Raw genomic sequence first — 56615 nt, forward strand, 5'->3', positions numbered from 1 at the left:
GGCGAAACGATCTTGTCGCGCCCCCCCGCCGTGCTATCTCCCCCCGATGGCAGACGCTTCCCCGACCGATCGGATCGACGCCGCGCTCGCCCGCATCGAACGCGCCGTCGCGGCGCGCGACAGGAGCGCGCAGGACCTGAAGACACGACACGAATCGCTGCGCGCCCGCGTCGGCGAAGCGATCGCCGCGCTCGATGCGCTGGGCGCGCGAAATGGCTGAGGTCACGCTGACGATCGGCGACCGCCGCCACAACGTCGCTTGCCGCGATGGCGAGGAAGCCCAGCTTCGTCGATTGGGAGAAATGCTTGACCAGCGCTGGGCGATGGCCAACCGCGCCTCGGGCGGTCTCAACGCCGAACGCACCATGCTGCTGATCGCGCTGATGCTCGCCGACAGCCTCGATCAGGCGGAAAACCGCCCCTCGGTCGATGGCGGCCCGAGTCCCGCTTTTCTCAACCGCCTCGCCGATCGTCTGGAAGCGCTTGCCGAGACCCTTGAGAAACCGGCACCGAGCGCCTAGATTCATGCGTGGCGGGTACTGCCCGATACGAGCCTTTATTATCCCTGAGGCTATTCATCATCCATGGGGGCTGTCCCTGTCCGGATCCTGGTCCGACGCATATGGCCCCCACCTGACGTACCGTGCGTCAGAGGATAACCCGGCAAACGGTCTACGGTGGTCCCGCCACTCCATCGGATCATGACAATCAGCAACAAACAGGCATTGCGGGCCCGACTCCGTGCCGCGCGCGACGCCTTTGTCGCGGGCAAGCCCTCGCCGATCGCGGTGCCCGACGCCTTCCGCGCCCGGCTTGACCGCGGGCTGACCGTTACCTCCTATGTCCCGATCGGCAGCGAAGCCGATCCCTCGCCTCTCGCGCGCGCCGCGGTCGAAGCGGGATGCGTGCTTGCCTTGCCCCATGTCACGGTGCGCAGCGAACCGATGCGCTTCCTGGCCTGGGAAACCGAGGCGGCGCTGGAGACCGGCCCGTTCGGCCTCAGCCAGCCCTCGACGCTCGCCGCCGAATTGCGTCCCGACATCATCCTGACTCCGATGCTCGCATTCGACGCGAAGCTCGATCGACTGGGTCAGGGAGCAGGCTATTATGACGGAGCGTTCGCGCGCTTTCCCGACGCCTGGCGCATCGGCGTCGCGTGGAGCGTCCAATTGGTAGAGGATTTGCCGGTCGATCCGTGGGATATGGCGCTCCACGCCGTCGTCACCGAACAGGGATGGATTACACGATGAACCCGCCGCCGTCACCGCGCTGGCAAAAGCCGGTGGGCATGCTCGCCATCCTGGCGCTGATCGCGATCTGGTGCATCGCGGTGGTGAGCCTATCGCCCTGGGTCGGACGCTGGCCGGCGGTCGCGCAATTGCTGTTTTACGTGGTCACCGGAATCGTGTGGCTATGGCTGCTGCCGATGCGCCGCATGCTGCGTTGGATGGAAACCGGAGTGTGGAAGTAGCGCCGTATTCGCGCTATGTTTCCCGTCATGAACGTGGAACGCGATCTCTTTGAGATGAGCCCCGAAGCCGAAGCGGCCGCTGACGCAAAGGCGTTGGCCGATATCGCGGCGGGCAAGGGCGTTCCGCACGAGAAGGTCGTTGCCTGGCTCAAGACCTGGGGTACACCCCAGGAGGGACCGCCGCCCGCCGAATGGTTCGAATAATCTGGCTCGAGGATGCGGTCGTCTCGCTAGAGGCGATCCGCGGATATCTTCGTCAGTTCAATCCGGAGGCTGCTGATCGCTTCGTTCAGCGACTGATAGATGCCGGCAACAGTCTTGCCGACTTCCCAAATCGCGGACGTCTCACCGACGACGGCTTCCGCGAACTCGTTTCTACCCCACCCTACGTGCTGCGCTATTGGGTAGCAGACGATGTCGTCTACATAGTGCGCATCAAACATGGACGGCAGCAGCGCTGAGCCATTTCGGTTCACCGAAAATGGCGCGAGTGACGGGGCTCGAACCCGCGACCTCCGGCGTGACAGGCCGGCGCTCTAACCAACTGAGCTACACCCGCTTGGAAGCGTGAGGCGCGGCCACTAAGCGAGCGGCCCCCCAGTGTCAACAGCGGTCAAATCAGTTTTGTCGCACGCCCCAGCGGCCGCGCTTGCGCTCGCTGACCAAGGTACCGTGCTCGAACAGGAAACCGGCGATGTCGGGCTTGCCCGCTGCCCCGATCACGGTCTGCATGATGATCAAGAGCGGCACCGCGAGCAACGCGCCCGGTGTTCCCCATACCCAGCTCCAGAAGCTCAGCGAGATCAGGATCAGCACTGGGCTGATCGTCAGGCGATGGCCGACGATGAACGGCGTCACCGCATTAGCCTCGAGCAAGTGACAGCCGATCATGATGCCCGCCGGCATCAGCGCCACCCAGATGTCGGGAAAGGTCATCAACCCGCCGACCGCGAGCAGCAACGCTGCGACGATCGGCCCGAAATAGGGAATGTAGTTGAGCAAGGTGACGATGCCACCCCACATCAGCGGATAGGGCATGCCGATCAGCCACAAGGCGCCCGACACGATCAGCCCGAGCACGATGTTGATCGCGGTGATCGTGCCGAGATAGGCGGAGACGTCGTCGACCACGTCCTGGATAACGCGCGCGGTCGCCATCGCTCCGCCGAAGCTCGCGCGGCTGGTGATCGTCCGGCGCCGTGTCCGCGTCCAGCCGGCGAGAAAGAAGAACACCACCAGCACGCCGAAGAATATCTGTACCAACGCGGTCGGCGCCGACGTGGCGATGAGGTCGAGCAGCGAACTCGGCGGCGACACCGAGGTCGTGGCGCGGACCTTGGGAATGGTGGCGATATGCGCCGCCGCCTTGTTGATGTATTTTTCTAGGCTCGCATAGAGATCGAGCACCGGCGCCAGATTGGCCTGGATCCGGTCGATCCGCTCGGGTAGCCGGCGGAAGAACTCGATCGCCGGGACGACGATCGCGGCCAGCGCCACGTTCGCCGCGGCCAGGAACGTCAGCACGCAGATCAGCGCCGCGAGCCAGGACGGCAGCCGCCGCCGCTCGAGCCATTCGAGCACCGGGATGAGCGCGATCGAGATGACTAAAGCGATCGTGATCGGCAGGAAGAATTCGGCGCCGGCCTTGAGCGCGAACGGCAGGCCGATCACCAGTCCGACACCGGCGATCAGCGTCAGCGCAGCGAGCAGGCGATCGCGCCTGGGGTCGATTACCGGCGGCGGACTATCGTCGGTCGACCCCGGCGTCTCGCGCGCGCTCGGCGCAACGGCAGCGGCGCCCCCAACCGTCGCCGACAAACTCGCCCCCGTGCCGCTCTCGCCATTACTCATAGCGCTTCCGTAGCGCCATTGGCGGGCAAAGTAATCCCGGCTAGCGTCAAGAGATGAGCGAGAAGCTGCTGATCATCGACGAAGGCACCACTTCCACCCGTGCTATGCTGTTCGCGCCCGATGGCACATGCCTGGGCAGCGAATCGGCCGACCTGACGCAGCATTACCCCTCCCCCGGGCTGGTCGAGCACGATGCGGCCGAGATCTGGGATCGGACCTTCGCCTGCGCACGAAAAATGGTCGAACTGGCGGGCGGAGCCGAGGCGGTGGCGGCGATCGGCATCACCAACCAGCGCGAGACGGTGGTGTTCTGGGACAAACAGACCGGCGAGCCGCTGGCGCCCGCCATCGTCTGGCAGGACCGGCGCACGGCGTCGTGGTGCCGCGAGCTCAAGGAGGCCGGGCACGAGCCGACCGTCCAGGCCCGCACCGGGTTGCTGCTCGACCCCTATTTCTCGGGATCCAAGATCGGCTGGGCGATGGCCAATTGGCCGCAACTCAAGGCCGCGGGCGACCGGCTCGCGGTCGGCACGATCGATTCGTGGCTGGTGTGGAAGCTCACCACCACCGAGAGCCGCGGCGGGCTGCATATTACCGACGCGACCAATGCCAGCCGCACCGCGCTGATGGCGATCGGCAGCGGGCATTGGGATGACGGGCTGATCGAGCTGTTCGACGCGCCGCGCCACGCGCTTCCCGAAATCGTCGATTGCGCGGGCAATTATGGCACCACGAGCCTGTTCGGTGCGCCGATTCCGATCTGCGGCATGGCTGGCGATCAGCAGGCGGCAACGATCGGCCAGGCCTGCCTGACGCCGGGCGACACCAAGGCGACGTTCGGCACCGGCGCCTTCGTGCTGACGCAATATGGCGCGCACCAGCCGACGTCGAAGAACCGGTTGCTGGCGACGGTGGCCTGGCAACTCGGCGGCCGGCGCGCTTATGCGCTGGAAGGATCGGTGTTCGTCGCCGGCAGCCTGGTCCAATGGCTGCGCGATTCTCTCAAGCTGATCGCCGCCGCCGACGAAACCGAGGCGTTGGCGCGGTCGGTCGCGGACAATGCCGGGGTCTATCTGGTCCCCGCCCTGTCCGGCCTGGGCGCACCATGGTGGGAAGCAGAGGCGCGCGGCAGCATGTCGGGGCTCAGCTTCACCGCCACGCGCGCGCACATCGTCCGCGCCGCACTGGAGGCGATGGCGCACCAGGCCAACGACCTGAAGACCGCCTTCGCCGCCGATGGCGCCGACTGGACGACGCTCAGGATCGACGGCGGCATGGTCGCCAATGACTGGATCGCGCAGGATCTCGCCGACATGCTCGAGGTCGAGGTGGAGCGGCCGGTCTTCGCCGAAACCACCGCGCTCGGCGCGGCGATGCTGGCGGGCGTCGGCATCGGCTTGTTCAAGGACCTGAAGGCGGCGTCAGCCATGCGCGGCAAGCTGGACGCTTTTCATTCCGCCCTTGCCGCCGACGCCCGGCAGACCCGGCTCGATGGCTGGGCATCGGCGGTCAAATCGGTGATCGCCGCCGCGCACTGACGCCATGCCCGGTCGCGCCTATGGCGTGCGGGTATGGTTGTCGAAATAGAGGTAATCGGACTGGAATTCGCCGGTCGAGGCGAGGCGATCGAAATCCAGCATCGTGACGATGCGATCCGATACCTCGACCATGCCCGCCTCACGCAGCACGCGTAGAGTGCGATTGACGTGGACCGAGGTCAGTCCGCATGCCTCGCCGAGGTCCTGCTGGGTCAATGGCCAGGCGAAAGCGTTATCCTCGACCAGCCCGACCGCATCGAGCCGCGTATAGGTTTCGCACAACATGTGCGCGACGCGGCCCACAGCGTCGAGCCGGCCCAGCCGGAAAATCCATTCGCGATGCATGGCGGCATCGAGCAGGGTCGAGAACCACAACACGCGCCCCAGATGTGGCAAGCGCTCGATGATCTGCGTCAGCTTGTCGTGCGGCGCATAGGCGACGGTGCACTCGCTCAACGTCGCGATATCGTGATCGAGCCGTTGCAGCGGATAACCATGCAGATCGACGAAATCGCCCGGCGTCTGGATGCTGACGAGCTGCCGGTGGCCGTCCGATCCGTCCATATAGCGGCACATGAACCCCGAGATGAGAAAGGTCGATCGCGTGACGACATCGCCGCGACTCGTCACCACTTTGCGCCGCGGCAGCGTCACCGGCGCGGTCAGAACGCTCTCGATCGCCTCCTTTTCGTCATCACTCAACTCGCGGCGACGGCGGCCGCGCAGGAAATTGTCTGTCAGCATGATCGTTTTCGAACCTCTTCGCTTGCGTAACGATCGTGCGCGCGCCTTGGTTTCGTCATGAGAAAAAGCGATAGCTGCACTATGAAGACGATTGGCCTGATCGGCGGCATGAGCTGGGAAAGCTCGGCACAATATTATGCGATCATCAATCGCACCGTTCGCGACCGGCTCGGGGGTTCGCATTCGGCCAAGATCCTGATGCACTCGCTCGATTTCGGCGAAATCGAACGACTTCAGCACGATGGCGATTGGTCCTCGCTAACCGTCCAAATGGTGAATGTCGCAAAACGCATTCAGGCCGGTGGCGCCGATTTCGTCCTGATCTGCAGCAACACGATGCATCTGATGGCCGACGCCATGGCAGCCGAAATCGATATTCCCTTGCTCCATGTCGTCGATCAGACATCGGCGGCCATCGTCAAAGCGGGGCTGAAGCGCGTCGGGCTGCTCGGCACCGCCTTCACGATGGAAAGGCCGTTCTATCGCGACCGGCTCGCCGCGGCGGGGCTCGAGGTGCTTATCCCCAGCGACGCGGATCGGCGCGATGTCCATCGCGTGATCTATGAGGAATTGGTCGCGGGTAAGTTCGAGCCAGTTTCGCGCCAGATCTATCGCGAGGTGATCGCGCGGCTCGTCGAACGCGGCGCCCAGGCGATCGTGCTGGGCTGCACCGAAATCATGCTGCTGGTGGACCAGTCGGACAGCGCGGTGCCGTTGTTCGATACGACCAGCCTTCATGCGCTCGCGGCGGTCGACCTGGCGCTCGGCTGATAACCGGGGGCAGTCGCCTGCCCCCGGCCCCGCCGAATGGCCGTCTATTTGCGGGCTGCGACTGCTTCCGTCCGCTGGTCGGGCGCCAGCGCGCGGTCGCTGATCGACCATAAAGCATCGACGCCGATCTTGCCCTTCAGCACGGCATTGTTGAGCGCGAAGATGTCGAGCGCGCTCGGACCGCCGGGCGCTTCATATTCGGTGCTGGACGCCGGCCACGCCGCGCGGTGATGGCAATTCATACAATTGGTCTTGATCGGATGATCGGCGGCGAGCTCGATATAGGGATTGAACGCCACCGGCCATTGGTTGCTGCCCGAACTCGCGGGAATGCCATAGGTCGCCGCCATCAGATAATTGCGCCACGGCCCCGGCGCGTCGACCGACGACAGGTTCGGCCGGTCGGCAGCATAGGGATTGATGCCGGGCAAATCGTTCCACCACACCGATTGGAACGTCCAGGCCGGCTGTTCCTTGGTCATGATGTGCATTGCCACCAGGATCAGATAGTCGCCCTGCTGGAACATCCGGCCATAAGCATAATAAGCCGAGGCATCGAGGATCGCGCGATCGCATTGCGCCATTGTCGAGAGATCGGGTTTGTAATTGTAGAAGCGGTCGACCCCGACCACGCGCGGCTTGGCATAGGTGTTGGGCCCGAGCGGCTTGCCGTTCATCGTCACGCCGTGGAGGAAACTGACCGAGGACGGGATGACTTGCGCCGCCGGCGTCGTGGTCACCGCCACCGCTTTCGGCCATTTCTTCTGGATTTCGAAGCCGGCATAGACACCGTCGTCCGACGCCGGATCGTCCCAGATCGGCAGCGCGGTGAACTGGCCCGCCGCCACCGGCCACATCATCGGCTTGAGCACGATCGAGCCATCGGGCATCGCCGCCATCTGCTTGGTCTGGTTGGCCGGCGGGATCAGCCCGTTGAGCGTCGACTGCAGATAAAGCTTGTTGTTGCGGATCCAGTCGAAAGCGGGCTGGTTGTAGATGACCCCCGCCACCATCACGTCGCCGTTATTCTGCAAGGTCGGGCCGTTCGCCAGAGCGTAGTCGGCGGGCGTCGTTCCCTGCAGACACGGCGTGCCCGTGTAGCGATCGACCACCGGCTGCGGCACGGCATAGGTCGGCGAGACAGGGAAGTTGATCGGGTCGGTCCCAGTACTCGCTCCGTTGTTGAGCTTGAACTTGCGCATCGGGACGGTAGCGACCGCCGGCTGGGTCTTGGCGAGCTTGGCGGTGACCGCGGGGTCGGGCGCGAATGCCTGGGTTTCGGTGCACCAGCTTTGCCAGATCGGCTTGCCGCCGGCCATCGTGTTGAGCGCTGCCCAGACGTTCCAGCCGTGCTGGCGTGTGCGGGCGACGTCGCCGCTCGTCACCCAGCCTTCGACCGTGGCGGCCTTTTGCGGATAGTCGAACCCCGACGGGATATTCCGCGGCGTCGGGCAAGTGGCGTTGGCCATATTCGTCGCGGGCTTGGTAGACGACGTCTTCATCGTGCACGCAGCGGCGAAGACCAGCATCGCGCCGATCAAGGCGGCCGATTGGAATGGGCGGCGAACAGCGAAGCGCATCATGGCATCCCCCCGTATTTATGGGAGAATGTTACGCCTTCGGTCGCCGGCAAGCCAGCAAGGAAGCCACCATTCCGGACGGATTCCGTTGGAGCGCCCCCCCCGCGCACGCTTGTGGTGAGCACCGTCGCACGCGGCGTCGAACGGGCCGGCTTGAGGCCTCGGATTGACTTCCAACTCGCGCCCAGCCCTATTGTCAGCCGTTCGGGACAGCGTCGTCGGGCGCCTATAGCCTGCGTGCATCGAACCCCAACGGACCGCGATTGACTCGCGGCACCCGACATCGCTTGATGTAGCGGACGAGCTGGGGAGCACGATGACCACTAATACGGCGCCGCCGCGGGTCACCGCTTCCCAAGTCGTGGGAGTCACGCTCGGCAACGCACTAGAATTCTACGATTTCCTGATCTTCACCTTCTTCGCGGTCGAGATAGGCCACACCTTCTTCCCGGCCACCGACCCGCAGTCGAGCTTGCTCGCGGCGTTGGCTACGTTCGGCGCGGGGTTCCTGACGCGACCGCTTGGCGGGCTGGTGATCGGCGTGCTTGGTGATCGGCTCGGGCGCCGGCCGATGATGCTGTTGTCGTTCGCGCTGATCGGTGTCGCCAGCCTGGGCGTGGCGCTGACGCCCTCCTACGCCGCCATCGGCATCGCCGCGCCGCTGCTGGTGCTGTTCTGGCGCCTGGTCCAGGGATTCGCGCTGGGCGGAGAGGTCGGCCCAAGCACTGCGTTCCTGGCGGAAGCGGCACCGCCGCATCGCCGCGGCCTGTACGTCTCGATGCAGATGTTCGGGCAGAATGTCGCCGTGCTGGTCGCCGGGCTGATCGGGCTGGCACTGGCACAAGTGATGGACGATGCGACGCTCGCCAGCTGGGGTTGGCGGATCGCGCTGGCGCTTGGCGTCGGCGTTGTTCCGATCGGGCTTGTCCTGCGACGGACATTGCCGGAGACCTTGCCCAGCGACGCCCCCGCAATCCCCGCGCCTCCGCTCCGCGACTATCGCCGCACCGCGATCATCGCGTTCCTGGCACTGCTGTCGGGGACGATCATGACCTATGTCACCAACTTCCTGACGACCTTCGCCAAGACGACGCTGCATCTGCCGTCCGGCACGGCCTTCTGGGCGACAATCGCGGTGGGGATCGGCGGGACGATCGGCGCGCCGATCGGCGGCTGGCTGGCCGATCGCTACGGCCGGCGGCCGGCGATGATCTTGCCGATGCTGTTCGTCTGCCTGATCACCCTGCCCGCTTTCTGGTTGCTGACCATTGCGCCCGGCAAAGCGAGCCTGTTTCTGGTGGGATGCATATTGCGGCTGTCGATCGGCATCGCGTTGAGCGCGGTGCTGGTCCACATCACCGAGGACTTCCCCGCGCGCATCCGCTCGGGCGCGCTGGCGATCGTCTATGCGCTGGCGATCTCGATCTTTGGCGGATCGACCCAGTTCATGGTCGCCTGGCTGACCGGGATCACGAGCAACCCACTGGCGCCTGCCTGGTACATGGCCGGCGCGGCGCTGATCGGGGTTGTCGCGATGGCCTTCGCGCGTGAGACCGCCCCGTCAAAGGCGCCAGCCGCGCGCTGAGCACCTGCCCGGTCGTATTCGTCCTATATGGCCAGGCGAGCGCAATGGCAGGATGCATCGCGTCGCACTCACTCGGGACAACGCTGATGATCCGTGCCGCGCTCGTCGCCATCGCGCTGTTCGCCGGCGCGTTCCTTGTCTGGCCGCAGCGCGTGCGCGCCGAATTGCCGGGCTCGTGCCGCAGCGAAGGCTATCTCGCGCGCTTCGACCCCCGGCTGGGACCGCAGGATTGCGTGGTGATCGCCACTGCCGAGATCAATTGGCGCGGCGGCCACGCAACCCTGCGGGCGATCCGCCTGAGATCGACGACCATGCCCGACGAGGCGCAGGCCGCCGCCGACATGCGAGACGCCGCCGGGCGGATCGGCGGCGCGATGGACCGCATGGGCGGCGGCATGCAACTCGACGACGTCACCGTCCTGTTCAGCAATTATGCGTCGCCGCCGACGACATCGGGCGATCAGCAACTGGTCAAGGGCGCCTATATCGCCGCGGCCGGCCGGCCCTATGCCAACGAGTGCGCGGTCGGCTATTTCAAGGCAGGGCGCGCGCACGATTCGAACGATCTGGTCTTCACCGTGGCGCACGAAGTGTTTCATTGCATCCAGTGGAAGACCTGGCCCACTTCGCGCGAGGATGGCTGGCTGATCGAGGGATCGGCGGAATATTTCGGCTACCTCGCCAAGCCGGACTTCGGCGCTGGCTTCATTCCGCAGTTCGACGCGCACATCCAGCGCCACGCGCTGAACGAGATGGATTATCCCGCGGTGGTCTATTTCCTATGGCTCGGCGACAAGAACGGGCCGCGAGCGGTACGCGATTTCATCCCCGGCTATGATCTCGACATGGAATCGGCGCTTCCCGCCGACACCTGGCTGCAGTTCGGACAGGATTATTTCGACGGCAACATCAAGATGCCCGACCCCAGGCTGTCGCTACCGTCGAGCCCTCAGATCACGACCACGCGATCGATCAACGCGACGACGCGGATCGCCTCGCCCGCTTACCCGCCCTACTCGCTCAACGAGGAAATCTGGGCCTTCGTCGCCAACAAAAGATACGATCTGACCTATGCGCCACGCCCCGCTGACACGCGGATCACCTGGCGCAAGGACCAGGGTGGCGGCTGGGTACAACCGCTGACCACTTTATCGACCTGCGGCAACGAGCAGCGCTATCGCGTACTCTACGTCAGCACCAACAGCTACGGCTACGGCAACACCAATGTCCGCGCGCAGCCGGCATCGGGCACCACCTGTTCATGCCCGATCGGGACTTGGGAGGAGACATCGGAGTCGCTGCACCATTATTTCGAGCAGACGTCGATGCCGGGCGGCGCGCCGCCAGAATATATATCGGGCGGGCGGCGGCTGACGCTCAATGCCGATCATACCGGATCGCTGGCCTATGAAGGCGTGATCACCGAGACGCACAGGGCGGCCGATTTCTGGCTGCGCCAGACCAAGACGGGCGGCACCCGATTCACGTGGAAGGTGCTCGACGGCAAGCTGCTGACCGTCCTGCAGCCCGGCGGCAACCTGCTCACCCTGTACAATGAATTACACTCGCCCGGCGGGACAACGATCGAAAACCGCCGCGCCGGCGCGCAATCGATCGGCCACAGCTTCTTCTGTGACGCATTGGGGCTTCACCTGCGCCAATTGCCCCGGCCGCCGAGCCCGATCCCGGGGATGCAAACCAATTTCAACGTCGACATGGATTTCGCCCCGGCGGGCTAAACGCCGACACCAACGCCGGTATCAACTCAAGCCGCTTGGCTCGCGCGATCCTCGAACAGCACCTTCAAATCCTTCTTCAGGATCTTGCCATTGGCGTTGCGTGGCAGCGTTTCGTGGACGAAGCGGATCGCCACCGGCGTCTTGAACGCCGCCAGTCGCTCACGCACCCAGGCCTGCAATTCCGCCTCGGTCGCGGTGGTGCCCGGCGCGAGATGGACAACTGCCGCCGGCTCCTCGCCCAACGTCCGGTGCGGGATGCCGATCACCGCGGCGTCAGTCACCGCGGGATGCTCGTAGAGCGCGTTCTCGACCTCGGACGAATAGATATTCTCGCCACCGCGGATCACCATGTCCTTGGCGCGGTCGACGATGAACAGGAATCCTTCCTCGTCGAGCCGCGCGAGATCGCCGGTGCGGACCCAGCCGTCGACAAAGGTCTCCGCCGTCGCCTCGGGCCTGTTCCAATAGCCCTTCACGATCATCGGACCGCGCGCCCAAAGCTCGCCTACCTCGCCAGTCGGCAGCACCGTGACCCCATCCTCGGCACGAATTTCGAGGTCGGCGGTCGCTACCGGAGGGCCGGCGCTGGTCGGGCGGTTGAGATAATCCTCGCTCGAATGGCTGGTGACGGTCGCCATCGTCTCGGTCATGCCCCAGCCATTGCCGGGGAGCGCACCGAATTCCTCGTAGATCTTCTTGACCAGTTCGGGCGCCGAAGGGGCGCCGCCATAAGCAATCGCCTCGATCGACGAGAGATCATATTTGTGGCGATCGGGATGCTCGAGCAATTGCCAGGCGATGGTCGGCACGCCGCCGGTCATGTTGACCTTTTCGCGCTCGATGATCTCCATCGCCTTCACGGTGTCCCATTTGCGCATGAAGATGGTGGTGCTGCCGCTAGCCATCGTCCCCATCAGCCCGGCCGAACAGGCCGTGACGTGGAACATCGGGATCACCGTCAGGCTGGTGCGCGGAATCGGGTCGGGAATCGGCTCGCCACGGCGAACGAAGCTGCGCGCGGCCGAGAAGCCGCCCGACATGATGTTGGTGACAAGGTTGCGGTGCATCCCCAATGCCCCCTTGGGGTTACCGGTGGTGCCGCTGGTGTAGAAGATCGTCGCGTCGTCATCGCTATCGATTTCGACCCGCGGACGATCGTCTGCCGGCAGGTCCGCCCAGCTTTTCGCTCCGCCGATAATGCTTTCGAGCGCGGTGGTCCCCGCGATCGGCGCTGGCGAGCGGGCAACGATCAGACGCTCGACGTTGGTCAGGGCTGAAAGATGTGGTCTGATCCGCTCGTAGCGCTCAGCGTCGACCAACAGCAATTTGGCGCCCGAATCATTGATGCCATATTCGAGCTCGGCACCCGTCCACCAGGCATTGAGCGGCACCGCGATAGCGCCGAGCGTCGTGATCGCGAAGAAGATCACCGGCCATTCGGGCAGGTTGCGAGTCGCAAAGGCGACGCGATCGCCTTTGCCGACGCCCATATCCTGAAAGGCGCGGGCGAGCACTGCCGTCGCGCGGTAATTTGCCTCGTAACTGACGCGTTCGTCCTCGAGGATAGTGAATAGCCGGTCGCCATGCGTGCGCGACAGATCGAGCAGGACGCCCAGATCGTGCGGCGCGTGTTTCCATATGCGCGTCGGCATGCCGCGAATCTCGATCGTCTCCATCTCGAACTTGGTGCCCGGCGCGGTCAGCGCGGCGGTCGCGTCCTTCAGCGAAACCCTGGGCCAGGCCGGATCGAGGGCGATAACGGGTTCGGGTGCGCCATTCATTGACAAGGATCCGCTCTCCAGCTTCGGCCATTGCAGGTCTCCGCCTGCGCGATTTCGCAACGTTAGAGTTGATTCGGGCGTCGCTCAAGGCAATAGAGAGTCGGAATTTGAAATAGGGGTATGGAAGAGCGATGCTGATGAAAGCGCCCGAAAAGCATGGCTTCGACGCCGCCCGCCTCAACCGCATTCCGGCATTCCTGAAGGAACGGTACCTCGATTCGGGCAAATTGCCGAACGCGCAGATACTGATTAGTCGCGACGGTGAGGTCGTCCATTTCTCAAGCCAGGGCCCGGCGGTCGAAGGCTCCGACAAGGCGATCGACGAGGGCTCGATCTTCCGCATCGCCAGCATGACCAAGCCGATCACTTCGGTCGGGTTCATGATGCTGGTCGAGGACGGCAAGATCGCGGTCGACACGCCGGTCCATCACATATTGCCCGAGTTCAAGGGAATCGGCGTCTATAATGGCGGCGGTGGCGGCGTCCCGTTCCTGCCGGTGACGCCGACGGCCGAGCCGATGCGGATGCTCGATTTGCTGCGCCACACCTCGGGTCTGACCTATGGTTTCCAGAACCGCACCAACGTCGATGCCGCCTATCGCGAGGGCAAGATCGACAATTGGCATGGCGGCAACGACCTCGATGGTTTCGTCGCGGCTTTGGGCAAACTCCCGCTCGAATTCTCGCCCGGCACCGCGTGGAATTATTCGGTGTCGACCGATGTGCTCGGCGCAGTGATCCAGCGCGTGTCGGGCATGCCGCTCGATCAATATTTCGCCGAGAAGATCTTCAAGCCGCTCAAGATGGACGATACCGGATTCGTCGTGCCCGACGGCAAGGTCGACCGGCTGACCGATTGCTACACCTTCGTCGCGGACAAAGGTCGCGTCATGTACGATCGTGCGAGCGAAAGCCTGTGGCGGCGCCAGCCCAAATTGCTCTCGGGTGGCGGCGGATTGGTCTCGACCGCGCTCGACTATCACCGCTTCTGCCAGATGTGCGCCAATGGCGGCGATCTCGACGGGGTCCGCCTGCTCGGACGCAAGACGCTAGACCTGATGACGATGAACCATCTGCCGGGCAAGTCGGACCTATCGACGCTGTCGCGCTCGCTGTTCAGCGAGACGCAGAATGCCGGCACCGGCTTCGGCCTCGGCTTTGCCGTCACCGAGGACGTCGCCAAGACGATGATCCCGGGGTCGGCGGGCGAATATTATTGGGGCGGGATGTTCTCGACCGCGTTCTTCATCGATCCGGTCGAGCGGCTGCACATGGTGTTCATGACCCAGCTCAGCCCGTCCGGCCTATATCCGATCCGCCGCGAACTCAAGACGCTGATCTATTCGTCGCTGACCTAATCCGTCGCCCCGGCGGAGGCCGGGGCCGCCGGCCGCATCGCCGGCACGGGCCAGAACATAGCGGCCCCGGCCTCCGCCGGGGCGACGATTTCAGGAGAGAAGAATGTCCGATACGCCCGCCTCGCCGATCCGCACCGAACGCCATGGCGACGTCCTCGTGATCATCTCGAACAACCCGCCGGTCAACGCGCTGGGTGCGGCGGTGCGCGAGGGGCTCGAAGCGGGGATCAAGCAGGCTGAGGCCGATGCGACGATCAAGGCGGTGGTGATCCGTTGCGACGGCCGCACCTTCTTCGCCGGTGCCGACATCACCGAGTTCGGCAAGCCGATGAAGGGGCCGGGCCTCGGCACGGTGATCGACATGATCGAAGCGCTCGACAAGCCGGTGATCGCCGCGATCCACGGCACCGCGCTCGGCGGCGGCTGCGAGGTCACGCTGGGCTGCCACTATCGCATCGCGGTGCCCTCGGCGAAGATCGGAACCCCCGAGGTCAAGCTCGGCCTGTTACCGGGGGCCGGCGGGACACAGCGCATTCCGCGCATCGCAGGGGTCAAGCTCGCGCTCGAAATGACCGCGATCGGCGATCCGATTTCCGCCAAGAAGGCGCAGGAGGCCGGGCTGATCGATCGCCTGGCGGGCGAGGACAGCCTGGAGGCCGATGCGATCGCCTTCGCCAACGAGGTCGCCAGTAAGCGCCCCCTGCCCCGCGCGTCGGAAAAGACCGCGACCGCCGACCCCGAAGCGGTCGAGGCGTTCAAGAAAGCCAATGCCCGCAAGTTCCGCGGCTTCGATGCGCCCGCCGCCAACATACGCTGCGTCGAGGCGTCGACTCATGGCACCTTCGCCGAGGGCATCGCCGTCGAGCGCGAGGAATTCATGAAGCTGATGATGGGCACGCAATCCGCTGCCCAGCGCTACATGTTCTTCGCCGAACGCCAGGCCGCCAAGGTCGACGGCATTCCGGCCGACGTGCAGTTGCGCCCGATCAAGAAGGTCGGCGTGGTCGGCGCCGGCACGATGGGCGGCGGCATCAGCATGAATTTCCTGACCGCCGGCATCCCGGTGACGATCGTCGAAACGGCGCAGGAAGCGCTCGACCGCGGCGTCGGCGTGATCCGCAAGAATTACGAGAATTCAGCCAAGCGCGGCCGCTTCACGACCGAAAGGGTCGAGGCGATGATGGGGATTCTGACCCCGACATTGAGCCTCGACGACCTCAAGGAGTGCGACCTCGTCATCGAGGCGATCTATGAGAATATGGAGGTCAAGAAGGAGCTGTTCGGCAAGCTCGACAAAATCGTCAAACCCGGCGCGATCCTGGCGTCGAACACGTCCTACCTCAATGTCGACGAGATCGCCTCTGCGACCGGCCGTCCGCAGGACGTGTTGGGCATGCACTTCTTCTCGCCGGCCAATGTCATGAAGCTGCTCGAAGTGGTGCGCGGCGCCAAGACCGCGCCGGACGTGCTGGCGACGGTAATGGCGCTGGCCAAGCCGATCGGCAAGGTCGCGGTCGTCTCCGGCGTGTGCCCAGGCTTCATCGGCAACCGCATGCTGTCGGCACGCAACGCGCCCGCCAACGCCATGCTGATGCAAGGCGCGCGGCCCGAACAGATCGACAAGGCGCTGGTCGATTTCGGTTTCCCGATGGGGGTGTTCCAGATGGGTGACCTGGCCGGCGTCGATATCGGCTGGCATCGCGATCCTACCAAGCAGGACACGATCCGCGACGTGCTGTGCGCGCGCGGCCGCTGGGGACAAAAGACCGGCAAGGGCTGGTACGATTATGACGAGAACCGCAACCCGACGCCATCGGCCGAGGTCGCGGAGATTATCGAGGATTTCCGCAGCCGGTCGAACCAGACCAGGCACGATTTCACCGACGAGGATATCATCGCCGCGACCATCTATCCGATGGTCAACGAAGGCGCGAAGATCCTCGACGAAGGCATGGCACAGCGCGCGTCCGATATCGATGTGGTGTGGATCTACGGTTACGGCTGGCCGGTCTATCGCGGCGGTCCGATGTTCTGGGGCAATACCGTTGGTTTGGATAAGGTCGTAGCCGGACTGGAGAAGAACGGCGTCGAGGTATCGCCGCTGCTGAGGGCCAAGGCCAAGGCTGGCGAGAAGTTCTGAGCATGAAGTTGCGTCGCCCCGGCGAAGGCCGGGGCCGGCCCGTTTGGCGCACCGACCGGGCCAAGTTTCCAGCGGCCCCGGCCTCCGCCGGGGCAACGAGATGAGGTCGACTATGACGGACGTTCTGGACCGCATGACCGAAAAATCGGCGATCGAAACCGCCAAGGCGATCCGCTCCGGCGAGACCAGTGCGTTGCTCGAATGCGAAGCCGCGATAGCACGGATCGAAGCGCGCGACGGGCCGATCAATGCCGTCGTCGTCCGCGATTTCGACCGCGCCAGGCATCAGGCGCATGAGATGGATCAACGTCTCGCCGCCGGCGAACGCGCACCCCTGCTCGGCGTGCCGATGACGGTCAAGGAAAGCTTCGATATCGCCGGACTCAAGACCAGCTGGGGCATGGAAGCGGCGCGGGACTTCACCGCGCAGGATGACGCGCTCGCCGTAAAGCGGCTCAAGTCGGCCGGCGCGGTGATCCTGGGCAAGACCAACGTCCCGCCGATGCTGGCCGACCTCCAGTCCGACAATCCGATCTACGGTCGCACCAGCAACCCGCACAATCACGACCGCGTCGCGGGTGGATCGTCGGGTGGAGCCGCCGCCGCGCTCGCCGCCGGCATGGTACCGCTCGAACTGGGCAGCGATATCGGCGGCTCGATCCGGGTGCCCGCCGCGTTCAACGGCGTCTGGGGCCACAAGCCAACTTTCGGCGCGCTCAGTCGGGACGGTCATTACTTTCCAGGCACCGACGGCGCGCCCGGCGAATTGTCGGTGATAGGGCCGATGGCGCGCAACCCCGACGACCTCGCGCTCGCGCTCGACATCCTGTCGGACCATCCGCTCAAACAGGCCGATAATCGTCCGGCGAACGAATATCGCGTGCTGGTGCTCAATTCGCATCCGCATGCAAGGGTCGCCGCGCCGATCGCCGACGCGCTCGATCGATTGGCCGACGCGCTCCACGATCTCGGCGTGTCGGTCGATCGCAAGAGCGACCTGCTTCCCGATCTCGAAGCGCAGCAGCGCGCCTATATGAAGATGCTCAACATCACGATCGCACGCGGCGTGCCGCAGGATGGATCGGCGGCGACCACCTTGGTCCAATGGTTCGACCTGCGCGACGAACAGGCGCGTAACGCACGCGCCTGGAACCGCCTCTTCGCGAGCTACGACGCGGTGATCGCGCCGACCTTGGGCGTCACTGCTTTCCCACACGATCCGACGCCCTTACCCAAGCGTGTGCTCGACATCGACGGCGAGCCCACGCCATTCGGCCTGCAATTCGCCTTTCCGGGGCTCGCGACTTTTCCGATGCTGCCCGCGACCAGCTTCCCGATCGGCGTCGACCCTGATGGCATGCCGATCGGCGTGCAGGCGATCGCCGACACCTATCTCGACCACAAAGCCATCGCCGTTGCCCGGCTGGCGCATGGAGCCATCCAATGACCGAAGACCTCGAAACTTTCCGCGCCGAAACCCGCGCCTGGCTCGAAGCCAATTGCCCGGCCGAGATGCGTGAGCCGGTGCGGTCCGATGCCGATGTCGTTTGGGGCGGACGCGACCAGTCGAAGATGACGCCGGCGCAGAAGCAATGGATGGGCGCAATGGGCGCGAGGGGTTGGACCGTACCCGACTGGCCCAAGGAATATGGCGGCGGCGGTCTGTCGCCGGCCGAAACCAAGATCCTGCGCGAGGAAATGGCGCGGCTCAAATGCCGCAACCCACTCAATTCTTTCGGTATCTCGATGCTTGGGCCGGCGCTGCTCAAATACGGCACCGAGGCGCAGAAAATCGAGCATCTGACCAAGATCGCGCGCGGCGAGATCCGCTGGTGCCAGGGCTATTCCGAGCCCGGCGCCGGATCCGACCTGGCCAGTTTGCAGGCCTCTGCGGAAGACAAAGGCGATCACTATCTGGTCAACGGACAGAAGGTCTGGACCAGCTATGCCAATTACGCCGACTGGATCTTCTGCCTGGTGCGCACCGACAAGACGGTCAAGCAAGGCGGCATCAGTTTCCTGCTGTTCGACATGGCGACGCCGGGCGTGTCGACCAAGCCGATCCTGCTGATCTCGGGCTATTCGCCGTTCTGCGAAACCTTCTTCGACAATGTGAAGGTCCCCAAGGAAAACCTTGTTCACGAAGTGAATAAGGGTTGGGACGTCGCCAAATACCTACTCGGTCACGAACGCGAGATGATCAGCGGCATGGGGCTGGGATCGAGCGGCGGCAACCCGCTGGTCGATGGCGCCAAGCGGACTGTCGGCCTGACCGACGACGGCACCCTCGCCGATCCGGTGCTGCGCGCGCAGATGGCGCTGTTCGAGGTGCGCGCCAAGGCGTTCACCGCCATGTCGGAGAAGTTCATCGACGAATTAAAAGCCGGCAAGGCGCACCCTGCCCAGCCGTCGATGATGAAATATTACGGCACCGAGCTCAACAAGTCGCGCCACGAACTGATGATGGCGGCGGGTGGCTCCGATGCGCTCGAATGGGAAAGCCAGGAGTCGAACACCGGCGCTGCGCCGCGGGCGTGGCTCAGGACCAAGGCCAATTCGATCGAGGGCGGCACCAGCGAGGTGCAGCTCAACATCATCTCGAAGCGGATTTTGGAGCTGCCATCTTAGTCGTCATCCCAGCGAAAGCTGGGATCTCGTGCCGCAAGCACACGCCAAGATCGACAAGATCCCAGCTTTCGCTGGGATGACGAAAGCGAGTAAAGAATGCCCCTCTATCTCAACGACGAACAATCCATGCTCGCAGATACCGCGAAGGACTTCGTGCGCGAACATGCCCCGGTCAAACACCTCCGCGAGCTCCGCGATACCAACAATGCCGACGGCTTCAGCCGCGACTTGTGGAAGTCGTTCGCCGAGATGGGCTTCACCGGCATCCTGATCGGCGAGGATCAAGGCGGGCTCGGGCTCGGCCATGTCGAGGCTGGCGTCGTGCTCGAGGAGATCGGTCGCAACCTGTCGCCCTCCCCGTTTCTCGCCACTGCCGTCGCCGCGATCGAAGCGCTCAGGGGCAGCGCACTCGCCGGCAAATTCTACCCCGGCATTCTGGCCGGCGAGACCGTCGCCGCGCTGGCGATCGACGAGCAGGCCAAGTTTCGCGACAGCGTCGGGATGAAGGCCGAACGGTCGGGCAACGGCTTCCGCCTGTCGGGCAAGAAGCAGTTCGTCACTCATGGCCATGTCGCCGACCTGATCATCGTTGCCGCGCGCACATCCGGGTCGGATGCGGATGAGAACGGCGTAACGTTGTTCGCGATCGACAAGGGCGCTGCCGGCCTGACCGCGACGCCCGAGCGGCTCGCGGATTCGAGCATCGCCGCGCGGCTCGACTTCGACAATGTCGAGGTCACCGCCGATGCGGTGATCGGCGAGGTCGATGCCGGCCGCGATCCGCTCAATCGCCTGCTTCGCGCCGGCCGCACCGGCGCCTCGGCCGAGATGCTCGGCGTCGGCGCGGGGGCGACGGACATGACGGTCGATTATCTCAAGCAGCGCAAGCAGTTCGGCGTCGTGATCGGCACGTTCCAGGCGCTCCAACACCGCGCCGCGCACCTCTATTCGGAAATGGAAGTGGCCCGCGCCGCCACGCTCCGCGCGCAGCAGATGCTCGACAGCGGCGCAGAGCGCGCGGACGAAGCCGTCTCGGTCGCCAAGGCACAGACCGGGCTCGCCTCGATGCTCGCGGTGCAGGAAGCCGTGCAGATGCATGGCGGCATCGGCATGACCGACGAATATGACATCGGCTTCTACATGAAGCGCCAGCGCGTGCTGGCCGAGATGTTCGGCGACGCCAACTTCCATGCCGACAAAATCGCGCGTAACGCCGGTTATTGATGGCCGAAGAAGACCCCAATCCGCGCCCCAAGCGCACCCCCGAACAGCTGATCGAGGGGCTCGTCGCGTTGCTCGATGTCGAGGAACTCGATGCCGATCTCTATCGCGGCATGAAGGTCCCCGGTGGCCAGGGCCGCGTGTTCGGCGGTCAGGTGATCGGCCAGGCGCTGCAAGCGGCGCAACGATCGGCGGAAGGCAAGGACGCGCACTCGCTGCACGCTTATTTCATGCGCGCCGGGGACGACGCGCTGCCGATCATCTATCGCGTCGTGCGCGATTTCGACGGCAAGAGTTTCGCCACCAGGCGCGTGATCGCGACGCAGAACGGCCAGCCGATCCTCAATATGGCCGCATCGTTCCAGGTGCCCGAAGGCGGGCTGCATCATCAGGATGCGTTCCCCGTCGACATTCCGCCGCCCGAAGACCTCAAATCCGAAAGCGAGCTGCGCGTCGAGGCGGCGCAGCACATGCCCGAAGAACATCGCGCGCGTTTCCTCCGCTGGGCGAGCCCGATCGACGTTCGCCCGCTCTACCCGCGCAACTGGTTCTCGCCCGCCGCGCGCGAACCGATCAACTATAGCTGGATCCGTGCCGTTGCCCCGCTCGGCGACGATACGGCGATGCACCGCGCAATCCTGGCCTATGCCAGCGACATGGGGCTGATGGCGACGAGCATGATGCCGCACGGCGTCAATTGGATGACGCCCGGCATGCAGACCGCGAGCCTCGACCACGCGATGTGGTTCCATGAGGCATTCCGCGCCGACGAATGGATGCTCTACGCGATGGACAGCCCGTGGGCCGGGCACGGCCGCGGCATGAACCGCGGCAGCATCTTCACTCGCGACGGCCGCCTGGTGGCGAGCGTCGCGCAGGAAGGCCTGATCCGCAAGCGCGAGCCTAGGAGCTGAGCCCTACTTCCTTGTGACGGTATAAGTAGAGGGAAGGTACAGGACCACGTCGACCGGCCCCGCCCGCGCCCATTCGACCGGCCGATCGAGTCCACTGACGTTGACGCCGTAATCGGGCCCGAACTTCACTTTCATCGTCGCGGCGTCGGCGGCGATCAGATCGGCGATCTGCCCACGATATTGGTCCGGATTGACGACCGACAAAGTCGGCTCGCCCATCACGGTCAATGTCGACCGCCCGGCCTTGGCTACGGCATCGACAAAGCGGCCGATTTGCGTCTTGGCCGCGGCGATATCCATGTCGGGCGTGAGCTTCACCTTGACGAGGAAGGTCGTGGTTGAGGTGTCGGGCCGGCCATCGCCGCCATAAGTGAGGTTCCGATAATTGGTCGTCGTGAGCGGTTCCACGATATAGTCGCCCGTCGCCAATTCCACGCCGGCCTTGGGCGCCCCGGCGATCATCGTGCGCAACGTCGCGTTGATGTCGTTCATCCGCACCGTCGCATCTCGGGTGTCGCCGGTCAGTCGCACGCTCTGCACGACATAATCGGCTTTGCGTTTGAGGTTGATGATCGACCGCTGGGTGGCGACGATGCCATTGGCATAGCCGCCATTATAATCGCTCGGCGATCGGCGTTGCGCGGTGACGATGACTTCCTGCGCGAATAGCGGCGTGACGCTCGCGACCGCGGCAAGGATGGTCAGACTGCCGGCGATGATCCGCATTGCTCTCCTCCTTGCGTTCAGTTGCGCGGCCGGATGGTGCTGTTCGCGGGCAGGAATAGCTGCACCTCGGTCAGCCCCGCGCGTTTCCATTGCACCGGTTTGTCGAGTCCCGTGACTTCGACGCCATAGCCGGCACCGAATTTCGCGCTGCTCCCCGCCGTGTCCTTGGCGACCAGGTCGATGATCGCGCCGCGATATTGCTCGGGATTGACCACGCTCAGCGTCAGGTCGCCATATGGTTTCATTTCGGCGCGACCGACTTGCGGCACTTTCTTGATGAACTGATCGATCTTGGCCAACGCCGTCTTGGCATCGACGCCGGGCGCGAGCGGCACCTTGACCAGGAACTTGACGAATTGCCCGTCGATAGTGTCGTCCGGATCATTGTCGTCCTCGTCGCCATCGAGGACCTTGAGATCGGTATAATTGCCCACGGTCAGCGGTTCGACCACGATGTCGCCGCTCGCGACGAGCACGCCCGAGGCGCCGGCGGAATCGACCGCCTTGCGGACCATAGCCAGCACTTCCTTCTTGGCCTCATCGTCACCGACCGTGTCGCTCGCAATCACGACCTGTTGAATGGCGAAGTCGGCCGTGCGGCGCAGCATCTGCACCGCGGCGGGCGGGATTACGGGCCTGGGCTGGTCGTCATTATTGTTGCGCTTGCGGATCAGCGAGCCGGTGACGATGATTTCCGCGGTGCCGTCGCTGGCGCCGTTGTCCTGAGCAACGGCAGGTGTCGCGCCGGCAAACGTGACGACCACTGCCAAGCCCGTGAGAAACTTGCGCATCTCAACCCTCCCCCTGCTTGTCATCGCAGGGTGCGGTGTCGCGGCGAATCTGTCAAACCTTCAAAGCGGCGTGCCCTCGTCGGCGTTATAGAGCTTCAGGTCACGGTCGTGGAGCCCCAGCTCGGCGCCCCGTGCGCGCCATTCGGCCATGTGCGGCGACGCGCCGTGCGCCTTGAGCGCGTCACCATCGCGCCAGCGCTCGACGACATGGATCAGGGTGGGATCAAGCACATCCTGGCCATAGGCATAAGTGAAGCAGCCGTCCTCGGCACGGCTCGCAGTCACCATTGCCTCCATCGCGGTCCGCGCGCGATCGAGCCCGCCTGCCGGCAACCGCACCGTGCCCATAATCAACAGCATCTCTTCTACTCCTCAAACGGCAGGCTTGCCGAACTCCTGCCGCGTGACCGGGTGGCTCGACGACAGGCCGCCGTCGACTGCCCAGGCCTGGCCGTTGACGTAGCTCGCATCGTCGCTCGCTAGGAACAAGGCGACCCGCGCAATTTCTTCCGGAACGCCGGCGCGTTTGAGCGGATTGAGGCGGCCGACCTTGTCCATCTTGTCGTTGGCGCGGGCATATTCGAACACGCGCGCCGTCATGCCGGTCTCGATCAGCCCCGGACAGATCGCGTTGACGCGGACATTGGTGCCGGTCAGCTGCTGCGCGGCAGTGGTGACGAGATTGATGACGCCCGCCTTGGACGCCGAATAGGCTGGTCCGCCCGCGCCCGAGCGGATGCCGGCAACCGACGCGGTGCAGACGATCGCGCCTTTGCCGCGCTTGATGATTTCCGGCGCGCCATGCTTGATCGCCAGGAACGGCCCGATCAGGTTCACCCGCAATACTTCGGTCCAAAGCTCGACCGGCGTGTCGAGGATGCCGGTGATCCCGCCCGATATCCCGGCATTGGCGTAGATGATGTCGAGGCCGCCATGTTCGGCCACGGCGAGCGCCACCGTGCGTTCCACATCGCCCTCATCGCCCGCATCCATCTGGATCGCCTTGGCCGTGCCACCTGCTTTTAGGATCGCCTCGACCGTGTCGTGCACTGCCTCGCTCTTGTCGGCCGCGATGACGCTGCCGCCTTCCGCCGCGAACAGGGTCGCGGAGGCCCGGCCGATGCCCGATCCAGCGCCGGTGACGATGATCGATTTGCCGGTAAAACGTGTCATTCTTTCCTCCGCCGGGGCGACGCGAGGATTAGATCGTCACTCCACCATCCATCACGATCGTCTGACCCGTCGTGAACGCGGCAGCCTTCGACGCGAGGAACACCACGCCGCCCGCAATATCCTCCGGCTCGCCGATCCGGCGCAGCGGTACCGAACTATTCGCCGCCTTTTGCCGCTCCGGATCCTCCCACAGTGCCCGTGCGAAATCGGTCTTCACCAAGCCCGGCGCGATGCAGTTCACCCGCACATTGTCCGGCCCATATTCGTGCGCCAGGTTGCGCGCGAGTTGCATATCGGCCGCCTTGGAGATGCAATAGGCGCCGATCGCGGTCGATCCGCGCAGGCCGCCGATCGATGAGATGATGATGATCGCGCCGTCCTTGCGCGCGCGCATCTCGGGCACGACCATCGAGATCAGCCAGTGGTTGGATACGATATTGTTGTCGAGGATCTTGCGGAATTGCTCGTCGCTGATGTCCGCCTGTGGCCCGTAATAGGGATTGGACGCGGCGTTGCAGACCAGGATGTCGATCTTGCCGAATGCCCGGCGGCTCTCGTCGACCAGATGCTGCAGACCCTCCTTGTCGGAGATATTCGCGGCGACCGCGATGGCGGTGCCGTCACCGTATTTGGCGTTGATTTCGGCGGCGACCTCATCGCAGGCATCCTGCTTGCGGCTCGAGACGACGACCTTCGCGCCATGTTCGGCAAGTTCGAACACGCTCGCCTTGCCAATCCCGCGCGACGATCCGGTGATGACCGCGACCTTTCCGGTCAGGTCGAATAGCGACATTGTCCTCTCCTTTTTCTAGTCGTCGCCCCCGGCGGAGGCCGGGGCCGTTGGCGACGGCGCGACACGGCCAGCGGCCCCGGCCTCCGCCGGGGCGACGAGCTATCTACGCCCCCGCCTTCTCCGCAAAGCCCCACGCCGCATCGGCGAGCCGGTACACGCCCGCCGCCGACTTCTCCGCCTGCGCCGACGACGCCGTCCCCTCGACGATCCGCTTCTTGATGCCCTGGACGATGCCGGTCAGGCGGAACAGATTGTACGCGAAATACCAGTTGAGGTCGGGCACGCCGTCGCGCCCGGTCGCCGCGCAATAGCGCTCGACCATTTCCTCCAAGGTCGGGATGCCGCTGTCGCCACCGGCCTTGCCCATCACACCCGACCGGCCCTCGGGCGCGGTTACCCAGCTCATCAGGAAATAGCTGAAATCGGCGAGCGGATCGCCGAGCGTCGACAATTCCCAGTCGAGCAAGGCGATGACGCGCGGCTCGGTGGCGTGAAAGATCATGTTGTCGATGCGGTAATCGCCATGGACCACGGAGGTCCGCATCTGCGGCGGAATGGTGCGCGGCAGATATTCGATCAGCTTCTCCACCGCGGGCATGGGCTCGGTTTCGGCCATGCGATATTGCTTGGTCCAGCGACCGACCTGGCGCTCGAAATAATTGCCCGGCTTGCCGTAATCGCCCAGCCCCGCTTTCTCGTAATCGGTATTGTGCAGCGCCGCCAAGGTGTCGCACATCGCGTTGTAGACCCCGGTGCGCTCGTCGGGCGCATAGTCGGGCATCGTGCCGTCCCAGATGTTGCGCCCATCGGCGAACCCCATGATGTAGAAATCGGTGCCGATCACCTCGGGGTCGGTGCACAGCCCATATGGCCGCGCCACTGGAAAGCCGGTCGGATAAAGCCCGGCAATCACGCGATATTCGCGATCGACCGCATGCGCCGAGGGCAGCAAATTGCCGAACGGCTTGCGGCGCAGGACGTACTCGCCCGATGCCGCCTGGAGCTTGTAGGTCGGGTTAGACTGTCCACCGGCGAACTTGGTGTAGTCGAGCGGACCCGCGAATCCCTCGACATTGGCCTGCATCCAGGCGCTCAGCCTGGTTAGGTCGAGGCGATCCTTTTCCGCGACTTCGATCGTCTTTGGTGCGTCGTCGGGATGTGCGCTCATCAACCTGTCCCTACCCGAACGTGATCACCGAGCGCGCGGTATCGCCCTTGCGCAATTCGTCGAAGGCGTCGTTGATCCGCCCGATCGGCATGCGATCGGCGATGATCGTGTCGAGATCGAGCAGCCCGCGCAGGTAGAAATCGACCAGCCGCGGGATATCGACCGGGAAGCGATTGCCGCCCATCAATCCGCCCTGCAATCGCTTGCTGCCCAGCAGGTCGAATGCCGACAGGCCGACGCTGCTGCCGATCGGCATCATGCCCAGGATGGTCGCGGTGCCGCCGCGCCGAAGCACCTTGACCGCGGTCTGCGCCGACGCTTCGCGCCCGACCGCTTCGATCGCGTGGTGCACCCCGCCCTTGGTCAATTCGACCACCTCGGCGACCGTGCCTTCCGCCGTCGCGTCGAAACTGTGCGTCGCGCCGAGCTTTTCCGCCAAAGCGCGCTTTTCCGGAACCGGGTCGAGCGCGATGATCTTGCCCGCACCGGCGATCTTGGCCGCATTGACCGCGGCCAGCCCGATGCCGCCGCAACCTACCACGCACACCGTTTCGCCCGGCGTGACCGGGCTGGCGTTGAACACCGCCCCCGCGCCTGTCGTCACCGCGCAGCCGAGCAGGGCCGCGCGGTCGAGCGGCATGTCGGGGTCGATCGCGACGCAGGCATGTTCGTGCACCAGCATCATCTCGGCATAAGCCGACAGGTTGAGCATCTGGTGCACCGGCTCGCCATTCAGCGTGAGCCGCGGCGCCGCATCGCGCGCGCGCTTGGTATCGTTGCTGACGCACAGCGACATCCGCCCCGACACGCAGAATTCGCAATGGCCACAGAAAGCCGACAGGCAGGTGACGACGGCGGCGCCGACCTTGACCGTGCGCACCTCGCTGCCGACCGCCTCGACGATACCCGCGGCCTCGTGGCCGGGGATCGCCGGAAACGGCGTGGGATAGGCGCCATCGACGAAATGCAGATCCGACCGGCACACGCCGCAGGCCGCGGTACGGATCAGCACCTCGTGCGGGCCCGGATTGTCGATCGTCACGTCGCAGATTTCGAGCGGCTTCTTCGCTTCGAACAGAACGGCTGCCTTCATTTTATCTCCGTCGCCCCGGCGCAGGCCGGGGCCGCTAAGTTTTGGTCCCTGCAACACGGCGGCCCCGGCCTCCGCCGGAGCGACGACTACTTACCGGCTGACTCCGATGTCCCCGCTCGACACGATATCGGCCTTGTAGTCGGCATATTTGCCGAACTCGTTGCGGGCGATCGCGCGATTGTGGACCTCATCGGGACCGTCGGCGAAGCGCAGTGTCCGCATCGCCGCCCATTGATGCGCCAGCGGGAAGTCGTCCGACACGCCGCCGCCGCCATGCGCCTGGATCGCGTCGTCGAGGATCTGCAGCGCCATGTTGGGCGCCTGGACCTTGATCATCGCGATCTCGAGCTGGGCGGATTTGTTGCCGGCCTTGTCCATCATGTCCGCGGCCTTGAGGCACAACAGCCGCGTCATCTCGATATCGATGCGGGCCCGCGCGATGCGCTGTTCCCAGATCGAATGGTCGGCGATGCGCTTGCCGAACGCGACGCGGCTGAGCAGGCGCTTGGCCATGGCCTCGATCCCGGTTTCGGCAACGCCGATCGTGCGCATGCAATGGTGGATACGGCCCGGCCCGAGCCGGCCCTGCGCGATCTCGAAACCACGTCCTTCGCCAAGCAGCAGATTGTCGACCGGCACGCGGACATTCTCGAGCAACACCTGGCCGTGGCCGTGCGGGGCGTGATCATACCCGTAAACCGAAAGCATCCGCTCGATCTTGACGCCCGGCGCATCGAGCGGGACCAGAATCTGGCTCTGCTGGGCGTGGCGCTTGGCGTCCGGGTTGGTCTTGCCCATCACGATCGCGACGGCGCAGCGAGGATCGCCGACGCCCGATGACCACCATTTGCGGCCGTTGATGACATAATGGTCGCCCTCGCGCACCATCGAGGTTTCGATGTTGGTGGCGTCGGATGAGGCGACCGCCGGCTCGGTCATCAGGAAAGCGGAGCGAATCTTGCCTTCCATCAGGGGCCGCAGCCACCGCTCTTTCTGCTCGAGCGTGCCGTAACGATGGAAGACTTCCATGTTGCCGGTGTCGGGCGCCGAGCAGTTAAAGCATTCCGAAGCCCAGCCGATCTTGCCCATTTCCTCGGCGCATAGAGCATATTCGAGATTGGAAAGCTGGGTTCCTTCGAACTCGAAACTGTCATCAACATGGGTCTGGCCCGAATGCGGCGGCATGAAGAAGTTCCACAGGCCCTGCGCCTTGGCGATCTCCTTCACATCCTCGATCACCTGGATCACCTTCCAGCGCTCGCCCTCGTGCGACTGCTTGTGATATTCGGCGTTTCGGGGTGCGATCTCCTTGTCGATAAAGGCCCGCACACGGTCCCGGAAATAGGTTTCGCGATCGCTCAGCGTAAAGTCCATGATGCTTCTCTCCTATGGCTGTCGCTATCTCGACTAAACCGTACCGAGTTTTCGGTAAAGCCGTTGAATCCTCTTTTTCCGAGGGGTTCCGAACAACGAAAAAGCGAAATGGCGCTGCGGAATCCGCTGGCCCCGTGTGACGGAAATGTTAAGCTGGACGGATGGGGCAAACCGATACTGCAGAACTGGACGAGGTTACGGGAACGAAACGTTTCAAGGCGAAACGTAATGCGATCCTGGCCGCCGCTTCCGAAGCGATAAACGAACAGAGCGCGAAGGGCATGACCTTCGCCGATGTTGCGCGCCGCGTTGGGCTCAACACGACGAGCGTGACCTATTATTTCAAGCGCAAGGAAGATCTCGCCCAGGCGTGTTTCGAACACACGCTCGAAACCTTGGGCGAGATGCTCGACATCGCCCAGATGGAGGCGACGCCGGAGGCTCGGGTCGCCCGCTATCTGTCGCTCAACATGGAGCGGTTTGCGCGTATCCGCGAAAACGAGGAGCGCGCGCTGGCGACGCTGAGCGATTTGCGCGCGATGGAGGATCCGATGCTCGGCCGGCTGATGGCGGCCTGGCGCGAGATTTTCCGCAAAACGCGTGCTTTATGGGGCGAGGAACCCGAGAATCGCCGTCTCAAGGATTTGTTTGGCGCGCGCGCGCACGTGCTGCTCGAGAACACCTTCTGGATCCCCGCCTGGATCGCGCGCTACGATCTCGACCAGTTCGACCGGGTCGAGGCGCGGTTGATGGACATGTTTCGCCACGGCATCGCGGTCCCGGGCGCCAAATGGGAGCCGGCGATCCTCGATATCGAGCATGAGGAAGCGGAGCCTGGCCGCGAGGCGTTCCTGCGCGCGGCCACCCGGCTGATCAACGAACTCGGCTATCGCGGCGCCTCGGTGCAGCGCATCGCGTCGGAGCTCAATGTCACCAAGGGCAGCTTCTACCATCATCTCGATGCCAAGGACGATCTGGTCATCGAATGCTACAAGCGCAGCTTCGACACGATCACCGAAACGATCCAGGTCGGCGAGAACAGCAGTGGCGACTGGTGGCATCGATTGTCGAGCATCATCGCGACCTTGCTCGACGTGCAATTCTCGGAACGTGGACCTTTGCTGCGCACGACCGCGCTGACCGGCCTGCCGCGCCATGTGCGCCAGGCGATGATCGACCGCTCGAACCGCATCGCGCGGCGCTATGCTGGCATGCTGTCCGACGGCGCGGCCGAGGGATCGGTCCGCCCGGTCGATGCGCTGATCGTCAGCCAGTCGCTGATGGCGCTGCAGAATGCGGCGTTCGACATGCGCAAATGGGCATCGACAATGCCGCGCGAGCGTGCGGTGGCGATGTATGCCTCCACCCTCGCCTTCGGCCTGTTCGACGACCGCGCAGTGGATAGTTGAGCCGCCTGCCGGAGCGTGCTGCGAATAGGTGGAATCCGGCTATTCGCGATAAAGCACGCGACCACAAGGAATCTCAGACGGCAATCGCGTCCTGCGCTGCCTTACGCTCGATCGCCTTGCGCTTGAGCAGCACGCCCGCGCGCCAATAATGGAAGATCGCCCAGGGGGTGATCGCGGCGAAGACGAACATCGAATAGCGCAGGGATTCAGCGCCGTAGGTCGGCTTGAGTGCATCGCTGAGCATGCCGACCAGAAATGGCCCCAGTCCTAGCCCGATCATGTTGTTGACCAGCAAGGTGATCGCCGCCCAGGTCGCCCGCAGGCGGATCGGCGCCTCGGACTGGATCAGCGCGAAGGTCACGCCGAGATAGGCGGTCGAAAACAGGATCGACAGGAAATAGGCGCCGACCCCGAAAGTCGGGTTGGTCGCGGTATAGACGCATAGGGCCAGCGGCAGCCCGATTGTCTTGAAGACCACCACCATGAATGACTGGCTGTATTGCCCGTAACGGCGGGTCAGCCGGTCGGCGATCCGTCCGCTGGCGATGGCCGCGACGGCGACGATGACCGCGCCGGCGGGTGCTACCTTGAGCGCGATGTCGAGCTTCGTGAAGCCGAACGACCGCTGCATGAAACTCGGACCGAAGGCGGTGAGGCCGTATCCGATCATCGAGGTCAGGGTGAAACCGGCGACGAGGTGAAGCGCGGCGCGGTTGGCGAACAAGGTGGTGAAACCGTCGATCAGTGACGGCCTGGCCGAATCCATCGCGATCTGCGCGTCGGACAGGCCGCGCTTGGGCTCGGGCACGACTGCCCAGATGATCGCCGCGAGCAGCAATCCGGGCAGGCCGATCACGTACATCGCGACGCGCCAGCCATAATAAGTCGCGACGACGCCGCCGATGATCGTGCCGAACGCCGCCCCCAGCCCGACGCCGAGCGAATAGATCGACAGGGCCGACGCGCGTTTGTCCGGCGGATAGAGGTCGGCAATGATCGAATGGCTGGGGGGACTCGATCCCGCCTCGCCGATGCCGACGCCGATGCGCGCGCCGAGCAACTGCCAAAAATTGCCGGCAAGTCCGCCCAAGGCGGTGAACCCGCTCCAGATCGCAAGTGCGCCAGCGATGATCCGCACGCGGTTGCTGCGGTCCGCGAGCCAGGCGACGGGAATGCCGAGCCCGGCATAGAAGATCGCGAACGCCATGCCGCTCAGGATTGCCATCTGGGTATCGGAGAGATGCAGATCCTTGATGATGTCTTCCTGCAGGATCGCCAGGATCTGCCGGTCCATATAGCTGAAGAAATAGGCGAAGGTCAGCAGCAGCAGGGTCAGCGCGCGGCGCTTGGGGACGAACGTCGCCTCGATTTCGGGAAGATGCGTGGGGGAGGACACGGGAGGGGCGACCTTTCTTTTCGTTGCAAAACAACGGCCCCGCCGCGCKGGTCKGGCGSGGCGAGGCCGGAGAGAGAAAGCTAGGGTGCCAAAGTCAGAACTTGGTCGACAGGCCGAGCTTGAACATCCGGCCGTAGGGATTCCCGACGAACGGCTCGTAATTGTAATCTTCGCGCGCGAAGGGTGGCGATGCGTCGAAGATGTTGAACACCGTGCCAGTGAGGACGATGTTCTTCCACGGCAGCTTGACCTGGACGTTGAGGTCCGCGGAGATGAAGTCGTCGAGATCGGCTCCGGTCAGGATGCTCGCGGCGTTGGGCGTCAGCCCAGAGTCGACGCAGGCGCCGGTCGCTCCCGGTTTCAGGCCCAGCGCGCAGTTGGGCGCGAATGGTCCGGTCTTGGTATCGTAACGCTGGTCATGCAGTCCGTCGGTATAGTTGACCGTCAACCGGGCATCGACGGGGCCGGCGCCAAGGTCGAGATACGCCTGCCCCTTCCATTTCGGCACCGGATACAATGTCGATTGATAGTTGAGCAGCCCGACGCCATCGAACGCGCCCTGAACCTTAGTTCCCGCCACGATGATCGCGCTGATCCGGTTGTGCAGCGTCCGCGTGGCGTCCGCGCCGATGCCGAAACGAATAGCGGAGCCGAGGAACTGGTTCGACCGGTAGTTGACGCTGAAATCGAGCCCGTCGTTACGCTGGGTCGCGCCGTTCTGGTACATCGTCTTGACGCGCGCGATATTGGCGACCGTCGTCGCCCCGGTGCACGCGCCGGTCGAGAAGGTGAACCGCGCGGCAAGGCCCGCATTGGTGGCACACGTGTTGGGCAACCCCGTCGGGAACAGCGTCGCAACCATCGCGCTCAGCGGATCGCTGACGATTACGTCGCTGAGATTATAGCGGAAATAGTCGACACTGGCGTTGAAACCGCCGAACTTCAGCAGAACGCCCGCCGAGTAGTTTTCGGAGCTTTCGGGCTTGAGCGCCGGGTTGCCATAGACGTCGACCGGCTTGAACGTCGTGCCGATCAGTTGGAGCGCGGTCACGAAATTGTTGGTGATGTTCGCCAGCGTCGGCCCGCGGAACGTCGTTCCGTATCCCCCGCGGATGGCGAGCCAGTCGGTGACCTGCCACCGCGCGCGGACCTGGGGATCGACGGTCGAACCGACTGAGCCACCATAATCCTCATATCGCACGGCTGCCTGGATATTGAAGCTGTCGAACACCGGGAGCTGCAATTCGGTGAACACGGCCTTGACGCCGCCCTTCAGGAAGCTGTCGCGGTTGGTACCCAGGAAGGCCAGCGCGCCGGTCGCGGGGCTCGGGGTTACGCCCGAGGTCGGGGCGCAGGCCGCCGGATTTGTGTTGCCGGTGATCGGCGTGTCGCGGCACGGATTGACCGCCAGGTTGTTATTCGCGGCATATTTGGTGTCGAACCAATTATAGCGATATTGCGCGCCGACGCCGAACTGGATGTCGCCGCCAGGCAGCTTGATGCCGGTCGAGCCACTGATGTTGCCGTCGAGCACGAACAATTGCGAATCGACCGCGGTCGACGACCGCACGAAGAACCAATCGGTCAGTGCCTTGGTATTGGCCAAAGCGGCATTGCCTTGCGGGTTGGTCGTGCCATTGATCGCGCCGGCGGTTACCGCGTTGCCGAACGGATTGAGCCACATGCAGCCGTTCGCGCCGGGCACATTGCCGGTGCAGTTCGGGCCGCCCAACCCGCGCAACGCGAGCTGGATGCGGTCGCCGAATGAGTCGTAGCCGTCGATGTAGCGATAATATTGGTGATAGGTCGCCGACAGGCTGTAATCGAGCTTCGGCGCTAGTTTGCCGCTGAATTCGGCCGTGAAACGGATCGATTCCGACTTGCGCATGCCGCGGGCCGAACCGGTCTCACCCGAATCCCCGAGCGTAGAGGGATTGCCGCCGGCCATGTACGGGCGGAATAGCAGCAGCGGGAAGATAGCTCCGCTTGCGGGCAATGGATTGCCCGTCACCGGATTGATGAAAAGCGACGGGTTGGCGGCCTTGTAGGCGATGAACCCTGGATTGTTCGCCGGCACATAGAAACCGAGCCCGAGACTGGTGTTCGCTACCGAACCGCCCAGCGACACCGTCGAGGGCAACTGCGTCAGCAGATAGGACGGCGAGGTCAGATAGTGCGGGACCGTCGTGCGTCCATAAAGCGCGGTGACCTCGAATTTGTGACTGCCGCCGAGATCGACCTCGACATCGGTGAAGGCGGTGATGCGCTTCTCAAGGTCTACCAGCGTGTCGAACCCGGTATATTGAGTCGAGCAGCGGCCGTTCGCGCCAAGATACCCGCCCAGGGGAACGCAGCTCGTATCGGCCACGACACCCGTATAGGGGGTAACGACGCCAGGGGTGGCACTTGGACCAACCAGCAGGAAGTTGGCGGGGTTACCACCACCGGTCCAGCCGCCCTGTGGATTGTTGAGAAAGGGTTGGACCGCGAACGCGCGGTCGCGCGCGAGCAATTGACCGCGCTTGTTGAAGCCGACCGCGGCAAGCATCCTGAAGCCATTGCCGACATGGCCGTAGCTCAGCGACGCGTCGATATCACCGTCGGTATCCTTGACCCAACGATAGGCGGCTGAGGCGCGAAACCCTTCCTGGTCGGTACGCGTGATGAAATTGACCACGCCCGCGACCGCGTCCGATCCGTAGGTCGCCGCCGCGCCATCCTTGAGCACTTCGATGCGGCCGATCGCCGCGGACGGAATCAGGTTGATATCGACTGCGGGGACGCCGTTGCCGGCCGTAACCAAGCGCCGATTGTTGAGCAGCACCAGGGTCCGTTGCGGCGACAGGCCGCGGAGGTTGGCGGTGGCGATGCCTTCCGCGCCCTGCGAACGGCTGTCGAACTGGTTCGAGTCGCCGAGCACCGCGCTCGATGTCGGCAGCGCCTTGAGCAATTCGACCGCGGAAGGGGAGCCCTGCTTCTGGAGTTCATCGGCGCCGATGACGTTGACCGGCAATGCCGCGTCCTCCGGCGTACCCCTGATGATCGAACCGGTGATGATGATGTCCGGCGTGCCGCCAGTGTCCTGCGGATCCGCGGCCGGCGCCGATTGGGCAGCCGCCGACGACACCGCGCATACCGCAAACACGGAAATAGCGCAGGCGCAAAGCAACCTTGTCTTGGTCATATGCCTCTCCCCAAACGAGCTGGAGCACCTTGATCGGCTCCATACCCATTACTCGAATAGGCACTATGGGTGACCCTACGTCAAGCGTTAGTCGCGTTGCAAATCGCTATGGATTCTCGGTTCGGCGCGGAATGGGCACGGGCGCATGGCTCCGAAGCCGGCCAAACCGGATTCCGGAAACATGGCCAGAAAAGGTGTTGAGTTCAGTAGCCGCCGAGCCGCGCGAAGCGGTCGCGGAGATAGGCGGTATTTCCCCATACCGCTTCCAGCACCCGCATGCGCTTGAGGTAGAATCCGGCATCATATTCGTCGGTCATGCCGATCCCGCCATGGAGCTGGATCATCTCGCGGCTCATCGCGTGGCCAACCTCGTTCGCCTTTGTCTTGGCGAGCAAGGCTGCCTGTCGCGTATCGCCGCCGGCATCGATCGCCGCGAGTCCCGCTTCGACTGCAGAGCGCATCAACTCGATATCGCTGAACAGACCGGCCATGCGGTGCTGCAGCGCCTGGAAGGTGGACAGCACCTGGTCGAACTGGCGGCGTTGCTTGAGATAATCGAGCGTCGTCTCGAGCGCCTGTTGCGCCATCCCGAGCATCTCGGCCGACGCGACCACGCGCGCGCGATCGAGCACCTGGTCGAGCAATTTGTCGCCACCGTTCGCCAGCTTGTCGGCTTCGACCGCGTCGAACGTGACGTCGGCGTGACTGCGGAAATCGGTCAGGTGACGACGCGACCGCGATATGCCAGCCTGGTTCCCGTCGACCAGATAAAGCCCGTCCGTCGCCGCGACGACGAACAGGCCGGCGCTGTCGCCTTCCGCCACGAACGCCTTGGTCCCGCTGAGCTTGCCGCCCGCGACTGCTGTCTTGATATTCTCAGGATCATGACGCGGCCCTTCATCGAGCGCGAAGGTCGCGACCAGCTCACCGCTCGCGATCTTGGGCAGCCAGGCATCCTTCTGCGCGTCGCTGCCACCAAGCCCGATCGCGGAAGCCGCCACGGCACTTGCCGATAGCGGGCTCGCAGTCACCGTGCGGCCGAGTTCCTCGATCACTAGCCCCAGGCTGAGCCAGCCGAAATCGGAGCCACCCTGGGCTTCGGGAATGACGATCCCCGCCCAACCCATCTGCGCCATCTCGTTATAAACATTGGGATCGTAGCCGGTCGCGGTATCGGCATCGCGTACCTTGCGCCACTCGGTCACCGGACTTTCATTGCGAGTCCATTCGCGCGCCATGTCGCGCAGCATCGTCTGTTCTTCGTTGAGGACGGCCATATTCTTCTTCCCTCGTCATCCCAGCGAAAGCTGGGATCTGGTGCGGCAAGCGCACGCTAAACGGCGTGAGACCCCAGCTTTCGCTGGGGTGACGGTTTCATTGATGATCCAGCATCCCCAGGATGCGCTTGGCGATCACGTTGTTCTGGATCTCGGTCGAGCCGCCATAGATCGTCGTCGCCTTGCCGAAGAGCCAGGCGCGGACGCCGTGCAGCTCGGCTTCGCTGAAGCCCTCGCCTTCCCAGCCCAGGCCCTGCAACCCCTGGATCTCGATCGTCAGCTCGGCGCGTTCCTGGCCGAGCTTGGTGCCGATCGTCTTGAGGATCGACGACACTTCGGACACGCCGCCCTTCGCCTTGGATTCGGCCTGGATGCGCATCGCGGTCAGCAGGAAGGCGCGCCAGTCCATCTCGAACTTGGCGATTCGGGCACGCAAATCCGCGTCGGCGATCCGCCCTTCGGCATCCACGCCAACATATTTCTTGGCGACGTCTGGCAGGCCCGGCCCGCTCGGCATCAGCCGCGACCCGCCACCCGACAAATTGGTCCGCTCGTGCTGGAGCAGGCGCTTACCGATCGTCCAGCCCTGCCCTTCCTCGCCGACCAGATTCTCCTTGGGCACCTTCACGTCGGTGAAGAATGTCTCGCAGAAGGGCGACATGCCGCTGATCATCTTGATCGGCTTCACCTCGACGCCCGGCGCGGTCATGTCGATCAGCAGGAAGCTGATTCCCTTGTGCTTTTCTGTCTTGTCGGTGCGGACGAGGCAGAAGCATTTGTCCGCCCATTGCCCGCCGGAGGTCCAGGTTTTCTGGCCATTGACGACATAATGGTCGCCTTTGTCCTCGGCGAAGGTCTGGAGATTGGCGAGGTCCGATCCGGCATTGGGTTCGGAATAACCCTGGCACCAGCGCACCTCGCCTTTGGCGATCGCCGGGATATGCTCGCGCTTCTGCGCCTCATTGCCATATTCGAGCAGGGTCGGGCCGAACATCATTACGCCCATGCCGCCGATCGGATTCCATGCATCGACGCGCGCCATCTCGTCCGCCAGCACCCTGGCTTCGGCACGGCTAAGCCCGCCGCCGCCATATTCCTTCGGCCAGGTCGGCACGCCCCAGCCCTTTTCGCCCATCGCCTTGCGCCACGCCGTCATCTCCAGCGTTTCCTGGGTCGGCCCCTCGACACTGGCCAGGACATTGCCCTTGCCCTTGAGCGATGCCGGAAAATTGGCGGCGAGCCACTCGCGCACTTCGGCGCGGAAATTCTCGAGTGCGTCGGACGGACGATCGAGTTCGGCGGCGGATGCCATTAAAACTCTCCTTTAAACCGAATCTGAATATCGGGTATGGTCCGGAGATGACACATTCCAAGGCAACGGGAAAGCCCCTGACGTCACGGGTACGTGAAGCGCTGGAGGCCGTAGCGGAACCGGCAAGCGCGTCGGCGATGCAAGCGTACATGAAATCGGCGATGCCCTACCTCGGCGTCGCGAGCGTGCAGCGGCGTGCCGCGCTGAAGCCGGTCTTCGCCGGAATCGATTGGCCCGACAGCGCGGCGTGGCAAGCCGATGTGCTCGCCTTGTGGCACGGCGCCACCCATCGCGAGGAGCGGTATGCGGCGATCGAGCTCGCTGCGGTTAAGTCGGCGCGCCGGTTTCAGCGGATCGACGCGCTGCCGATGTACGAGGAGATGATCGTCACCGGCGCGTGGTGGGACTATGTCGATGAGATCGCCGGGCATCGGCTATGGACATTGCTGCAGAACGATCGCGCCGCGATGTGCGAGACGATGCTGAGCTGGTCGACCGACGCGGATATGTGGAAGCGGAGAAGCTCGATCCTCTGCCAATTGCCCGCCAAGCGCGAGACCGATCTCGATCTGCTCTACGCCTGTATCGAACCGTCGATCGGGTCGAGCGAATTCTTCCTGCGCAAGGCGATCGGCTGGGCGTTGCGCCAATATGCCTGGACAGATCCGGATGAAATCGCGCGCTATGTCGCGGCAGACGAGGATCGATTGAGCGGCCTGAGCAAACGCGAAGCACTCAAGAATAGCGGCAAACGGAGAAGCGAATGACGACGATCGGCGGTGGATGCCTGTGTGGGCAATTGCGCTACGAAGCGCGAGGAGCGCCGGACGGCATGGGCTTCTGCTATTGCGCCGACTGTCGCAAGGCGTCGGGATCCGGCTTCATCCCGTTCATGGGCTTTGCCGCCAGCGCGCTGACGATCACGGGGCGCACGCATCAATTCCATTCCCCGGCAATGCGCGGCGGCAGCGCCACGCGCAATTCCTGCCCCAACTGCGGCGGGCTGGTGTTCGGCGGCATCCATGGCGTGCATGACAGCCACACCATCTATGCCGGTTCGCTCGACGACCCGGCGCATTTCAAGCCGGCGCTCGCGATCTTCGTCCGTGACAAACCCGATTGGGTCGCCATGCCGGAGGGGTTGATCGTGTTCGAGACGATGCCGGACTAGGGTCGATCGACCTCTAAATCTCCCCTCCCTGCAAGGGAGGGGCGCTTACGAGATAGGCAGGTCGAAATGCCCCCCGGGCACTTCTAAATCATGCCGGGGGCATGATTTACCTGCCAATCTCGTAAACGGGGGTGGGTTGAGGGGGGGGGGGGGGGGGGGCCATTTGGCTATATAGCCATATGGCTATCGAATCACTTCATCTCGACGCGACCTTCGCCGCGCTCAGCGACCCCACGCGCCGTGCGATCCTTGCCCGGCTCGCGCTGGGCGAGGCGACGGTGTCTGAACTCATGCAGCCCTTCGCGCTCAGCCAGCCGACCATTTCGAAGCATTTGAAAGTGCTCGAACATGCCGGGCTGATCGAGGGCGGGCGCGACGCGCAACGCCGCCCGCGGCGATTGCGCGCCGAGGCGATGAAGGACGCCGCCGACTGGATCGAGCGGTTTCGCGACCAATGGGACCGCCGCTTCGACAATCTCGACCGCCACCTCGCCACCACCAAGAAGGAGAGTTGAATGCCTGCCCCCGCTATCGCCACCGACGCGCCCGGTTTCACGATCGACCGCGCCGCTCACGCCATCCGCTTCGTCCGCGATTTCACCGCTTCGCCTGACGCCGTTTTCAGCGCCTGGACCACACCCGAGAGCATGCGTCTCTGGTGGGACGCCGGCGGCAAGCCATTGTCGCGCTGCGAGATCGACCTTCGCATCGGCGGCGGTTTCATCTTCGTCTCGCCCAGCCATGCTCATATGCCGTTCACCGGGACCTATCGGCGGATCGAACCGCCGCATCTGCTCGAGTTCGAAGCGATGGACGCGATCGGTCGCGTGGTGCTCGCCGATCGTGACGACGGCACCCGCATGACGGTGGAGATCGTCTGCCGATCCGACGAGCATCTCGACGACTATATCAGGCTCGGCGTCGCCAACGGCACGAGCCAGACCCTCGACAATCTCGTCGCCCATCTCGCCTGAGCCCCCGGCCGCGCCGCCCCTTGCCCCGGGGGCGGCGCTTTTTGCGATGTTGGAACAAGTCGGGCAGAACGCACACAAGTAGCTGAATTGCCGCGTCCGCGCGGTTCGGGCATTGCGGATTTATAATACCGCCGGGAGGAATTGATGCGCTTCGACAATCGCGCCGTGCCGATCGCGCTCGCGGCGGTGCTGATCGACACGATCGGCTTCGGGATCGTCATGCCGGTCTTCCCCAAGCTGATCACGCAGCTCGGCCATATCGACCTGGAGCAGGCCACGCGCGTCGCGGGCTATATGCTCGTCGTCTTCTCGGTCATGCAGTTCTTCGCCGGGCCGGTGCTCGGCAATCTGTCCGACCGGTTCGGACGGCGGCCGATATTGCTGACCTCGATGCTGTGCTTCGGGATGGATTACGCCTTGATGGCCTGGGCGCCGACGCTCGGCTGGCTGTTTCTCGGCCGCGCGATCGCCGGCGCCGCGGGTGCGGTCTATGGCCCGGCCGGATCGGTCATCGCCGACGTCACCCCGCCCGAAAAGCGCAGCGCGACTTTCGGGCTGATCGGTGCAGCCTTCGGCATCGGTTTCATCCTCGGGCCAGCGCTCGGCGGCCTGCTGTCGAGCTTCGGCCCACGCGCGCCGTTCGTGGCGGCCGCGGCGCTGGCGCTGCTCAACGCGGCGACGATGTTCCTATTCATGCCGGAGACGCTGAAGCCCGAGAATCGCCGGCCATTCCACCTGCGCGACGCGCATATCGTTGGCGCGTTCCGACCCCTGTTCCACGCCGGCAACGCCGCACCTTTGCTGCTCGCCTGGTTCATCTGGCAACTCGCGCACATGGTCTATCCCTCGACCTGGTCGTTCTGGGCGACGATGCGGTTCGGCTGGGATGCGCGCGCGATCGGCTGGAGCCTGGCGTTCGTCGGCTTCATCATGGCGTGCGTGCAGGCGGGTCTGACCGGCCCGGTGATCAAGCGCATCGGCGAGCGCAAGGCGATGGTCGTGGGCATGTGCTCCGCCGGCACCGCCTTCTATTTGTTCGCGTTCGCCACCAGCGGCTGGCAGGCTTATGTCCTGATGACGATCAGCGCGTTCCAGGGGTTCGTCTTCCCCGCCTTCAACGGCCTGTTATCCCGGATGGTCGATGCAACACGCCAGGGGCAATTGCAGGGCGGGATCGGGAGCATGGGCAGCGTATCGTCGATCCTGGGGCCGCTCGTCCTGACCCAGGCCTTGGCTACGGGGGATCATCACGGCTTCACCGGCGCGAATTTCCTGGTCGCGGCTGTGCTGGTGACGATCGCGCTCAGCATCATCCTGTGGAAAGTGCTTGATCGCGTGCCGCCAGCACCGGTTGCGGTCGTCGAAGGCTGACCCCCACTCGTCATCCCAGCGTTTTACCCGTCATCCCAGCGAAAGCTGGGATCTCAGGCGACATGCGATACTGCACGAGGCCCCAGCTTTCGCTGGGGCGACGGGTTACCCATCGCTGGGGTGACGGACTAGCCTTCCTTCCCCGGCCGCCGCGTCAGCGCGACGTCGAGATGCCCACCGGCATCGAGCAACGTCACCTCGCCAGTGATCACCCGCGCGATTGGATCGAGCAATTGCACGATCGGCCCGGCAATGTCGTCGGGACCCGCGGCAAACCCCATCGGCACGCGGCTGGCGATATTCTGGTTGAGTCGTTCGAATCCTTCCGCCCCCAGCCTCTTCTCGAACCAGCCCGTCCCGACATAGCCAGGCGCGACGGCGTTGACCCGGATTTGCGGCGCCAGCACGCGTGCCAGGCTCTTGGTCATGGTGATCAGCGCACCTTTGGACGCGGCATAGGCGACCGAGGATCCCATGCCGAACACACCCGCCACGCTGGCGACATTGACCACCGCCGATGCATCCTGCGCGCGCATCGCCGGCGCGCAGGCGCGCACCATCTGGAACGCGGCGACGGTATTGAGCCGGTAGATGTCGACGAAGTCCTCGGCGTCGAGCGCGTCGAGATCCTCGTGATTGGCGAACTTGGTGCGCCCGGCATTGTTGACCAGGAAATCGATCCGCCCGAACGCATCGAGCGCGGCCTGGGCTAGCGCGCGGCAAGCAGCGTCGTCGACGATATCGGCCTGGACCGCGATCGAGCCATTGCCGACCTCGGCCGTCACCGCTTCGGCATCTTCCCGGCTCGACGCGTAATTGACGATGCAGCGCACGCCTCGCGCCGCAAGCATCCTCACGGTGGAGGCTCCGATTCCCGTCCCGCCGCCGGTGACGATCGCGACCCGCCCGTCCATTCCTGCGCTCATGCCGCCGCACTCGGACGCGCGGCGACGCGGTCGTACCAGGCTCTCAGCGCCGTTGCGTCCTCGGGCATCTCGACGCCGATGAATTTGCCGAAATCGATCGTCGTCTGCAGCACGATGTCGGCCATCGAATATCCCCTTCCGTCGAGAAACTGGCGTTCGGTCAGCGCCGTGTCGAACTCGCGCATCACCGTATCGATCCGCGGACGGTTGCTCTCGCCGAACTCGGTATATTGCTTGGGCACGACGCGCGCGGTGTAGGGATGCGTGTGCACCCACACCATCGCGATCGGTGTCATCAGGCGAAGTTCGACGCGGCGGGTCAGCATGTCGACTTCCGCCTGGCCCTGCGCTCCGACGCCGAACAAGGGCGGCTCGGGATTGAGCGCCTCGAAATAGCGGCAGATCGACACGCTCTCGGTGATGACGGTGCCGTCATCCAGTTTCAGGCACGGCACCTGGCCGAGCGGATTGACCGCGCGATATGCTTCTCCCTTATGCTCACCGCGCGGGATCGAGACCAGTTCGCTAGCGACGGTCAGCCCTTTTTCGGCGAGATAGATCCGCACCCGCCGCGGGTTGGGCGCAGGATTTACCGCATCGTAGAACAGCATCGACTCCCCCTTGATTCCATTTTTCGAATATCGCGTATGGCATTTCACGGCGGCTTCGCCTAGCGATTCGCAGCAAGTTTGAGGAGAGATCATGAGCGCCGACGCCTTGCTCAGCAGTGACTTCGCCACCCTGCCCGACATCATCAGCGAACATGCCAGAGAGCGCGGCGATAAGACGGCGGTGGCCGACACTGAGGGCAGCTTCTCCTATGCCGAGCTCGACGCGATGATGGATCGGGTCGCGGCGGCACTGGAGCAGGACGGAGTCGAGCAGGGGCAGTCGGTGGCGATCATCTCTACCTCCTCGATCGACTATGCGGCGGTGTTCCTGGGAACGTTGCGTGCCGGCTGCGTCGCGGCGCCGCTCGCGCCATCCTCGACCCCGGAGGCGCTTGCCGCGATGATCGCCGATTGCGGCGCGCCGATCGTCTTCGTCGACGGCGACAATCAGGCCGCCATCGCCGACCAGCGCGTTGCGGCGAAGCAGATCCGCCTCGACACCGCAGAGTTCGAGGCATGGCTGGCGCCGTCGGGGACGAAACCCCGCCCGGTCACGATCACCCCCGCCGATGGCTTCAATATCATCTATTCGTCCGGGACGACGGGTACGCCGAAAGGCATCGTCCAGTCGCACGGCATGCGCTGGTCGCATATCGGTCGCAATTCGGCCGGGGGCTATGGCGACGCGGTGACGATGAATTCGACGCCGCTCTATTCGAACACGACGTTGGTCAGTTTCCTCCCCACGCTGGGCTGGGGCGGCACCGTCGTGCTGATGAAGAAATTCGACGCGCGCGCTTTCCTCGAGCTTGCCGAGAAACACCGCGTGACGCACGCGATGTTGGTCCCGGTCCAATATCAGCGGATCATGGCGGTGCCCGATTTCGACCGGTTCGATTTGTCGGCGTTCAGGTTCAAGACCTCGACCAGCGCACCTTTTTCGCCCACGCTCAAGGCCGACATCTTGGCGCGCTGGCCGGGTCGGCTGGTTGAATTCTACGGCATGACCGAAGGCGGCGCCTCGACCGGGCTCGACTGTACTGCCTTCCCCGACAAGCTTCACACAGTGGGACAACCGCTACCCGGCCACGACATGCGGCTGATCGACGATGACGGAAACGAAGTTCCGCAAGGCGAGACGGGCGAAGTCGTCGGCCGGTCGCCGGCGATGATGACCGGCTATCACGGCCGGAAGCAGGCGACGGCCGAGGCCGAATGGTACGACAAGGACGGCAATCGCTTCATCCGCCATGGCGATATCGGCCGGTTCGACCAGGATGGCTTCCTGATCCTGATGGACCGCAAGAAGGACCTGATCATCTCGGGCGGCTTCAATATCTATCCGGTCGATATCGAGGTCGTGCTCGAACAGCATCCGGCGGTTCAGGAATGTACCGTGATCGGCGTGCCGTCGGAAAAATGGGGCGAGACGCCGGTCGGCTTTTACGTCCCCAATAGCGGCGTCGATGCTTCGGCCGACGAAATCATGGCGTGGACCAATAACCAGCTCGGCAAGACGCAGCGCCTGTCGACGCTCCATCCGATCGACGAACTGCCGCGAAGCGCGATCGGCAAGGTGCTCAAGCGCGAATTGCGCGACCGCCTGGCCGTGCAGCCGGCATAATCGCAAGAACACAAGAACAAGGGAAATTCATGCCGGGTTTGAAGCAGATCATCGACGCGCTCGAACCGATCGAGGGCGGCTGGCGGAGCAGCATCCCCGATAGCTGGCTGCAGGGGCGCACCAGTTATGGCGGCCTGTCGGCGGCGCTCGCGCTCCATGCGGCGCAGCAGTCGGACACCGACCTGCCGCCGCTGCGATCCGCGCTGGTCGCGTTCATCGGGCCCTTGTCCGGCGACGTCGTGATCCGCGCGAGCCGGCTGCGTCGTGGCCGCAACGCCGCCTTCATCCAGGCCGATGTCGAGAGCGAGGCCGGGCTCGGACTGCGCGCGACGTTCGTGTTCATGAGCGCGGTCGACTCCAAGCTCGATCATCAGGTCGGCACCGCCCCCGACTTTCCGCGCCCGCAGGCCGGCGACACGACCTTCAAGGGCAATTCGGCGGTCTCCTTCGCGCAGAATTTCGAGCTACTCGACCGGCGCGACGCGACGGTCGGTCCGGCCGAGTGGTTGCGCTGGGTGCGGCTGAACGAGCGCGAGGGACTCGATCCGATGGTTGAGCTGATCGCGGTGGCCGATTGCCTGCCGCCCGCCGCGCTCAAGCTGATCGGCGGACCCGCGCCATGCAGCTCGATGACCTGGCAGCTCAACCTGCTCGGCGCGCAGCCGCGAACCACTGACGGCTGGTGGCTGCTCAGGACCAATGCCGATTACGCCAAGGCGGGAAGCTCCAGCCAGGAAATGATGATCTGGAACGCCGATGGCGAGCCCGTCGCCGAACAGATGCAGAGCGTCGCCATCTTCGCCTGACGCGGGGATTTTTCACTTATAGCGCGACAATTTGCGACAATTTCGCCGTGGACTGACATGCGCGGGAGACACAGAGGTACCACAAGTCCTCGGACGGCAGGGAATGACCCTTCGCCCGATCGAGGACAACGGGATGAATCGAGTGTTTCTTGCCGCGGCGCTCGCGAGCGCAAGCTTCATGGCGGTAGCGCTGGTCGGGCCGACCGCGGCGCAGACCACCCCGGCCGCCAGAGGCGATGCCAATGGCGACGACGTGCTCTCGCGCGACGAAGCCATGGCACAGGCCGATGCGCGRTTCGATCGCATGGACGCGAACAAGGACGGCAAGCTGACGCCCGACGAAATGCAGCCGCGCAGGCCGATGGGCGGAGCCGAGGCGCCGCCGCCTCCCCCGCCGCCGGTTGATGGCGCGTCTCCTCCGCCGCCTCCGGCCGGCCCAGCCGGCCGCGGCTTCGGTGGGCGGATGTTCGCCCGGCTGGATACCAACGGCGACGGCGTGATCGATCGCGAGGAATATCGCGCGCTGGCTGCGCAGCGCTTCGACCGCATGGATACCAACAAGGACGGCAAGGTCGATGCCGCCGAGCGCCAGGCGGCGCGCGACGCAATGGAACAGATGCGCGGTCGGCGCGGCAACGGTGGAGACGCACCGCCCCCGCCCCCCGCATCAACGGACAAGCCCGGGCAGTAATCCCCATATGCCCAGGCTGCCGGGCGGGTGCCCCTCCTCACCCGCCCGGCCCTCCACCCTTTCCTCATTGGGCCTTTTCGCCATCAGGGCTTTTCAGGGGGACGATTGATGCTTAGCGAAGTGCCGATGGGCGGCATTCCCCACATTCTTCTGGTCGACGACGAGCGCTCGATCCGTGAACCGCTCGCCCAGTATCTGACCAAGCAGGGCTTTCGCGTCACCCAGGCTGGCGATGCCGAAAGCGCGCGCACGCGGATGGCGGCCTATGCCATCGACCTGGTCATCCTCGACATCATGATGCCGGGCGAGGACGGGTTGAGCCTGTGTCGCCATATCCGCGCGACCGGCGATATTCCCGTGGTCCTGTTGACCGCCAAGAGCGAGGAGACCGACCGCATCGTCGGGCTCGAAATGGGTGCCGACGATTATGTCGTCAAACCCTTCTCGCCTCGCGAACTGGCGACGCGCGCCCGCGTCATCCTCCGCCGCGCAGCCGGCAGCGGTGCACGTCAGCACGCGCCCGAAAGCGGATCCTACGCCTTTGCCGGCTGGGTATTGAAGTCCGGCGAACGCGCGCTGGTCGATCGCGAAGGCGTGTCGGTGCCGTTGTCGACCGGCGAATATAATCTGCTGCTGGCGCTGGTGCTGCGCCCGCGCCAGGTCCTCACACGCGACCAGTTGCTCGATCTGACCCAGGGGCGCGAGGCGATGGCGTTCGATCGTGCGATCGATAACCAGGTCAGCAGGCTGCGGCGCAAGATCGAGCCCGATCCCAAGAACCCGACCGTGATCAAGACGGTATGGGGCGGCGGCTACACGCTTGCCGCGGAAGTCACGCGACTATGAGGTTGTGGCCGCGCAATCTCCCGGGCCAGATGGCGGTACTGGTCGCCATCGCCTTGTTCACTGCGCAAGCCGTCAATTTCGGGCTGAGCTTGCGTGATCGCCAGGCATTCCGGCTTGAACAGACGGTGGGCCCCGTCGCGGCACGGATCGTCGACGCGTCGCAGGGCCCCCGCAACCGGCACGACCAGCCGCTCGACATCGCCGCGGCTCCCCCGGTCGGCGACGAGACGCCCTGGGACCGGTTCCGCTCGCGCCCCTGGCCGTCCAACCCGGTCGAAGGCGGGCTGCGGCGACGACCGGATATCGAGGAAGCGTTGCGCGCGCGCCTCAACGAGGCCGGCGTCCCTGTCGGTCAGGTCGTGACGGGAATCCGCCCACTGCAATCCGATGACCCGCGTTTCGGCAAGATGTCGCGCGTCCGGGCGCAGCGCTATCGTTTCGTCCGGCACGAGCTATTGATCGCCGTCGAGCAACCCAAGGTCGGCTGGTGGGCGGCGTCGGTGCCCTGGCAGGATTCGGAATGGCCGTTCCTGTCGCGGCTGATCGGCCAGACATTGGTACTCTACGCGATTGTGTTGCTGCCGGTGTTGCTGGCGACGCGTCGTATCGCCCAGCCGTTGAGGTCGCTGGCCAAGGCGGCGCAGCGTTTCCATCCCGGCGAAGCCGATGGCCCGATCGCCGAGAGCGGGCCGCATGACGTCCGCACGCTGATCAGCGCGTTCAACGACCTGCGCACGCGCGTGAGCGCGATGCTCGAGGAAAAGGACCGCATGCTGGGCGCGATCGGACACGATCTGCGCACGCCGCTGGCCGCGCTCCGCGTCCGCATCGAATCGGTCGAGGATGACGACGACCGCGCGCGCATGGCGGACACGATCGACGAGATGAATCGCACACTCGACGACATCCTGTCGCTGGCGCGGTTGGGGCGGCCGAGCGAGCAGGCGACCGAAGTCGACCTCGCCGCTTTGGTCGATGCGGTGGTCGAGGATTTCCGCGACCTCGGCATGCCGGTCGAGTTCACCGAGGTCGAACGGTTGACGATGCATTTGCGGCCATCGCTGATGCGGCGCGCGATCCGCAATTTGATCGAGAACGCAGTCAAATATGGTGGCGGCGCCGAGGTGTTCCTGCGATCCGACGCCAAGGCGGTCGAGATCGTGGTGTGCGACAAGGGCCCGGGCATCCCGCCCGATCGCATCCCCGAGGTGTTCGAGGCGTTCACGCGGATCGAGGGATCGCGCAACAAGGAAACCGGCGGCATCGGCCTTGGCCTGGCGCTGGCCCGGGCGATCGTCCGTGAGGCGCGCGGCGACATCCGGCTGGAAAACCGCGCCGAAGGCGGCCTCGCGGCGACGATCACGCTGCCGCGTTAGGCTCCGCGCCCGTCTTCACCCGCAGCATCGACGCTGCCGCGAGTACCAGCACGATCGCACCGCACGCCATCGTCCAGACCGGCTCGGTCGGAAAGAAAGTGCGGATGATCGCGCCCATCACCGTCGCGACCAGCAGCTGCGGCAGCACGATGAAGAAGTTGAAGATACCCATGTAGATACCGAGTTTGTGCTGCGGCAGCACGCCGGCGAGGATGACGTAGGGCATCGTCAGGATCGACGCCCAGGTGAAGCCGATCCCGATCATCGGCAGCAGCAACAATTGCTGATCGCGAATGACCAGCAGCGAGGCGAAGCTGACGGCGCCGATCAACAGGCACAGCATATGAGTCTTCTGCGCCCCGATCCGCTTGGCCAGCAACGGCAATACGAACGCGGCGAGCGCGGCGACACCGTTATAGACCGAGAACAGCACCCCGACCCAATCGGCGCCGTCGTTATACGCCTTCGCCGTCGTGTCGGTGGAATGGAACACATACTGCGCCACCACCGGCGTGGTGTAGATCCACATGATGAACAGCGCGACCCAGGAGAAGAACTGGACCAGCGCCAGCCGCTTCATCTGATCGGGCATCCGCGACAGATCGCTCATGATCTGCACCAGCACGTTATCGCCGCCACCGCGCACCATCATCGCGGCGATCAGGCCGAGAATGCCGAACGCCGCGAGCGCCCCACCAAGCACGTAGAGATCGCGCTCGAGCGCGAACCGCCAGACGCCCGCGACGACCACCAAGCCGGCCAGCAACCACCACCAACCGCCACGCGGAGCGATCGGCGTTTCATGCTCCGCCCCGGCGTCGACCGCATCGAAACCACGCATCTGTTCGGGCGAATATTCGCGCGTCGTCAGCACGGTCCACAACACCGCCGCGAAGATCATCACCGCGCCCAGATAGAAAGCGTAGCGGACCGAAGACGGAATCTCCCCCGCCGCCGCCACATTGCTGACGCCCAACTTCGCCATCGCGAATGGCGCAAGGCTGCCGATCACCGCGCCCGCACCGATGAAGCCTGTTTGGAACGCATAGCCTGCGGTCCGCTGCGACGGCGCGACCATGTCGCCGACGAACGCACGGAATGGCTCCATCGACACGTTGATCGAGGCATCGAGCATCCACAGCAACAAGGCCGCCGCGAGCAGGGTCGTCGCATTCGGCATGCCGAGTAGCGCAAGCGCTGCCAGCACCGCGCCTACCAGGAAATAAGGTCGCCGACGCCCGAACCGCCCCCAGGTCCGATCGCTGAAATGGCCGATCAGCGGCTGCACGACCAACCCGGTGACCGGCGCCGCTATCGCCAACAGCGCCAGGCTGCCGACATCGCTACCCAGGGTCTGGAAAATACGACTGATGTTCGCATTCTGCAGCCCGAACGCGATCTGAATGCCGAAAAAGCCGAACGAAATGTTCCACAGCCCGCGCCAGTTCTGGCGCGGCTTCTCCGCCGAAAGTGTGCTCATGCCCGGGGCGCCGTCGAGCGTCGAACGACCAACCGTGGCGGCAGCATCGCCGCCTCGACCGGCTCCGCGCGAATCTGGCGCAGCAGGGTATCGACCAACATCGCGCCCGCCTTGGCGTAATCCTGCGCGATCGTGGTCAGCGGCGGATGCGACAAGCTCGCCGCCGGAATATCGTCGAAGCCGACGATCGACACGTCGCCCGGCACGCTGAGCCCTGCTCCCTCGAATGCCCGCATCGCGCCGATCGCGATGAGGTCGCTGCCCGCGAAGACCGCATCGAACGCGACGCCGCGCCGCAACAGCTCGATCGCCGCTTCGTAGCCCGACGCCTCGGTGGTGATCGCGTCGACCTGAAGCGCCGGATCGGGGTCGATCCCCGCTTCGAGCATTGCCGAACACGCGCCACGATAGCGATCGGCGAGTTCGGGCGAATGGCTCGACACCTGTCCAAGGAAGGCGATCCGGCGGCGCCCCAGCCCGATCAGATGCGCGCCCGCGTCGCGCCCGCCGCGCACATTGTCGCAGCCGATCGTCGTCCCCGGTTGACCGGTCTGGACCGATCCCCAGCGCACGAAATGCGTACCCTGCGCCTCGAGTTGTTCGAGCCGCGCGCGATACGTCTCGTAATCGCCATAGCCGAGCAGGATGATGCCGTCGGCCTTGTGGCTGTCCTCATAATCGACATGCCAGTTCGACGAGAGCTGCTGGAACGAGGTGAGCAGGTCATAGCCGCGCAGCGCACAGGTTCGCGCGATCGACCCCAGCATGGAGAGGAAGAACGGATTGATCAGCGAATCGTCGGGGGTCGGATCCTCGAAGAACAACAGCGCCAGCGTGTTGGTATGGCGGCTGCGCAGCGACGAAGCGTTCTTGTCGACCTTGTAATTGAGTTGCGCTGCGATCGCCTCGATCCGCTTGCGCGTTGCTTCGCTGACCGTCGGATCGCCACGTAGCGCACGCGACACGGTCGGTTGGGATACGCCCGCGCGTTGCGCGATATCGAAGGACGTCGGTTTGTCGGTTAGCATCGCCCGACGGCTTCTCCCGCTGCCGGCCATCGCCTGCGGCCGGTTGGGGGCGAGTGTAGCGGGCAGCGCGGCGGCGCGATAGGGGCCGCGCGCATAACGAGTGTCCGGCAAGTCGTCCCTCCCCAGCCGCCCTCTGTCCTGGGGCGATCGTTGGAGCCTAGGCGAGCGGCGCGAGGGTCGGAACGCCATCACATACGTATTCAGCCGGCAGTGTCGGTGCGCGTGGGACCGCGCGGAGAAACGTCGGCCGCGATGAGGTAAGCCCTCTCCCGCCTGCGGGAGAGGGAGGGGCCCGCCGCCATCAGGCGGTAGGAGGGTGAGGGTCTTCTTCTTCTGTTTTCGACGTACGCCTGGAAGAAGAAAGAAGACCCTCACCCAACCCTCTCCCGCTTGCGGGAGAGGGCTATAGAAAGGGAGGCCAGAACCTGATCCCCAGCGATGCAGCGGGGCAACACCGCCTTATGCATAATCCTGAATACGTATGTGGCCAACTTGGCCCCATCCCCGCTGCAACATAAGCGCAGCATATCTGCACGCGCCATGTGGGCCGCGTTGATGCCGCCAGCCAAATATGGTGCGGCCGCAAGGGGAGGAATTGATGACTGCTTTCCGTTCGAACCGTCGTACCCAGCTTGCCCTGCGCGCAAGCGGCATCGCGCTTGCCGGCGCGCTGACGGTGATCGCGTCGCCGGCACTCGCGCAGACTGCGCCCACGGCGGCGGCTCCGCAGGCCGACGATCAGGCAAACGCCGATACGTCGCAGGACATCGTCGTCAGCGGCTTCCGCGCAGCATTGGCCAGCGCGACCGCCAAGAAGCGGAATTCGGAACAGATCGTCGAATCGGTGTCGTCGGAAGACATTGGCAAGCTGCCCGATAACGGCATCGGCGAGTCGATCGCGCGCCTGCCCGGTATCTCCGCGCAGCGCAGCGCCGGACGCGCCAACATCATCTCGATCCGCGGTTTCGGCCCGGACTTCTCGACGACGACGCTCAACGGCCGTCAACAGACCACGACCAATGACAGCCGCGCCGTCGAATTCGATCAATATCCGTCGGAAGTCCTGGCGGGCGTCGACGTCTACAAATCGTCGGAAGCGGATCTCACCGCCGGCGGGCTGGTCGGCAGCATCAACCTGCGCACCATCCGTCCGCTCGACGTCAGCAAGCGCATCCTCGCGATCGGCGCGCGCGGCACCTATGTCGACCAGAAGCTGCAGCCGGGAACGAGTGACCTGGGCTATCGCGTCTATGGCACGTTCGTCGACAAGTTCGCCGACGATCGGATCGGTATCGCGCTGTCGGCCGCTTACACCGACGAGCCTTATCAGACGCGCGACTGGAACGCCTGGGGATACGGCGCTTACGGGCCGAACCAATATGGCATGAACGGCGTCAAGACCTGGTCCGAGTCGGACAAGCTGAAGCGGTTCGGGGCCAATGGCACGATCCAGGTGAAGGCAAGCGATGACCTGATGCTGACGGTCGACGGCTTCTATTCTCGTTTCGTCGACCGGATCGATCAGCGCGGCATCGAAATGCCGTTCAACTGCGGCGGTGGCTGCGGGCACGATCAGATTCTGAGCTACACCGCGGATTCGCGCGGGCTCGTGACGTCGGCGACGATCAAGGGAACGCCGGTCATCGAGAATTATGCGAATGACCGCGTGGCCAGCACCTACTCGCTCGCCGGCAACCTGAAGTGGGACAATGGCGGGTCGACACGCGCCCTGTTCGACGCGAGCTGGTCGCGCACGGATCGCAGGGACGACCGGCTGGAAACCACCGCCGGTCTTGGCCGCGCACTGCCGAACCCGACGGCGACGGTGAGCTATAAGCTGACCGACAAGGGGCCGGTCTTTACCAGCGACTATAACGGCGCCAGCTCCGCATTGGTGCTGACCGACGTCGAAGGCTGGTCGGGCACGCCCGTCCAGGCAGGCTATGACAAAATTCGTAAGAGCAAGGACGATCTGATCGAGCTGCGTGGCGAGATCGAGCAGGACATCGGCAACTTCGTCAAATCGATCAAGGTCGGTGTCGACTATACCTATCGCACCAAGGTGCTGACCCAGGATGAGGCGTTTCTGTCACCACCGGGCGGCGCGACGACCGCTGCGATCCCGTCGAATCTGATCCTTAGCCCGGTACAGCTGGACCGGGGGTTCGGGCCGATCTTGGCTTACGATCCGCGAACCCTGGTTGCGAACAATGTGCTCGTCTACGTGCCCAACGGTTCCGGCGCATCGCAAGCCTATGACGTGACCGAAGAGGTCTGGACCCCTTACGCCATGGCCAATCTGAACGCCGATCTTGGAGCAGTAAAACTCACCGGCAATATCGGCGTGCAGGGAATTCGCACGGCGCTCACGTCGAAGGGTGCGACCAAGCCGACCGTCAGGGATTCCTATTGGATCGTCCTGCCCAGTATGAATCTCAACTTCCGTTTTCCGAACGACTTCGTGATCCGGTTCGCCGCGTCGCAGCAGATCATGCGCCCCCGCATGGATCAGCTGACCAATATCGTTAACTTCGGCATCGACAACACCCGTACGCCACCGATCTATGTCGGCAGCGGCGGCAACGCGCTATTGCGTCCATATAAGGCGACAGCCTTCGATCTAAACTTCGAGAAATATTTCGGATCGAAAGGCTATATTGCGCTCCAGACCTTCTACAAGCACATCAATACCTATATCGACCCCAGCGCATTCGATCTCAACTTCGATTATTCTGGCTTCCCGACGCCGCCCGGCAATGTGCCGTCTTCGCCCATTGGCCAGTTCAGCGGCCCGGTGAATACGCATGGCGGGCACATTTACGGTATCGAGGCAGCCGGTACACTGCCGTTCGACCTGTTCACCAAGGCGCTTTCCGGCTTCGGTCTGACCGGTGGTTTCGGCTATACCGAAACGAAGGTGAAGGACTTTGCCGGTCGGGTCACGGTCATCCCCGGCTATTCGAAATATGTCGGCAATTTGACGGTCTATTACGAGGCTGACGGATTCAGTCTGCGCGGCAGCATGCGGTATCGCTCCGGCTTCCTCGGCGATTTCTCGCTGTTCAGCGGCGGTCTTGATCGTCAGCAAGTGCTGGCGGAAACCGTCTATGACGCACAGGTCGGCTACGATTTCCCCGCGACATCCGCATTGCATGGGCTCTCGTTGTACGTTCAGGGCCAAAATCTGACCGACACGCGGTCGGCGACGGTTGCCGACGTGAATGGCGCAGCATTCCCCGGCGCCTGGCTCAAATATCAGACCTATGGCCGCCGCGTCGTCGGAGGCTTCACTTTAAAGTTCTGATACACGAACAGCCTCGCCGGTTCCGGCCGGCGAGGCACATTCGATGGTGAAGGCCTGACATGACTGAACCCACGTCGCTCGACATCGTCATCGCCGGCGGCGGGACGGCGGGATGGACGGCCGCGGCCATCCTCGCCCGCTTCCTCGGCAATCGCGCGACGATCACCCTGGTCGAATCCGATGCGATCGGCACGGTCGGTGTCGGCGAGGCAACGATCCCCCAGATCCACAATCTGATCATCGGACTGGGGCTCGACCAGGCCGAGTTCCTGCGGCGGACCAACGCGACCTTCAAGCTGGGGATCGAGTTCAGCGACTGGCTGCGTCCCGGCCATCGCTACATCCACAGCTTCGGCCAGGTCGGGCGCGGCGTCGGGCTGATTCCGTTCCGCCAGCTCTGGCTGCGCGGCCGGCATCTCGACGTCGCGGGTGATTATGGCGATTACAGCTATAACGTCGCCGCCACGCGGCTGGGGCGGTTCGCTACTACCGAGGGGCGCGACGGCAAACCGACCGAGCTTGCTTATGCCTATCATTTCGATGCAGCGCTGTTCGCGCAGATGCTGCGCGACTATGCCGAGGAACGCGGCGTCCGACGGGTCGAAGGGCTGATCGAAAAGGTCGAGCGCGACGCCGAAACGGGCGATATCCGCGCACTGCGGCTCGACCGCGACCGCGAGATCGCAGGTTCGTTCTTCATCGATTGCACCGGTTTCCGCAGCCTGTTGCTCGGCGATGCGCTCGGCGTTCCGTTCGTCGACTGGCGCCGCTTCCTGCCCTGCGACACGGCCTTGGCTGTGCCGAGCGAAACGCGCCCCGAGCTGCGCCCCTACACCCAGTCGATGGCGCGCCCCGCCGGCTGGCAATGGCGCATCCCGCTGCAGCATCGCACCGGCAACGGCCATGTCTTCTGCTCCGACTTCATGTCGGTCGATGAGGCAAGCGAATTGCTGCTCGCCAATGTCGAGGGCAAGGCGCTTGCCGATCCCCGCCCGATCCGATTCACCAGCGGGCATCGGCAGGATTTCTGGTCGCATAATTGCGTCGCTTTGGGCCTTGCCGCGGGCTTTATGGAGCCGCTCGAATCGACCAGCATCCATCTCGTCCAGTCGGGTCTCGGGCGCCTGCTCACTCTGCTGTCGGGCGACTTGTCGAACGTCGCTATCGCGCGCGACACGTTCAACCGCCTGTCGACCATCGAGTGGCAGCGCATCCGCGACTTCATCGTCCTGCATTACATCGCCAACGACCGAATCGGCGAGCCGTTCTGGGATCATTGCCGGGCGATCGAGCTGCCGGCGACGCTGGCGGAAAAGATCGCCCTGTTCCGCGAAGCCGGCGCGTTCGTCCGCGAGGAGGACGAGCTCTTTCTCGACGACAGCTGGGGTCAGGTGATGATCGGCCAGGGCATCATGCCGCGCAGCTGGTCGCCGCTCGCCGACAACGTGCCCGGGCAGGATGTCGGGCCGTTCCTCGACACGCTCGCCAAGTCCTATCGCGTCAAGGCGGAGACGCTGCCCAGCCATCGCGACTTCGTCACGTCGTTGACGGGCGACGCTCTGGAGAAACAAACATGATCCGCCGCTCGTTGCTCACCGCCTTGCTCGCGACCGCGCTCGTGCAACCGGCGCTGGCGTCGCGGGAAACCGCCCCGGCAACGGCGCCGGCCACCAACTATCGCGACCGCCTGCCCGAGGACGAGGTGATCTATTTCGTCCTGCCCGACCGGTTCGAGAATGGCGATCCGAAGAACGACACCGGCAGCCTCAAGGGCGATCGGCTCGTCACCGGTTTCGATCCGACCGCCAAGGGCTTCTATCATGGCGGCGACCTCAAGGGCCTGCTCAAGCGGATCGACTATATCCAGGCGCTGGGCGCGACCGCGATCTGGGTCGGCCCGATCTTCAAGAACAAGGCAGTGCAAGGCCCTAGGGGCAACGAATCCGCCGGCTATCACGGCTATTGGATCACCGATTTCACCCGGGTCGATCCGCATTTCGGCACCAATGCCGACTTCAAGGCGCTGGTCGACGCGGCGCATGCGCGCGGGATGAAGGTCTATATGGACATCATCGCCAACCACACCGCGGACGTGATCAAATATCGCGAGTGCGAGGCGGACAAACCCTGTGCGTACCGCAGCCGTGCCGACTATCCGTACACGCGCAAAGGCGGCGTGAGCGGCCCGGCGATCAATCCCGGCTTCCTGGGCGATGGCGTCGCCACGCCGGAGAATTTCGCCAGGCTAACCGATCCGACCTGGGCCTACACCCCTTACCTGCCCAAGGGTGAGGAGAAGGCCAAGGTTCCGGCTTGGCTCAACGACCCGATCTATTACCACAATCGCGGCGATTCGACCTTCTCGACCGAGGATTCGCAACTCGGCGACTTCTCCGGTCTCGACGATCTGATGACCGAGAATCCGCGCGTGATCGCGGGCATGATCGACATTTTCGGCAAGTGGATCGACGATTTCGGCATCGACGGATATCGCATCGATACCGCGCAGCATGTCGACCCCGCTTTCTGGCGGGCGTTCGTCCCCGCGATGCTCGCCCGGGCCAAGGCGCAGGGCATCCCCAACTTCCACATCTTTGGGGAAGTCTTCACCGGCGACCTCGACGTCGCGCGGCTCGCCGCGCACACCCGCGTCGATAAATTGCCCGCCGTGCTCGACTTCGCGTTCGAACGCGCGGTGGCAGATACCGTCGCGCGCGGCGCGCCGACCAGCGAACTGTTCCACATGTTCTTCGGCGACCCCGCTTATGCGAATGGCGAGGCGACCGCGCGGACATTGCCGACCTTTCTCGGCAATCACGACATGGGCCGCTTCTCGATGTTCGTGAAGGCGGGCATGCCGCAGGCGAGCGACGACGAAGTGCTCAAGCGGGTCATTCTTGGCCATGCCATGTTGCTGACGCTGCGCGGGGTGCCGACGATCTATTATGGCGACGAGCAGGGTTTCGTCAGCAAGGGCAACGACCAGCTGGCGCGCGAGGACATGTTCGCCAGCAAAGTCGCGGTGTATAACGACACCAAACTGCTCGGCACGACCAAGACCACGGCCACTCCGAGCTTCGGCACCGACAATCCCATCTTCAAGGCAATCGCCGACCTCGCCCGTATCCGCACCAGCCACCACGCGCTGACCCGGGGGCGCCAGGTGCCGCGCGCCTGGGGTGACAAGCCTGGTCTGTTCGCGGTGTCGCGGTTCGATCCCGACACCGGCAAGGAAGTGCTGATCGCGTTCAACACCTCCGCCGCGCCGCTTAACGCCAACGTGCTGGTCGACGACACATCCACTGCTTTCACCGCGCTGCATGGCGCGTGCGAAGCCAAAGCCGCCGCGCCGGGTAGCCTCAAGGTCAGCCTCGCTCCTCTCGACTTCAT

At 64.3% G+C, this 56615-nt stretch carries 50 protein-coding genes and 1 tRNA gene (1 of these 51 cut by a window edge); 30 read left to right on the forward strand and 21 right to left on the reverse strand.

Annotated elements, in window-relative coordinates:
- Positions 1–46 precede the first annotated feature (46 nt).
- From AC1DSD_RS07305 to AC1DSD_RS07330, 6 genes are all read left to right on the forward strand, one after another.
- Positions 47–220 (forward strand): hypothetical protein, encoded by a 174-nt coding sequence (locus AC1DSD_RS07305; protein ID WP_169804179.1) that lies wholly within the window; start codon positions 47–49, stop codon positions 218–220.
- Positions 213–521 (forward strand): cell division protein ZapA, encoded by a 309-nt coding sequence (locus tag AC1DSD_RS07310; protein WP_478029274.1) that lies wholly within the window; start codon positions 213–215, stop codon positions 519–521. Before AC1DSD_RS07305 ends, AC1DSD_RS07310 begins: the two co-directional genes overlap by 8 nt.
- Before the next feature lie 180 nt (positions 522–701).
- Positions 702–1250 (forward strand): 5-formyltetrahydrofolate cyclo-ligase, encoded by a 549-nt coding sequence (locus tag AC1DSD_RS07315; RefSeq protein ID WP_478029275.1) that lies wholly within the window; start codon positions 702–704, stop codon positions 1248–1250.
- Positions 1247–1471, forward strand: coding sequence for a DUF2842 domain-containing protein (locus tag AC1DSD_RS07320; RefSeq protein WP_478029276.1), 225 nt, complete (start codon positions 1247–1249; stop codon positions 1469–1471). The genes AC1DSD_RS07315 and AC1DSD_RS07320 overlap by 4 nt, the downstream gene beginning before the upstream one ends.
- 27 nt (positions 1472–1498) lie before the next feature.
- The gene (locus tag AC1DSD_RS07325; RefSeq protein ID WP_478029277.1) at positions 1499–1675 is read left to right on the forward strand and encodes an antitoxin; all 177 of its coding nucleotides are present in this window, start codon (positions 1499–1501) and stop codon (positions 1673–1675) included.
- Positions 1663–1932 (forward strand): type II toxin-antitoxin system RelE/ParE family toxin, encoded by a 270-nt coding sequence (locus AC1DSD_RS07330; RefSeq protein ID WP_478029278.1) that lies wholly within the window; start codon positions 1663–1665, stop codon positions 1930–1932. Before AC1DSD_RS07325 ends, AC1DSD_RS07330 begins: the two co-directional genes overlap by 13 nt.
- A gap of 21 nt (positions 1933–1953) precedes the next feature.
- Here the strand turns inward: AC1DSD_RS07330 and AC1DSD_RS07335 are convergent.
- Positions 1954–2030: transfer RNA gene (locus tag AC1DSD_RS07335), tRNA-Asp, on the reverse strand.
- Between the two features lie 59 nt (positions 2031–2089).
- The gene (locus AC1DSD_RS07340; protein WP_478029279.1) at positions 2090–3322 is read right to left on the reverse strand and encodes an AI-2E family transporter; all 1233 of its coding nucleotides are present in this window, start codon (positions 3320–3322) and stop codon (positions 2090–2092) included.
- A 53-nt stretch (positions 3323–3375) separates the two neighbouring features.
- On the opposite strand from AC1DSD_RS07340, the gene AC1DSD_RS07345 reads away from it, so the two are divergent.
- Positions 3376–4860 carry a glycerol kinase gene (locus AC1DSD_RS07345; protein WP_478029280.1) on the forward strand — a complete coding sequence of 495 codons (1485 nt, stop codon included), beginning with the start codon at positions 3376–3378 and terminating at the stop codon, positions 4858–4860.
- Positions 4861–4878: 18 nt separating this feature from the next.
- Here the strand turns inward: AC1DSD_RS07345 and AC1DSD_RS07350 are convergent, their stop codons facing one another.
- Positions 4879–5604, reverse strand: coding sequence for a Crp/Fnr family transcriptional regulator (locus tag AC1DSD_RS07350; RefSeq protein WP_478029281.1), 726 nt, complete (start codon positions 5602–5604; stop codon positions 4879–4881).
- Between the two features lie 81 nt (positions 5605–5685).
- Between AC1DSD_RS07350 and AC1DSD_RS07355 the strand changes: the two genes are divergently transcribed.
- Positions 5686–6375, forward strand: coding sequence for an aspartate/glutamate racemase family protein (locus AC1DSD_RS07355; protein WP_478029282.1), 690 nt, complete (start codon positions 5686–5688; stop codon positions 6373–6375).
- A 44-nt stretch (positions 6376–6419) separates the two neighbouring features.
- Here the strand turns inward: AC1DSD_RS07355 and AC1DSD_RS07360 are convergent, their stop codons facing one another.
- Positions 6420–7955, reverse strand: coding sequence for a hypothetical protein (locus AC1DSD_RS07360; RefSeq protein ID WP_478029283.1), 1536 nt, complete (start codon positions 7953–7955; stop codon positions 6420–6422).
- A gap of 316 nt (positions 7956–8271) precedes the next feature.
- Between AC1DSD_RS07360 and AC1DSD_RS07365 the strand changes: the two genes are divergently transcribed.
- Both AC1DSD_RS07365 and AC1DSD_RS07370 read left to right on the forward strand, forming a co-directional pair.
- On the forward strand, positions 8272–9540 hold the full coding sequence (locus AC1DSD_RS07365) for an MFS transporter (protein WP_478029284.1): 1269 nt from the start codon (positions 8272–8274) through the stop codon (positions 9538–9540).
- A gap of 44 nt (positions 9541–9584) precedes the next feature.
- On the forward strand, positions 9585–11279 hold the full coding sequence (locus AC1DSD_RS07370; protein WP_478029285.1) for a hypothetical protein: 1695 nt from the start codon (positions 9585–9587) through the stop codon (positions 11277–11279).
- A 26-nt stretch (positions 11280–11305) separates the two neighbouring features.
- Here AC1DSD_RS07370 and AC1DSD_RS07375 read toward each other — a convergent pair whose 3' ends face one another.
- Positions 11306–13060 (reverse strand): class I adenylate-forming enzyme family protein, encoded by a 1755-nt coding sequence (locus AC1DSD_RS07375; protein ID WP_478029286.1) that lies wholly within the window; start codon positions 13058–13060, stop codon positions 11306–11308.
- Between the two features lie 131 nt (positions 13061–13191).
- Here AC1DSD_RS07375 and AC1DSD_RS07380 point away from each other — a divergent pair, with 131 nt between their 5' ends.
- The 6 genes from AC1DSD_RS07380 (at position 13192) to AC1DSD_RS07405 (ending at position 21321) form a co-directional block, all read left to right on the forward strand.
- On the forward strand, positions 13192–14418 hold the full coding sequence (locus AC1DSD_RS07380) for a serine hydrolase domain-containing protein (RefSeq protein WP_478029287.1): 1227 nt from the start codon (positions 13192–13194) through the stop codon (positions 14416–14418).
- 103 nt (positions 14419–14521) lie between these two features.
- Positions 14522–16558 (forward strand): 3-hydroxyacyl-CoA dehydrogenase NAD-binding domain-containing protein, encoded by a 2037-nt coding sequence (locus AC1DSD_RS07385; RefSeq protein WP_478029288.1) that lies wholly within the window; start codon positions 14522–14524, stop codon positions 16556–16558.
- A 112-nt stretch (positions 16559–16670) separates the two neighbouring features.
- On the forward strand, positions 16671–18005 hold the full coding sequence (locus AC1DSD_RS07390) for an amidase family protein (protein WP_478029289.1): 1335 nt from the start codon (positions 16671–16673) through the stop codon (positions 18003–18005).
- The gene (locus AC1DSD_RS07395) at positions 18002–19186 is read left to right on the forward strand and encodes an acyl-CoA dehydrogenase family protein (RefSeq protein WP_478029290.1); all 1185 of its coding nucleotides are present in this window, start codon (positions 18002–18004) and stop codon (positions 19184–19186) included. The genes AC1DSD_RS07390 and AC1DSD_RS07395 overlap by 4 nt, the downstream gene beginning before the upstream one ends.
- A gap of 96 nt (positions 19187–19282) precedes the next feature.
- The gene (locus AC1DSD_RS07400; RefSeq protein WP_478029291.1) at positions 19283–20410 is read left to right on the forward strand and encodes an acyl-CoA dehydrogenase family protein; all 1128 of its coding nucleotides are present in this window, start codon (positions 19283–19285) and stop codon (positions 20408–20410) included.
- The gene (locus tag AC1DSD_RS07405) at positions 20410–21321 is read left to right on the forward strand and encodes an acyl-CoA thioesterase (RefSeq protein WP_478029292.1); all 912 of its coding nucleotides are present in this window, start codon (positions 20410–20412) and stop codon (positions 21319–21321) included. The genes AC1DSD_RS07400 and AC1DSD_RS07405 overlap by 1 nt, the downstream gene beginning before the upstream one ends.
- Before the next feature lie 3 nt (positions 21322–21324).
- Here the strand turns inward: AC1DSD_RS07405 and AC1DSD_RS07410 are convergent, their stop codons facing one another.
- The 8 genes from AC1DSD_RS07410 to AC1DSD_RS07445 form a co-directional block, all read right to left on the reverse strand.
- Positions 21325–22047: a TonB-dependent receptor gene (locus tag AC1DSD_RS07410; protein WP_478029293.1), complete on the reverse strand. Its 723-nt coding sequence runs from the start codon at positions 22045–22047 to the stop codon at positions 21325–21327.
- A gap of 17 nt (positions 22048–22064) precedes the next feature.
- The gene (locus AC1DSD_RS07415) at positions 22065–22838 is read right to left on the reverse strand and encodes a hypothetical protein (RefSeq protein WP_478029294.1); all 774 of its coding nucleotides are present in this window, start codon (positions 22836–22838) and stop codon (positions 22065–22067) included.
- 60 nt (positions 22839–22898) lie between these two features.
- Complete coding sequence (locus AC1DSD_RS07420) at positions 22899–23198, reverse strand: putative quinol monooxygenase (protein ID WP_478029295.1); 300 nt, start codon at positions 23196–23198, stop codon at positions 22899–22901.
- 12 nt (positions 23199–23210) lie between these two features.
- Entirely contained in the window at positions 23211–24011 is an 801-nt protein-coding gene (locus AC1DSD_RS07425) for an SDR family NAD(P)-dependent oxidoreductase (protein ID WP_478029296.1), read from the reverse strand.
- 28 nt (positions 24012–24039) lie between these two features.
- On the reverse strand, positions 24040–24804 hold the full coding sequence (locus AC1DSD_RS07430; RefSeq protein WP_478029297.1) for an SDR family oxidoreductase: 765 nt from the start codon (positions 24802–24804) through the stop codon (positions 24040–24042).
- A 103-nt stretch (positions 24805–24907) separates the two neighbouring features.
- On the reverse strand, positions 24908–25972 hold the full coding sequence (locus tag AC1DSD_RS07435; RefSeq protein WP_478029298.1) for a phosphotransferase family protein: 1065 nt from the start codon (positions 25970–25972) through the stop codon (positions 24908–24910).
- A 10-nt stretch (positions 25973–25982) separates the two neighbouring features.
- The gene (locus tag AC1DSD_RS07440; RefSeq protein ID WP_478029299.1) at positions 25983–27065 is read right to left on the reverse strand and encodes a Zn-dependent alcohol dehydrogenase; all 1083 of its coding nucleotides are present in this window, start codon (positions 27063–27065) and stop codon (positions 25983–25985) included.
- A gap of 90 nt (positions 27066–27155) precedes the next feature.
- Entirely contained in the window at positions 27156–28439 is a 1284-nt protein-coding gene (locus AC1DSD_RS07445; RefSeq protein ID WP_478029300.1) for an acyl-CoA dehydrogenase family protein, read from the reverse strand.
- 161 nt (positions 28440–28600) lie between these two features.
- On the opposite strand from AC1DSD_RS07445, the gene AC1DSD_RS07450 reads away from it, so the two are divergent.
- A complete protein-coding gene (locus AC1DSD_RS07450) occupies positions 28601–29848 on the forward strand; it encodes a TetR/AcrR family transcriptional regulator (protein WP_478029301.1) in 1248 nt (415 codons plus the stop codon).
- A 73-nt stretch (positions 29849–29921) separates the two neighbouring features.
- On the opposite strand, the gene AC1DSD_RS07455 is transcribed toward AC1DSD_RS07450, so the two are convergent.
- The 4 genes from AC1DSD_RS07455 to AC1DSD_RS07470 all read right to left on the reverse strand — a co-directional run bounded on the left by AC1DSD_RS07455 (position 29922) and on the right by AC1DSD_RS07470 (position 37017).
- The gene (locus tag AC1DSD_RS07455) at positions 29922–31244 is read right to left on the reverse strand and encodes a spinster family MFS transporter (RefSeq protein WP_478029302.1); all 1323 of its coding nucleotides are present in this window, start codon (positions 31242–31244) and stop codon (positions 29922–29924) included.
- A 94-nt stretch (positions 31245–31338) separates the two neighbouring features.
- The gene (locus AC1DSD_RS07460; protein WP_478029303.1) at positions 31339–34428 is read right to left on the reverse strand and encodes a TonB-dependent receptor domain-containing protein; all 3090 of its coding nucleotides are present in this window, start codon (positions 34426–34428) and stop codon (positions 31339–31341) included.
- A gap of 203 nt (positions 34429–34631) precedes the next feature.
- Positions 34632–35705, reverse strand: coding sequence for an acyl-CoA dehydrogenase family protein (locus AC1DSD_RS07465; RefSeq protein WP_478029304.1), 1074 nt, complete (start codon positions 35703–35705; stop codon positions 34632–34634).
- Positions 35706–35802: 97 nt separating this feature from the next.
- On the reverse strand, positions 35803–37017 hold the full coding sequence (locus AC1DSD_RS07470; protein WP_478029305.1) for an acyl-CoA dehydrogenase family protein: 1215 nt from the start codon (positions 37015–37017) through the stop codon (positions 35803–35805).
- A 47-nt stretch (positions 37018–37064) separates the two neighbouring features.
- Here AC1DSD_RS07470 and AC1DSD_RS07475 point away from each other — a divergent pair, with 47 nt between their 5' ends.
- The 5 genes from AC1DSD_RS07475 (at position 37065) to AC1DSD_RS07495 (ending at position 40533) form a co-directional block, all read left to right on the forward strand.
- A complete protein-coding gene (locus AC1DSD_RS07475; protein ID WP_478029306.1) occupies positions 37065–37784 on the forward strand; it encodes a DNA alkylation repair protein in 720 nt (239 codons plus the stop codon).
- Entirely contained in the window at positions 37781–38188 is a 408-nt protein-coding gene (locus tag AC1DSD_RS07480) for a GFA family protein (protein ID WP_478029307.1), read from the forward strand. Before AC1DSD_RS07475 ends, AC1DSD_RS07480 begins: the two co-directional genes overlap by 4 nt.
- A gap of 179 nt (positions 38189–38367) precedes the next feature.
- Positions 38368–38703, forward strand: a complete 336-nt coding sequence (locus tag AC1DSD_RS07485) for an ArsR/SmtB family transcription factor (RefSeq protein ID WP_478029308.1) — start codon at positions 38368–38370, stop codon at positions 38701–38703.
- Positions 38704–39162 carry an SRPBCC domain-containing protein gene (locus tag AC1DSD_RS07490; protein ID WP_478029309.1) on the forward strand — a complete coding sequence of 153 codons (459 nt, stop codon included), beginning with the start codon at positions 38704–38706 and terminating at the stop codon, positions 39160–39162.
- Between the two features lie 144 nt (positions 39163–39306).
- Complete coding sequence (locus AC1DSD_RS07495; protein WP_478029310.1) at positions 39307–40533, forward strand: MFS transporter; 1227 nt, start codon at positions 39307–39309, stop codon at positions 40531–40533.
- Between the two features lie 128 nt (positions 40534–40661).
- On the opposite strand, the gene AC1DSD_RS07500 is transcribed toward AC1DSD_RS07495, so the two are convergent.
- The gene (locus tag AC1DSD_RS07500; RefSeq protein WP_478029311.1) at positions 40662–41459 is read right to left on the reverse strand and encodes an SDR family NAD(P)-dependent oxidoreductase; all 798 of its coding nucleotides are present in this window, start codon (positions 41457–41459) and stop codon (positions 40662–40664) included.
- Positions 41456–42070 carry a glutathione S-transferase family protein gene (locus AC1DSD_RS07505; RefSeq protein ID WP_478029312.1) on the reverse strand — a complete coding sequence of 205 codons (615 nt, stop codon included), beginning with the start codon at positions 42068–42070 and terminating at the stop codon, positions 41456–41458. Before AC1DSD_RS07505 ends, AC1DSD_RS07500 begins: the two co-directional genes overlap by 4 nt.
- A gap of 91 nt (positions 42071–42161) precedes the next feature.
- Between AC1DSD_RS07505 and AC1DSD_RS07510 the strand changes: the two genes are divergently transcribed.
- From AC1DSD_RS07510 to AC1DSD_RS07530, 5 genes are all read left to right on the forward strand, one after another.
- Positions 42162–43694, forward strand: a complete 1533-nt coding sequence (locus tag AC1DSD_RS07510; RefSeq protein WP_478029313.1) for a class I adenylate-forming enzyme family protein — start codon at positions 42162–42164, stop codon at positions 43692–43694.
- Between the two features lie 29 nt (positions 43695–43723).
- On the forward strand, positions 43724–44500 hold the full coding sequence (locus tag AC1DSD_RS07515; protein ID WP_478029314.1) for a thioesterase family protein: 777 nt from the start codon (positions 43724–43726) through the stop codon (positions 44498–44500).
- A gap of 133 nt (positions 44501–44633) precedes the next feature.
- Positions 44634–45191 carry an EF-hand domain-containing protein gene (locus tag AC1DSD_RS07520; protein ID WP_478029315.1) on the forward strand — a complete coding sequence of 186 codons (558 nt, stop codon included), beginning with the start codon at positions 44634–44636 and terminating at the stop codon, positions 45189–45191.
- A 126-nt stretch (positions 45192–45317) separates the two neighbouring features.
- Positions 45318–46037, forward strand: coding sequence for a response regulator (locus AC1DSD_RS07525; RefSeq protein WP_478029534.1), 720 nt, complete (start codon positions 45318–45320; stop codon positions 46035–46037).
- Positions 46034–47413, forward strand: a complete 1380-nt coding sequence (locus tag AC1DSD_RS07530; protein WP_478029316.1) for a sensor histidine kinase — start codon at positions 46034–46036, stop codon at positions 47411–47413. The genes AC1DSD_RS07525 and AC1DSD_RS07530 overlap by 4 nt, the downstream gene beginning before the upstream one ends.
- On the opposite strand, the gene AC1DSD_RS07535 is transcribed toward AC1DSD_RS07530, so the two are convergent.
- Positions 47397–48893, reverse strand: coding sequence for an MFS transporter (locus AC1DSD_RS07535; RefSeq protein ID WP_478029317.1), 1497 nt, complete (start codon positions 48891–48893; stop codon positions 47397–47399). The genes AC1DSD_RS07530 and AC1DSD_RS07535 overlap by 17 nt on opposite strands.
- Positions 48890–49951 (reverse strand): LacI family DNA-binding transcriptional regulator, encoded by a 1062-nt coding sequence (locus AC1DSD_RS07540; protein WP_478029540.1) that lies wholly within the window; start codon positions 49949–49951, stop codon positions 48890–48892. Before AC1DSD_RS07540 ends, AC1DSD_RS07535 begins: the two co-directional genes overlap by 4 nt.
- Before the next feature lie 568 nt (positions 49952–50519).
- Between AC1DSD_RS07540 and AC1DSD_RS07545 the strand changes: the two genes are divergently transcribed.
- The 3 genes in view from AC1DSD_RS07545 to AC1DSD_RS07555 are tightly spaced (at most 59 nt apart) and all read left to right on the forward strand, a layout consistent with a single transcriptional unit that may run on beyond the window.
- On the forward strand, positions 50520–53225 hold the full coding sequence (locus AC1DSD_RS07545; RefSeq protein ID WP_478029318.1) for a TonB-dependent receptor: 2706 nt from the start codon (positions 50520–50522) through the stop codon (positions 53223–53225).
- A gap of 59 nt (positions 53226–53284) precedes the next feature.
- A complete protein-coding gene (locus tag AC1DSD_RS07550; protein WP_478029319.1) occupies positions 53285–54802 on the forward strand; it encodes a tryptophan halogenase family protein in 1518 nt (505 codons plus the stop codon).
- Positions 54799–56615, forward strand: partial view of an alpha-amylase family glycosyl hydrolase gene (locus AC1DSD_RS07555; RefSeq protein WP_478029320.1) — the 5' portion only. It continues 19 nt past the right edge of the window; the window shows 1817 of its 1836 coding nt (coding positions 1–1817); it begins with the start codon at positions 54799–54801; its stop codon lies beyond the right edge, outside the window. The genes AC1DSD_RS07550 and AC1DSD_RS07555 overlap by 4 nt, the downstream gene beginning before the upstream one ends.

This window comes from Sphingomonas sp. P4_D12 (assembly GCF_056401895.1).

Coding starts and splice junctions, on each gene's coding strand:
- AC1DSD_RS07330 (WP_478029278.1), top strand. CDS start 1,663: ATGGTTCGAATAATCTGGCTCGAGGATGCGGTCGTCTCGCTAGAGGCG.
- AC1DSD_RS07485 (WP_478029308.1), top strand. CDS start 38,368: ATGGCTATCGAATCACTTCATCTCGACGCGACCTTCGCCGCGCTCAGC.
- AC1DSD_RS07435 (WP_478029298.1), bottom strand. CDS start 25,972: ATGAGCGCACATCCCGACGACGCACCAAAGACGATCGAAGTCGCGGAA.
- AC1DSD_RS07535 (WP_478029317.1), bottom strand. CDS start 48,893: ATGAGCACACTTTCGGCGGAGAAGCCGCGCCAGAACTGGCGCGGGCTG.
- AC1DSD_RS07490 (WP_478029309.1), top strand. CDS start 38,704: ATGCCTGCCCCCGCTATCGCCACCGACGCGCCCGGTTTCACGATCGAC.
- AC1DSD_RS07515 (WP_478029314.1), top strand. CDS start 43,724: ATGCCGGGTTTGAAGCAGATCATCGACGCGCTCGAACCGATCGAGGGC.
- AC1DSD_RS07445 (WP_478029300.1), bottom strand. CDS start 28,439: ATGGACTTTACGCTGAGCGATCGCGAAACCTATTTCCGGGACCGTGTG.
- AC1DSD_RS07375 (WP_478029286.1), bottom strand. CDS start 13,060: ATGAATGGCGCACCCGAACCCGTTATCGCCCTCGATCCGGCCTGGCCC.
- AC1DSD_RS07405 (WP_478029292.1), top strand. CDS start 20,410: ATGGCCGAAGAAGACCCCAATCCGCGCCCCAAGCGCACCCCCGAACAG.
- AC1DSD_RS07470 (WP_478029305.1), bottom strand. CDS start 37,017: ATGGCATCCGCCGCCGAACTCGATCGTCCGTCCGACGCACTCGAGAAT.
- AC1DSD_RS07305 (WP_169804179.1), top strand. CDS start 47: ATGGCAGACGCTTCCCCGACCGATCGGATCGACGCCGCGCTCGCCCGC.
- AC1DSD_RS07310 (WP_478029274.1), top strand. CDS start 213: ATGGCTGAGGTCACGCTGACGATCGGCGACCGCCGCCACAACGTCGCT.
- AC1DSD_RS07460 (WP_478029303.1), bottom strand. CDS start 34,428: ATGACCAAGACAAGGTTGCTTTGCGCCTGCGCTATTTCCGTGTTTGCG.
- AC1DSD_RS07510 (WP_478029313.1), top strand. CDS start 42,162: ATGAGCGCCGACGCCTTGCTCAGCAGTGACTTCGCCACCCTGCCCGAC.
- AC1DSD_RS07315 (WP_478029275.1), top strand. CDS start 702: ATGACAATCAGCAACAAACAGGCATTGCGGGCCCGACTCCGTGCCGCG.
- AC1DSD_RS07430 (WP_478029297.1), bottom strand. CDS start 24,804: ATGTCGCTATTCGACCTGACCGGAAAGGTCGCGGTCATCACCGGATCG.
- AC1DSD_RS07345 (WP_478029280.1), top strand. CDS start 3,376: ATGAGCGAGAAGCTGCTGATCATCGACGAAGGCACCACTTCCACCCGT.
- AC1DSD_RS07410 (WP_478029293.1), bottom strand. CDS start 22,047: ATGCGGATCATCGCCGGCAGTCTGACCATCCTTGCCGCGGTCGCGAGC.
- AC1DSD_RS07365 (WP_478029284.1), top strand. CDS start 8,272: ATGACCACTAATACGGCGCCGCCGCGGGTCACCGCTTCCCAAGTCGTG.
- AC1DSD_RS07480 (WP_478029307.1), top strand. CDS start 37,781: ATGACGACGATCGGCGGTGGATGCCTGTGTGGGCAATTGCGCTACGAA.
- AC1DSD_RS07325 (WP_478029277.1), top strand. CDS start 1,499: ATGAACGTGGAACGCGATCTCTTTGAGATGAGCCCCGAAGCCGAAGCG.
- AC1DSD_RS07450 (WP_478029301.1), top strand. CDS start 28,601: ATGGGGCAAACCGATACTGCAGAACTGGACGAGGTTACGGGAACGAAA.
- AC1DSD_RS07465 (WP_478029304.1), bottom strand. CDS start 35,705: ATGGCCGTCCTCAACGAAGAACAGACGATGCTGCGCGACATGGCGCGC.
- AC1DSD_RS07350 (WP_478029281.1), bottom strand. CDS start 5,604: ATGCTGACAGACAATTTCCTGCGCGGCCGCCGTCGCCGCGAGTTGAGT.
- AC1DSD_RS07420 (WP_478029295.1), bottom strand. CDS start 23,198: ATGCTGTTGATTATGGGCACGGTGCGGTTGCCGGCAGGCGGGCTCGAT.
- AC1DSD_RS07320 (WP_478029276.1), top strand. CDS start 1,247: ATGAACCCGCCGCCGTCACCGCGCTGGCAAAAGCCGGTGGGCATGCTC.
- AC1DSD_RS07500 (WP_478029311.1), bottom strand. CDS start 41,459: ATGAGCGCAGGAATGGACGGGCGGGTCGCGATCGTCACCGGCGGCGGG.
- AC1DSD_RS07505 (WP_478029312.1), bottom strand. CDS start 42,070: ATGCTGTTCTACGATGCGGTAAATCCTGCGCCCAACCCGCGGCGGGTG.
- AC1DSD_RS07440 (WP_478029299.1), bottom strand. CDS start 27,065: ATGAAGGCAGCCGTTCTGTTCGAAGCGAAGAAGCCGCTCGAAATCTGC.
- AC1DSD_RS07340 (WP_478029279.1), bottom strand. CDS start 3,322: ATGAGTAATGGCGAGAGCGGCACGGGGGCGAGTTTGTCGGCGACGGTT.
- AC1DSD_RS07400 (WP_478029291.1), top strand. CDS start 19,283: ATGCCCCTCTATCTCAACGACGAACAATCCATGCTCGCAGATACCGCG.
- AC1DSD_RS07360 (WP_478029283.1), bottom strand. CDS start 7,955: ATGCGCTTCGCTGTTCGCCGCCCATTCCAATCGGCCGCCTTGATCGGC.
- AC1DSD_RS07495 (WP_478029310.1), top strand. CDS start 39,307: ATGCGCTTCGACAATCGCGCCGTGCCGATCGCGCTCGCGGCGGTGCTG.
- AC1DSD_RS07550 (WP_478029319.1), top strand. CDS start 53,285: ATGACTGAACCCACGTCGCTCGACATCGTCATCGCCGGCGGCGGGACG.
- AC1DSD_RS07425 (WP_478029296.1), bottom strand. CDS start 24,011: ATGACACGTTTTACCGGCAAATCGATCATCGTCACCGGCGCTGGATCG.
- AC1DSD_RS07370 (WP_478029285.1), top strand. CDS start 9,585: ATGGCAGGATGCATCGCGTCGCACTCACTCGGGACAACGCTGATGATC.
- AC1DSD_RS07355 (WP_478029282.1), top strand. CDS start 5,686: ATGAAGACGATTGGCCTGATCGGCGGCATGAGCTGGGAAAGCTCGGCA.
- AC1DSD_RS07545 (WP_478029318.1), top strand. CDS start 50,520: ATGACTGCTTTCCGTTCGAACCGTCGTACCCAGCTTGCCCTGCGCGCA.
- AC1DSD_RS07395 (WP_478029290.1), top strand. CDS start 18,002: ATGACCGAAGACCTCGAAACTTTCCGCGCCGAAACCCGCGCCTGGCTC.
- AC1DSD_RS07475 (WP_478029306.1), top strand. CDS start 37,065: ATGACACATTCCAAGGCAACGGGAAAGCCCCTGACGTCACGGGTACGT.
- AC1DSD_RS07380 (WP_478029287.1), top strand. CDS start 13,192: ATGCTGATGAAAGCGCCCGAAAAGCATGGCTTCGACGCCGCCCGCCTC.
- AC1DSD_RS07415 (WP_478029294.1), bottom strand. CDS start 22,838: ATGCGCAAGTTTCTCACGGGCTTGGCAGTGGTCGTCACGTTTGCCGGC.
- AC1DSD_RS07525 (WP_478029534.1), top strand. CDS start 45,318: ATGGGCGGCATTCCCCACATTCTTCTGGTCGACGACGAGCGCTCGATC.
- AC1DSD_RS07530 (WP_478029316.1), top strand. CDS start 46,034: ATGAGGTTGTGGCCGCGCAATCTCCCGGGCCAGATGGCGGTACTGGTC.
- AC1DSD_RS07390 (WP_478029289.1), top strand. CDS start 16,671: ATGACGGACGTTCTGGACCGCATGACCGAAAAATCGGCGATCGAAACC.
- AC1DSD_RS07540 (WP_478029540.1), bottom strand. CDS start 49,951: ATGGCCGGCAGCGGGAGAAGCCGTCGGGCGATGCTAACCGACAAACCG.
- AC1DSD_RS07385 (WP_478029288.1), top strand. CDS start 14,522: ATGTCCGATACGCCCGCCTCGCCGATCCGCACCGAACGCCATGGCGAC.